This window comes from Streptomyces sp. NRRL S-37, from assembly GCF_000721605.1.
Taxonomy (GTDB): Bacteria; Actinomycetota; Actinomycetes; order Streptomycetales; family Streptomycetaceae; genus Streptomyces.
Map to the genome: position 1 here is coordinate 1 of NZ_JOIZ01000011.1, position 55,182 is coordinate 55,182.

At 73.5% G+C, this 55,182-nt stretch carries 53 protein-coding genes (1 of these 53 only partly in view); 37 read left to right on the forward strand and 16 right to left on the reverse strand.

The window, feature by feature from the left end; translation table 11 throughout:
- From IH50_RS0117490 to IH50_RS0117505, 4 genes are all read left to right on the forward strand, one after another.
- A partial coding sequence (locus tag IH50_RS0117490) for an alpha-glucosidase C-terminal domain-containing protein (RefSeq protein ID WP_030862485.1) occupies positions 1-337 on the forward strand: 337 nt, incomplete at its 5' end.
- A 28-nt stretch (positions 338-365) separates the two neighbouring features.
- Positions 366-1,724 carry a maltokinase N-terminal cap-like domain-containing protein gene (locus tag IH50_RS0117495; RefSeq protein WP_030862487.1) on the forward strand — a complete coding sequence of 453 codons (1,359 nt, stop codon included), beginning with the start codon at positions 366-368 and terminating at the stop codon, positions 1,722-1,724.
- 4 nt (positions 1,725-1,728) lie between these two features.
- On the forward strand, positions 1,729-3,954 hold the full coding sequence (gene glgB / locus IH50_RS0117500; RefSeq protein WP_030862489.1) for a 1,4-alpha-glucan branching enzyme: 2,226 nt from the start codon (positions 1,729-1,731) through the stop codon (positions 3,952-3,954).
- A 106-nt stretch (positions 3,955-4,060) separates the two neighbouring features.
- Positions 4,061-5,179: a glutamate--cysteine ligase gene (locus IH50_RS0117505; protein WP_030862491.1), complete on the forward strand. Its 1,119-nt coding sequence runs from the start codon at positions 4,061-4,063 to the stop codon at positions 5,177-5,179.
- A gap of 6 nt (positions 5,180-5,185) precedes the next feature.
- On the opposite strand, the gene IH50_RS0117510 is transcribed toward IH50_RS0117505, so the two are convergent.
- On the reverse strand, positions 5,186-5,419 hold the full coding sequence (locus IH50_RS0117510; RefSeq protein WP_030862493.1) for a DUF6480 family protein: 234 nt from the start codon (positions 5,417-5,419) through the stop codon (positions 5,186-5,188).
- A 153-nt stretch (positions 5,420-5,572) separates the two neighbouring features.
- Here IH50_RS0117510 and IH50_RS0117515 point away from each other — a divergent pair, with 153 nt between their 5' ends.
- Both IH50_RS0117515 and IH50_RS0117520 read left to right on the forward strand, forming a co-directional pair.
- A complete protein-coding gene (locus tag IH50_RS0117515; protein WP_030862494.1) occupies positions 5,573-7,477 on the forward strand; it encodes an AMP-dependent synthetase/ligase in 1,905 nt (634 codons plus the stop codon).
- Between the two features lie 276 nt (positions 7,478-7,753).
- Positions 7,754-8,188 (forward strand): ATP-binding protein, encoded by a 435-nt coding sequence (locus IH50_RS0117520; RefSeq protein ID WP_030862495.1) that lies wholly within the window; start codon positions 7,754-7,756, stop codon positions 8,186-8,188.
- Between the two features lie 74 nt (positions 8,189-8,262).
- Here IH50_RS0117520 and IH50_RS0117525 read toward each other — a convergent pair whose 3' ends face one another.
- Complete coding sequence (locus IH50_RS0117525; RefSeq protein ID WP_030862496.1) at positions 8,263-8,634, reverse strand: hypothetical protein; 372 nt, start codon at positions 8,632-8,634, stop codon at positions 8,263-8,265.
- Positions 8,635-8,965: 331 nt separating this feature from the next.
- On the opposite strand from IH50_RS0117525, the gene IH50_RS0117530 reads away from it, so the two are divergent.
- The 10 genes from IH50_RS0117530 to IH50_RS0117575 all read left to right on the forward strand — a co-directional run bounded on the left by IH50_RS0117530 (position 8,966) and on the right by IH50_RS0117575 (position 23,994).
- The gene (locus IH50_RS0117530; RefSeq protein WP_030862497.1) at positions 8,966-12,640 is read left to right on the forward strand and encodes a HAMP domain-containing protein; all 3,675 of its coding nucleotides are present in this window, start codon (positions 8,966-8,968) and stop codon (positions 12,638-12,640) included.
- Positions 12,637-15,045, forward strand: coding sequence for a SpoIIE family protein phosphatase (locus tag IH50_RS0117535; RefSeq protein WP_030862498.1), 2,409 nt, complete (start codon positions 12,637-12,639; stop codon positions 15,043-15,045). Before IH50_RS0117530 ends, IH50_RS0117535 begins: the two co-directional genes overlap by 4 nt.
- 103 nt (positions 15,046-15,148) lie before the next feature.
- A complete protein-coding gene (locus IH50_RS0117540; RefSeq protein ID WP_030862499.1) occupies positions 15,149-15,541 on the forward strand; it encodes an STAS domain-containing protein in 393 nt (130 codons plus the stop codon).
- Between the two features lie 126 nt (positions 15,542-15,667).
- Positions 15,668-16,567, forward strand: a complete 900-nt coding sequence (locus IH50_RS0117545; protein WP_030862505.1) for an STAS domain-containing protein — start codon at positions 15,668-15,670, stop codon at positions 16,565-16,567.
- Positions 16,564-16,983, forward strand: coding sequence for an STAS domain-containing protein (locus IH50_RS0117550; protein WP_030862507.1), 420 nt, complete (start codon positions 16,564-16,566; stop codon positions 16,981-16,983). The genes IH50_RS0117545 and IH50_RS0117550 overlap by 4 nt, the downstream gene beginning before the upstream one ends.
- Positions 16,983-17,423 (forward strand): anti-sigma regulatory factor, encoded by a 441-nt coding sequence (locus IH50_RS0117555; RefSeq protein WP_030862510.1) that lies wholly within the window; start codon positions 16,983-16,985, stop codon positions 17,421-17,423. The genes IH50_RS0117550 and IH50_RS0117555 overlap by 1 nt, the downstream gene beginning before the upstream one ends.
- Positions 17,423-18,475, forward strand: a complete 1,053-nt coding sequence (locus IH50_RS0117560) for an ATP-binding SpoIIE family protein phosphatase (RefSeq protein ID WP_030862513.1) — start codon at positions 17,423-17,425, stop codon at positions 18,473-18,475. The genes IH50_RS0117555 and IH50_RS0117560 overlap by 1 nt, the downstream gene beginning before the upstream one ends.
- Positions 18,472-20,187, forward strand: coding sequence for a PP2C family protein-serine/threonine phosphatase (locus IH50_RS0117565; RefSeq protein WP_030862515.1), 1,716 nt, complete (start codon positions 18,472-18,474; stop codon positions 20,185-20,187). Before IH50_RS0117560 ends, IH50_RS0117565 begins: the two co-directional genes overlap by 4 nt.
- Before the next feature lie 119 nt (positions 20,188-20,306).
- On the forward strand, positions 20,307-21,680 hold the full coding sequence (locus tag IH50_RS0117570; protein ID WP_030862516.1) for an NAD(P)/FAD-dependent oxidoreductase: 1,374 nt from the start codon (positions 20,307-20,309) through the stop codon (positions 21,678-21,680).
- 79 nt (positions 21,681-21,759) lie between these two features.
- Positions 21,760-23,994: an FUSC family protein gene (locus tag IH50_RS0117575; RefSeq protein ID WP_030862518.1), complete on the forward strand. Its 2,235-nt coding sequence runs from the start codon at positions 21,760-21,762 to the stop codon at positions 23,992-23,994.
- A gap of 154 nt (positions 23,995-24,148) precedes the next feature.
- On the opposite strand, the gene IH50_RS0117580 is transcribed toward IH50_RS0117575, so the two are convergent.
- The 4 genes from IH50_RS0117580 to IH50_RS0117595 form a co-directional block, all read right to left on the reverse strand.
- On the reverse strand, positions 24,149-24,577 hold the full coding sequence (locus IH50_RS0117580) for a hypothetical protein (protein ID WP_030862520.1): 429 nt from the start codon (positions 24,575-24,577) through the stop codon (positions 24,149-24,151).
- Between the two features lie 28 nt (positions 24,578-24,605).
- Positions 24,606-24,836 carry a DUF5133 domain-containing protein gene (locus tag IH50_RS0117585; protein ID WP_030862523.1) on the reverse strand — a complete coding sequence of 77 codons (231 nt, stop codon included), beginning with the start codon at positions 24,834-24,836 and terminating at the stop codon, positions 24,606-24,608.
- A 32-nt stretch (positions 24,837-24,868) separates the two neighbouring features.
- On the reverse strand, positions 24,869-25,732 hold the full coding sequence (locus IH50_RS0117590) for a SigB/SigF/SigG family RNA polymerase sigma factor (RefSeq protein ID WP_030862525.1): 864 nt from the start codon (positions 25,730-25,732) through the stop codon (positions 24,869-24,871).
- A gap of 194 nt (positions 25,733-25,926) precedes the next feature.
- A complete protein-coding gene (locus tag IH50_RS0117595) occupies positions 25,927-26,367 on the reverse strand; it encodes an ATP-binding protein (RefSeq protein WP_030862528.1) in 441 nt (146 codons plus the stop codon).
- A 156-nt stretch (positions 26,368-26,523) separates the two neighbouring features.
- On the opposite strand from IH50_RS0117595, the gene IH50_RS0117600 reads away from it, so the two are divergent.
- The 3 genes from IH50_RS0117600 to IH50_RS0117610 all read left to right on the forward strand — a co-directional run bounded on the left by IH50_RS0117600 (position 26,524) and on the right by IH50_RS0117610 (position 29,052).
- Positions 26,524-26,754, forward strand: a complete 231-nt coding sequence (locus IH50_RS0117600) for a hypothetical protein (RefSeq protein WP_030862532.1) — start codon at positions 26,524-26,526, stop codon at positions 26,752-26,754.
- Between the two features lie 76 nt (positions 26,755-26,830).
- Entirely contained in the window at positions 26,831-28,318 is a 1,488-nt protein-coding gene (locus IH50_RS0117605) for an aminotransferase class I/II-fold pyridoxal phosphate-dependent enzyme (protein ID WP_030862535.1), read from the forward strand.
- A gap of 275 nt (positions 28,319-28,593) precedes the next feature.
- Positions 28,594-29,052, forward strand: coding sequence for a cyclic nucleotide-binding domain-containing protein (locus IH50_RS0117610; protein ID WP_030862538.1), 459 nt, complete (start codon positions 28,594-28,596; stop codon positions 29,050-29,052).
- 37 nt (positions 29,053-29,089) lie between these two features.
- Here the strand turns inward: IH50_RS0117610 and IH50_RS0117615 are convergent, their stop codons facing one another.
- The gene (locus IH50_RS0117615) at positions 29,090-29,707 is read right to left on the reverse strand and encodes a LysE/ArgO family amino acid transporter (RefSeq protein ID WP_030862541.1); all 618 of its coding nucleotides are present in this window, start codon (positions 29,705-29,707) and stop codon (positions 29,090-29,092) included.
- A 70-nt stretch (positions 29,708-29,777) separates the two neighbouring features.
- Between IH50_RS0117615 and IH50_RS0117620 the strand changes: the two genes are divergently transcribed.
- Positions 29,778-30,674, forward strand: a complete 897-nt coding sequence (locus tag IH50_RS0117620; RefSeq protein ID WP_030862543.1) for a LysR family transcriptional regulator ArgP — start codon at positions 29,778-29,780, stop codon at positions 30,672-30,674.
- A 132-nt stretch (positions 30,675-30,806) separates the two neighbouring features.
- Here the strand turns inward: IH50_RS0117620 and IH50_RS0117625 are convergent, their stop codons facing one another.
- Positions 30,807-31,508, reverse strand: coding sequence for a TetR/AcrR family transcriptional regulator (locus IH50_RS0117625; RefSeq protein ID WP_030862546.1), 702 nt, complete (start codon positions 31,506-31,508; stop codon positions 30,807-30,809).
- A gap of 132 nt (positions 31,509-31,640) precedes the next feature.
- On the opposite strand from IH50_RS0117625, the gene IH50_RS0117630 reads away from it, so the two are divergent.
- The 3 genes from IH50_RS0117630 to IH50_RS0117640 all read left to right on the forward strand — a co-directional run bounded on the left by IH50_RS0117630 (position 31,641) and on the right by IH50_RS0117640 (position 33,652).
- Positions 31,641-32,861: a saccharopine dehydrogenase family protein gene (locus IH50_RS0117630; RefSeq protein ID WP_030862549.1), complete on the forward strand. Its 1,221-nt coding sequence runs from the start codon at positions 31,641-31,643 to the stop codon at positions 32,859-32,861.
- A gap of 115 nt (positions 32,862-32,976) precedes the next feature.
- Positions 32,977-33,234, forward strand: a complete 258-nt coding sequence (locus IH50_RS0117635) for a WhiB family transcriptional regulator (protein ID WP_030862552.1) — start codon at positions 32,977-32,979, stop codon at positions 33,232-33,234.
- Between the two features lie 67 nt (positions 33,235-33,301).
- Entirely contained in the window at positions 33,302-33,652 is a 351-nt protein-coding gene (locus tag IH50_RS0117640; protein WP_030862554.1) for a DUF488 domain-containing protein, read from the forward strand.
- Between the two features lie 73 nt (positions 33,653-33,725).
- Here the strand turns inward: IH50_RS0117640 and IH50_RS0117645 are convergent, their stop codons facing one another.
- Entirely contained in the window at positions 33,726-35,399 is a 1,674-nt protein-coding gene (locus IH50_RS0117645; RefSeq protein WP_030862557.1) for an FAD-binding dehydrogenase, read from the reverse strand.
- Positions 35,400-35,426: 27 nt separating this feature from the next.
- Positions 35,427-36,035 (reverse strand): TetR/AcrR family transcriptional regulator, encoded by a 609-nt coding sequence (locus IH50_RS0117650; protein ID WP_030862562.1) that lies wholly within the window; start codon positions 36,033-36,035, stop codon positions 35,427-35,429.
- Positions 36,036-36,239: 204 nt separating this feature from the next.
- Between IH50_RS0117650 and IH50_RS0117655 the strand changes: the two genes are divergently transcribed.
- Both IH50_RS0117655 and IH50_RS0117660 read left to right on the forward strand, forming a co-directional pair.
- Positions 36,240-36,992 carry an MBL fold metallo-hydrolase gene (locus tag IH50_RS0117655; RefSeq protein ID WP_030862565.1) on the forward strand — a complete coding sequence of 251 codons (753 nt, stop codon included), beginning with the start codon at positions 36,240-36,242 and terminating at the stop codon, positions 36,990-36,992.
- Positions 36,993-37,033: 41 nt separating this feature from the next.
- On the forward strand, positions 37,034-38,266 hold the full coding sequence (locus tag IH50_RS0117660) for a DUF4032 domain-containing protein (protein WP_030862568.1): 1,233 nt from the start codon (positions 37,034-37,036) through the stop codon (positions 38,264-38,266).
- Between the two features lie 18 nt (positions 38,267-38,284).
- Here the strand turns inward: IH50_RS0117660 and IH50_RS0117665 are convergent, their stop codons facing one another.
- A complete protein-coding gene (locus IH50_RS0117665) occupies positions 38,285-39,157 on the reverse strand; it encodes a universal stress protein (RefSeq protein WP_030862571.1) in 873 nt (290 codons plus the stop codon).
- 179 nt (positions 39,158-39,336) lie between these two features.
- Between IH50_RS0117665 and IH50_RS0117670 the strand changes: the two genes are divergently transcribed.
- The 7 genes from IH50_RS0117670 to IH50_RS0117700 all read left to right on the forward strand — a co-directional run bounded on the left by IH50_RS0117670 (position 39,337) and on the right by IH50_RS0117700 (position 47,644).
- Positions 39,337-41,013: an FAD-dependent oxidoreductase gene (locus IH50_RS0117670; RefSeq protein ID WP_030862575.1), complete on the forward strand. Its 1,677-nt coding sequence runs from the start codon at positions 39,337-39,339 to the stop codon at positions 41,011-41,013.
- Positions 41,010-42,488, forward strand: a complete 1,479-nt coding sequence (locus IH50_RS0117675) for an ATP-binding protein (RefSeq protein ID WP_030862577.1) — start codon at positions 41,010-41,012, stop codon at positions 42,486-42,488. Before IH50_RS0117670 ends, IH50_RS0117675 begins: the two co-directional genes overlap by 4 nt.
- A complete protein-coding gene (locus IH50_RS0117680; protein ID WP_030862580.1) occupies positions 42,485-42,838 on the forward strand; it encodes a UBP-type zinc finger domain-containing protein in 354 nt (117 codons plus the stop codon). The genes IH50_RS0117675 and IH50_RS0117680 overlap by 4 nt, the downstream gene beginning before the upstream one ends.
- Before the next feature lie 87 nt (positions 42,839-42,925).
- Positions 42,926-44,227: a CAP domain-containing protein gene (locus tag IH50_RS0117685; protein ID WP_030862583.1), complete on the forward strand. Its 1,302-nt coding sequence runs from the start codon at positions 42,926-42,928 to the stop codon at positions 44,225-44,227.
- A 69-nt stretch (positions 44,228-44,296) separates the two neighbouring features.
- Entirely contained in the window at positions 44,297-44,974 is a 678-nt protein-coding gene (locus tag IH50_RS0117690) for an AIM24 family protein (RefSeq protein ID WP_030862586.1), read from the forward strand.
- Between the two features lie 81 nt (positions 44,975-45,055).
- Complete coding sequence (locus tag IH50_RS0117695) at positions 45,056-46,015, forward strand: threonine/serine dehydratase (RefSeq protein WP_030862588.1); 960 nt, start codon at positions 45,056-45,058, stop codon at positions 46,013-46,015.
- Between the two features lie 78 nt (positions 46,016-46,093).
- The gene (locus tag IH50_RS0117700) at positions 46,094-47,644 is read left to right on the forward strand and encodes a serine/threonine-protein kinase (protein ID WP_199822101.1); all 1,551 of its coding nucleotides are present in this window, start codon (positions 46,094-46,096) and stop codon (positions 47,642-47,644) included.
- On the opposite strand, the gene IH50_RS0117705 is transcribed toward IH50_RS0117700, so the two are convergent.
- Positions 47,615-49,087: a serine hydrolase domain-containing protein gene (locus IH50_RS0117705; RefSeq protein ID WP_030862594.1), complete on the reverse strand. Its 1,473-nt coding sequence runs from the start codon at positions 49,085-49,087 to the stop codon at positions 47,615-47,617. The two genes, IH50_RS0117700 and IH50_RS0117705, sit on opposite strands and share 30 nt — an antisense overlap.
- A 72-nt stretch (positions 49,088-49,159) precedes the next feature.
- On the opposite strand from IH50_RS0117705, the gene IH50_RS0117710 reads away from it, so the two are divergent.
- Both IH50_RS0117710 and IH50_RS0117715 read left to right on the forward strand, forming a co-directional pair.
- Complete coding sequence (locus IH50_RS0117710; RefSeq protein ID WP_030862597.1) at positions 49,160-50,131, forward strand: LLM class F420-dependent oxidoreductase; 972 nt, start codon at positions 49,160-49,162, stop codon at positions 50,129-50,131.
- Positions 50,132-50,239: 108 nt separating this feature from the next.
- Positions 50,240-50,665: an SsgA family sporulation/cell division regulator gene (locus IH50_RS0117715; RefSeq protein ID WP_030862598.1), complete on the forward strand. Its 426-nt coding sequence runs from the start codon at positions 50,240-50,242 to the stop codon at positions 50,663-50,665.
- On the opposite strand, the gene IH50_RS0117720 is transcribed toward IH50_RS0117715, so the two are convergent.
- On the reverse strand, positions 50,652-51,167 hold the full coding sequence (locus IH50_RS0117720) for a DUF6328 family protein (RefSeq protein WP_030862603.1): 516 nt from the start codon (positions 51,165-51,167) through the stop codon (positions 50,652-50,654). The genes IH50_RS0117715 and IH50_RS0117720 overlap by 14 nt on opposite strands.
- Positions 51,168-51,306: 139 nt before the next feature.
- Between IH50_RS0117720 and IH50_RS0117725 the strand changes: the two genes are divergently transcribed.
- Positions 51,307-51,648, forward strand: a complete 342-nt coding sequence (locus IH50_RS0117725; protein WP_030862605.1) for a hypothetical protein — start codon at positions 51,307-51,309, stop codon at positions 51,646-51,648.
- 12 nt (positions 51,649-51,660) lie between these two features.
- Here IH50_RS0117725 and IH50_RS0117730 read toward each other — a convergent pair whose 3' ends face one another.
- From IH50_RS0117730 to IH50_RS0117740, 3 genes are all read right to left on the reverse strand, one after another.
- Positions 51,661-52,644, reverse strand: a complete 984-nt coding sequence (locus IH50_RS0117730) for an aldo/keto reductase (RefSeq protein WP_030862609.1) — start codon at positions 52,642-52,644, stop codon at positions 51,661-51,663.
- 64 nt (positions 52,645-52,708) lie between these two features.
- A complete protein-coding gene (locus IH50_RS0117735; protein WP_030862612.1) occupies positions 52,709-53,404 on the reverse strand; it encodes a ribonuclease H family protein in 696 nt (231 codons plus the stop codon).
- A 74-nt stretch (positions 53,405-53,478) separates the two neighbouring features.
- Entirely contained in the window at positions 53,479-53,949 is a 471-nt protein-coding gene (locus IH50_RS0117740) for a VOC family protein (RefSeq protein ID WP_030862616.1), read from the reverse strand.
- Positions 53,950-54,181: 232 nt separating this feature from the next.
- On the opposite strand from IH50_RS0117740, the gene IH50_RS0117745 reads away from it, so the two are divergent.
- Positions 54,182-54,838: an ATP-dependent Clp protease proteolytic subunit gene (locus tag IH50_RS0117745; RefSeq protein WP_030862619.1), complete on the forward strand. Its 657-nt coding sequence runs from the start codon at positions 54,182-54,184 to the stop codon at positions 54,836-54,838.
- Positions 54,838-55,182: the 5' portion of a ClpP family protease gene (locus IH50_RS0117750; RefSeq protein ID WP_030862622.1), read on the forward strand. 258 nt of this gene lie beyond the right edge of the window; the window shows 345 of its 603 coding nt (coding positions 1-345); the start codon lies at positions 54,838-54,840; its stop codon lies beyond the right edge, outside the window. Before IH50_RS0117745 ends, IH50_RS0117750 begins: the two co-directional genes overlap by 1 nt.

The following is a 55,182-nucleotide window of genomic DNA, read 5'->3' on the forward strand; positions in this document are numbered from 1 at the left end:
GCTGCACTGGACCCGCCGGATGATCGAGATCCGCAAGCAGAACCCGGCGTTCGGCCTCGGCTCCTACACCGAGCTGCCCTCCTCCAACCCGGCCGTGCTCGCCTTCCTGCGCGAGTACGAGGACGACCTGGTGCTCTGCGTCAACAACTTCTCCCGCTTCTCCCAGCCCACCGAGCTGGACCTGCGCGAGTTCGACGGACGGCACCCGGTCGAGCTGTTCGGCGGGGTGCGCTTCCCGGCCGTCGGCGAACTGCCGTACCTGCTGACCCTCGGGGGCCACGGCTTCTACTGGTTCCGGCTCACCCGAGTCGCGTCCCGCATCGGCCGACGACTGTGAGCGTGTGCCGGGGAGAGGAGGCGTCACCATGACGAAGACCGCGTTCCTGCGGCCGCGAAGCGCGCCCGCCGAGCCCATGGAGTCGCTCACCGGGCTGTTGCGCGAGTGGCTGCCGCTGCAGCGCTGGTTCGCCGGCAAGGACCGGCCCGTCACCGACCTCGGTGTGCTGTCGATGACGGAGCTGTTCCCGGGCTGTCTGCACATGCTGGTGCACGCCGGTCACGGAGGCGTGCCCGCTCCCGGCGGCACTCCCCCGGCCGGTGACTGCTACCAGCTCCTCCTCGGCGTACGGGAGCACCCCTCGCCGCGGCTCGGCAAGGCGCTCATCGGCAGGGTGGCGGACGGCCGGCTGGCCGGGCTGACGGTCTACGACGCCCTGCACGACCCGCGCGCCGCCCAGCTGCTCCTGGAGCGGCTGCGCCACCCCGGCACGGCGGGCCCGCTGCGGTTCGAGTGCGACGGGTGCCGGCAGGTACCCGCCGGACTGGTGCCGCGCCTGATGACCGCCGAGCAGTCCAACTCCTCGCTGGTGTACGGCGACGAGTACATCCTGAAGGTGTTCCGGCGCGTCCAGCCCGGTGTCAACCCGGATCTGGAGGTGCCCGGGGCGCTGGCCCGGCAGGGCTGCCGCCGGGTGCCCGCCCCGGTGGCCTGGCTGCGCACCACGCACCCGTTCAACGCGACGCTCGGCGTGCTCCAGCCGTATCTGCGCGACGCCTCCGACGGCTGGACGCTGGCCCTCGAAGCGCTCGCCTCCGGTGACGACTTCACCGCGCAGTCGCATGCGCTGGGCCGGGCCACGGCGGACGTGCACCTCGCGCTGTCCACGGCGTTCCCGATCGGCGCGCCCGGCGAGAACGGGCGGACGGCGGCGGCGATGACCGAGCGGCTGACCGCCGCGGCGCACGCCGTCCCCGCGCTCCAGCCGTTCGTGCCGGGGCTGCGGGCGGCCTTCGCCGCCCTGACCACCTGCGACGCCGGGCCGCCCGCCCAGCGCGTCCACGGCGACCTGCACCTGGGGCAGGTGCTGCGGGCGGGGCGCGAGTGGTTCGTCATCGACTTCGAGGGCGAGCCGTCCCGGCCGCTCTCCGAACGGCGCAGCGCCCACTCCCCCGTGCGGGACATCGCCGGGATGCTGCGCTCCTTCGACTACGCCGCCCGCCAGCGCCGCCCCTGGCGCCCGGAGTGGGCGCGCCGCTGCCGTGAGGCCTACTGCGCGGGCTACGCCGCCCGCGCCGGCTGGGACCCGCGCAAGAAGCACGGCCTGCTCCGCGCCTACGAGACGGACCGGGCCGTGTACGAGGTGCTGTACGAGGCCCGGCACCGACCCGACTGGCTGCCCGTACCCATGGCGGCGATCGAGCGCCTCGCCGTGAGAGGAGACTGAAGCCGTGGCCCTGCGTGACACCCACCTTCCCGAGTCGGCCGGGCCCGTCCCGTCCGCCGCCGCGCCCCCCGGCGCCGCGCCCGCCCTCGACCCGGCCGACCGGGGGCGCCTGCTGGCGGGCGCCCACCACGATCCGCACGCGCTGCTCGGCGCCCATCCGGTGCCCGGCGGGATCGCCTTCCGGGCGCTGCGTCCCTTCGCCCGTGAGGTGTGCGTGGTCGTCGACGGCGCCCGCACCCCGCTGGTGTCGGAGGGCGACGGCCTGTTCTCCGGCGTGCTGCCGCTGGACGCGATCCCCGCGTACACGCTGACGGTGGCCTACGGCGACGACGAGGCCGTCGAGACGCACGACCCGTACCGGTTCCTGCCCGCCCTCGGCGAGTTCGACCTGCACCTGATCGGTGAGGGCCGGCACGAGGAGCTGTGGACGGCGCTCGGCGCGCACCCCATGACCCACCAGGGCGTCACCGGCACCCGCTTCACGGTGTGGGCGCCCAACGCGCAGGGGGTGAGGGTCGCCGCCGACTTCACCCACTGGGACGGCACGGCGTTCCCGATGCGCTCGCTGGGCTCGTCCGGGGTGTGGGAGCTGTTCCTGCCCGGTGTCGGTGAGGGCACCTGCTACAAGTTCGAGCTCTGCTCGCGCTACGGCCACCGGTTCCTCAAGGCCGACCCGATGGCGCGGCGCACGGAGGCGCCGCCGAACACGGCGTCCGTCGTGACGGCCTCGCACTACGAGTGGGGCGACGCCGACTGGTTCGCGCGGCGGGCGGCGACGCCCGTGCACGAGGCGCCGTTCTCCGTCTACGAGGTGCACCTGCCGTCCTGGCGGCCGGGACTGACGTACCGCGAACTCGCCGAACAGCTCCCGGCCTACGTCAAGGACCTCGGCTTCACCCACGTGGAGCTGATGCCGGTCGCCGAGCACCCCTTCGGGCCGTCCTGGGGCTACCAGGTCACCGGGTTCTACGCGCCGACCGCGCGCCTGGGCGCCCCGGACGACTTCAAGTACCTGGTCGACGCGCTGCACCGGGCCGGCATCGGCGTGATCATGGACTGGGTGCCGGCGCACTTCCCGAAGGACGACTGGGCGCTGGCCCGGTTCGACGGGGACCCGCTGTACGAGCCCGGGGACTCCCGGCGCGCGGAGCACCCCGACTGGGGGACGTACACCTTCGACTTCGCCCGTACCGAGGTGCGCAACTTCCTGGTCGCGAACGCCGTCTACTGGTGCCAGGAGTTCCACATCGACGGGCTGCGGGTGGACGCGGTGGCCTCCATGCTCTACCTGGACTACTCGCGCGAGGACGGCGGCTGGGAGCCGAACGCGTACGGCGGCCGGGAGGACCTGGCGGCGATGGCGTTCCTCCAGGAGATGAACGCCACCGTCTACCGGCGCTGCCCCGGGGTGGTGACCATCGCGGAGGAGTCCACGGCGTGGGGCGGGGTGACCCGGCCCACCGACACCGGCGGCCTCGGGTTCGGCTTCAAGTGGAACATGGGCTGGATGCACGACTCGCTGGAGTACGTCTCCCACGAGCCGGTGCACCGCAAGTACCACCACCACGAGATGACGTTCGCGATGGTGTACGCCTACAGCGAGAACTACGTGCTGCCCGTCTCGCACGACGAGGTGGTGCACGGCAAGCAGGCGCTGGTGTCGAAGATGCCGGGCGACTGGTGGCAGCGGCGGGCGAACGTGCGGGCCTACCTCGGTTTCATGTGGGCCCACCCCGGCAAGCAACTGCTGTTCATGGGGCAGGAGTTCGCGCAGGGCGCCGAGTGGTCCGAGAAGACCGGACCGGAGTGGTGGCTGCTCGACGACGGGTACCACTCCGCGGGCGACCACCGCGGGGTGCGGGACCTGGTGCGCGACCTCAACACCCGCTACCGGGCGACCCCGGCGCTGTGGCAGCGCGACACCGACCCGTCCGGCTTCCGCTGGGTGGCGGTCGACGCGGCCGACGACAACGTCTTCGCGTTCCTGCGGTACGACGCCGGGGGCCGGCCGCTGCTCGCGGTGTCGAACTTCTCCCCCGTGGTCCGGCACGACTACGCCCTCGGCGTCGGTGACGACGTCGTCGCCTGGCAGGAGGTCCTCAACACCGACGCCGCGCACTACGGCGGCGGGGACGTCACGAACCCGGATCCGGTCAAGCCCGAGGACGGCACCGTACGGCTCACGCTGCCGCCGCTCGCGACGATGTGGCTGGCACCGGCCGTCCTGTGAGAGTCCGGCCGCGCCGCCAGGTGTCCGAGGCCCTCACCGGGGCATTCGGGGTCGTACGGCCGAGGGCTTCTCGGCGTCACGGCAGGTCACAGAAGGGCGGCACCAAGTGCGCACCGTCGGAGTGGAGGAGGAGCTCCTCCTGGTCGATCCGGAGAGCGGCGAACCACGGGCGATGTCCGCGGCGGTACTCGCCCGCGCCGCCCGGGACGGCGCGGAACAGGACGTCTTCGAGAAGGAACTGCACGAGCAGATGCTGGAGTTCGCCACGCATCCGCAGTCCTCGATGGAGAGCCTGCACGCGGAGATCGTCCGCTGCCGCGAGGAGGCCGCCGGGCACGCCGGGAAGATCGGCTGCACCGTCGCCGCCCTCGCCACCTCGCCGCTGCCGGTCAGTCCGGCCATCGGCGTCAACCGGCGCTACCGGTGGATGGAGGAGCAGTACGGCATCGCCACCCGGGAACAGCTCGTCATGGGCTGCCACGTCCATGTGTCCGTGGAGTCCGACGAGGAGGGCGTCGGGGTCGTGGACCGGCTGCGCCCCTGGCTGACGGTGCTGGCGGCGCTGAGCGCGAACTCTCCGTTCTGGCAGGGCAAGGAGACGGGGTACAACAGCTACCGCAGCCGGGTCTGGCAGCGCTGGCCGTCCGCCGGTCCGACCGAGACGTTCGGCTCGGCCGAGCGCTACCACCGGCGGGTCGCCGACATGGTGGCCACCGGCGTCATCCTCGACGAGAAGATGGCCTACTTCGACGCCCGGCTGTCCGAGCGGTACCCGACGGTGGAGATCCGCGTCTCCGACGTCTGTCTGCACGCGGAGACGGCGGCGCTGATCGCCACCCTCACCCGTGCGCTGGTGGAGACCGCGGCACGCGAGTGGCGGGCCGGCCGGGAACCGGTGGACCCCGGCGTCAGCCTGCTCCGGCTGGCCGCCTGGCAGGCGGCCCGGGCGGGACTGACGGGCGAGCTGCTCCACCCGGAGACCATGCGTCGCGCGCCGGCCGAGACGGTCGTGCGCGCCCTCCTCGACCACACCACCGAGGCCCTGGAGGCCACCGGCGACCTGGAGCGCGCCCGCGAGGGCTGCGCCCGGCTGCTGCGCGACGGCAACGGGGCGCAGGTGCAGCGCGCCCTGCTGGAACGCACGGGGAGCCTGCGGGAGGTCGTCACGGAGTGCGTACGGCACACCCAGGGGGCGGGGCGTACACGGTCCGCTTCCCGCGGGTAGGGGGCGTCAGACGATGAGGATGATGGCGTAGACCAGGAAGAACGCCGCGATCAGTGCCACGAGGACGAGGATCGCGGTCATCGGGCCCTTGGACCAGCCCTTGGCGGGGTTGTGCGTCTCCCGGGGGCCCGCCTCGGGCATGCTGCTCTCCGCGGGCGGGGTCTCGCCCGGGGGGACGCCGCCGCCCGGTTCGAGGCCTGTGCTGCGTTCCGGATCGGGATCTGGGTTGACGTAACTCATGCCGTCCGGGTCCCCCGAAAGCGCCGAGATCATCAGTGCGGACACACTTGTCGCGATCCCGGCGCGCGGGCGCTCCGGCTCGGCTACATTCAGGCACCGCCGATGACGGTGCCCATCGGCCGAGTCACCGTCCGTACACGTCAGGAGCAGTGCATGCGCGACCTCGCTCTCGCTCCCCCGTCCGCCTCGCCCCTGGCCGGCGGCCTCGCCGACAGCCTCTTCGAGACGGCGGCCGAGAGCCCCGCCCTGCCGATGCTCGCCCACCGCGCCGGCCCGGCCTCCGTCACCTGGGAGCGGATCACCGCCCTCGAGTTCCGCGACCAGGTGGTCGCCCTGGCCAAGGGCCTGGTGGCGTCCGGGATCTCGCCCGGCGCGCGGGTGGCGATCATGGCGCGCACCCGCTACGAGTGGACCCTCCTGGGCCACGCCCTGTGGACGGTGGGCGCCGAGGTCGTGCCCATCTACCCGACCTCCTCGCGCGAGCAGGTGGAGTGGATCCTGCGGGACTCCGGCTGTGCGGCCGTGCTGGTGGAGGACGAGCAGGGCGTGATGACCGTCGGGTCCGTGTGCGCCGCGCTGCCGGCGCTGCGGCACGTGTGGCAGCTGGACGCGGGCGCGCTGGACCAGTTGGCGGCGCGCGGCGAGTTCATCCCGGCGGCCACGGTCGACTCGATGCGCCGCATCGTCCTGCCGGACTCCACGGCGGTCGTCGCCTACACCTCCGGCACGTCCGGCCACGCCATGGGCTGCGCGCTGAGCCACCGCGGCCTGGCCTTCATGAGCGACACCCTGCTGGCGGGCTGGGGCCACGTCGCGGCGCCCCCCGGCGAGCAGGCCGCCGTCCTCGCCTTCCTGCCCTTCTCCCACGTCTACGGTCTGATGATCCAGGTGCTGTGCGTGCGCGGCGGGCTGCTGATGGGGCACGAACCCGACATCGGCGCGGAGTCCCTGTCCTCGGCCCTGCGCACCTTCCGGCCCACCTATCTGTACGCCGTCCCGTCGCTGCTGGAGAAGATCTACAAGAACTTCCTGCGCTCGGCACAGCTCTCGGGCCGCGGCGCCCTGTTCGAGCGGGCGGCCGGCACGGCACAGGACTTCGCCGCCGCGCTGGAGCGGCAGCGGCTGGGCCTGGGCTCCGGGCCGGGCCTCGACCTGCGGCTGCAGCACGCCCTGTACGAGCGCACGGTCTACCGCAGGCTGCGGGCCACGCTGGGCGGCCGGGTGCTGCGGGGCACCTCCGGGGGGTCGACGCTCCACCGCGACCTCTCCCTCTTCTACGAGGGGATCGGCGTCTACATCCACGACGGCTACGGGCTCACCGAGACCAGCGGCGGGATCACGATGCAGCCGTTCGGGCGGGAGAAGTCCGGCACCGTGGGACAGGCGCTGCCGGGCACCGGGATACGGGTGGCCGACGACGGGGAGATCCTGGTGCGCGGGCCGTCGGTGTTCCAGGGGTACGTGGGTGACGAGGCCGCCACCCGGGCGGTGCTGCGCGGCGGCTGGCTGGCCACGGGTGATCTGGGCCGGCTGGACGCCGAGGGCTATCTCACGATCACCGGCCGCAAGAAGGACATCATCATCACGAGCAGCGGCAAGAGCGTGGCGCCGGCGGCCCTGGAGCAGCGGCTGCGGATGCACCCGCTGGTCCACCAGGCCGTCGTCGTGGGCGACAACCGGCCGTGTGTGGGTGCCCTGATCACGCTGGACCCGGAGTTCGTCAACGACTGGCGGGCCGCGCTGTCCCTGCCGGGCGACGCGCCGGCCCGGGAGGCGCGGGAGGAGAACGCGCTGCGCGAGGAGATCGCGCGGGCGGTCGCCGCGGCCAACAGCAGCGTGTCGCGCTCGGAGTCGATCCGGGTGTTCCGGGTGCTGCCCGAGCCGTTCGACGTGACCAACGGGCTGCTGACGCCGTCGATGAAGCTGCGCCGGGACGAGATCGTGCGGCACTACGCGCTGGAGATCGACGCGATGTACCACTCCCGGACGCGCCCGGGACGGACACCGGCCGTGGACGAGTCGTACGCCTGGGACGACTCCGACGACGTCTTCCGCTGACCGCCCGGGGGCCGGGACCTGTCCGGTCCTCCCCGCCGTCCGCCCCCGCGCGCGCCCGGTCCGGGCGTGGACGAAGCGTGCGGCCGCACGGCGCCGGGCGTCGCGGGGCGGGCGTCGTCGGGCAGGTTCCCGAACCGTTTCCGGCCGGTGACGGGTTTGTCACCGGCCGGGCACGGGCATGCGGGCGCGTAGGCTCCGCCCGCACGGGAACCCGCGGTTCGAGGGGGCGCAGACACGAGGACGACCGCCCCGCGACGACGGGGCCTGGAAGGCGAGATGGCACGCGAGCCGCATAGGGACAGGACACTGGCTGCCGAGGACATCACGAGCCGCACCGCCAGCTTCCCGGGGGAGCTGCACGATGTGACGGACGCACGCCTGGTCGCGGAGGAGTTCCTCTTCGACCTGGCCCGTGCGTCCGCACCGTCGGCTCCGGAACACTGGGACGACATACTCCTGGTGGTCACGGAGCTGGCCGCCAACGCGGTGCAGTACGCGCCGGGCCCGTTCCAGCTCCGTCTGCGCAGAACGTTCGACGGGGTGCACGTGGTGATGCACGACACCAGCACCACCGAGCCCTCCCCTCGGCCCTTCCACCCCCACCGCGGCGGCGGCGGGATCGGCTGGCACCTGATCCACACGCTGTGCGACCAGGTCAGCGTCGTCAGCGACGACCACGGCAAGGACATCCACGTCTTCCTGCCCTGGTGAACCGGGGCCGGCGCGTCACGCGGGGGGCCGGCCGTGTCCCGTGGTGCGGCCCCCGGCGTCCCGGCGCGCGGTGTTCACCCGGTGGGGCTCTCGCGCGCCGGCAGCCGGTGATAGTAGTCACCGACCGCGGTGAGATAGGCGGGATCCATGGTCTCGCTGTCGGTGCGGAACCGGGGCGCCGCCTTCACCTCGGCTCTGGTGCAGGCCAGCGTCACCTGGCGTTCCCCCGCGTGGACGGCCGCGACGACGCCGACCGGCACCAGAAGGCTGCTGCCGAACACCCACACCCCGGTGTCGACGACGAGGTGCCGCATGCCGTGGTGGTCGGCCTGCCGGTCCACATGGCCGATGGTGCCGTCGCTCGCCACGACGGTGTAGTCCGTGAGGTCCTGTCCCTGGACCTGGCCCAGGTCCGGCGCGTACGACCAGATGCTGTCGATGGGCACTGCTCCTTGCCTCCCCGATGACGACGGATCCCCTGGGCGTCGCCCAGCTCCACAGCAGCAGATACCCGTCAGGCGCGCGCGCATTCGAAAGGCGCGGACCGGAACCGCGCGCCGGCGCCACGAGACCTCACGCGCCGCGGGAAACTCGAACAAGTACCCCTCATGGGCCGGGACATGCACGCGATCCCGGATTTTCCCGGATCGATTCCCGCGGCGGTGCCGCGCTTTGTTCCGCACCCGCGACGTGGGTTAGCCTTCGGCGTATTTTCTCGTCGCGCACATCCGTGAACAGCGGAAACGCGCACTGACGCTGGCCGGAACGAGGGTGCGCATGACCAGCAAGAGCACCGAGGGGACCGAGGTGGCACCGGGGGACCAGGAGCTGAGACGGCTCCTGGCGGGGCTGACGGCCGTACGGGACGGGGACTTCGGCACCCGGCTGCCGGACGACGCGGACGGCCTCATGGGGGACATCGCCAAGGTCTTCAACGGGATGGTGGACCAACTGTCGGTGTTCACCTCGGAGGTGACCCGGGTGGCCCGCGAGGTCGGCACCGAGGGGGCGCTGGGCGGCCAGGCGCAGGTGCCGGGGGTCTCGGGCACCTGGGCCGACCTGACGGACTCGGTGAACGCCATGGCGGGCAACCTCACCGCGCAGGTCCGCAACGTCGCCCAGGTGACGACGGCGGTCGCCAAGGGCGACCTGTCGCAGAAGATCACCGTGGACGCCCGCGGCGAGATCCTCGAACTCAAGAACACCATCAACACGATGGTCGACCGCAACATCGCGCTGGTGGCGACGGCGGTCGCCAAGGGCGACCTGTCGCAGAAGATCACCGTGGACGCCCGCGGCGAGATCCTCGAACTCAAGAACACCATCAACACGATGGTCGACCTCGCCCAGGTCGCCTCCGCGGTGGGCCGGGGCGACCTGTCGCAGCGGATCAGGGTCGAGGCGGCCGGGGAGGTCGGGGCGCTGGCCGACGTCATCAACACCATGGTCGACACGCTGTCGGCCTTCGCCGACGAGGTCACCCGCGTCGCCCGCGAGGTCGGCACCGAGGGCCGCCTCGGCGGACAGGCGCACGTGCCGCATGTCGCGGGCACCTGGAAGGACCTCACCGACAACGTCAACTCCATGGCCAACAACCTCACCGGCCAGGTGCGCAACATCGCGCTGGTGACGACCGCCGTGGCCCGCGGCGACCTGTCCAAGAAGATCGACGTCGACGCGCGCGGCGAGATCCTGGAGCTGAAGACGACCATCAACACGATGGTCGACCAGCTCTCCGCCTTCGCCGACGAGGTCACCCGCGTCGCCCGCGAGGTCGGCACCGAGGGCCGCCTCGGCGGACAGGCGGAGGTCGAGGGCGTCTCCGGCATGTGGAAGCGGCTCACGGAGAACGTCAACGAGCTGGCGGGCAACCTCACCCGGCAGGTCCGGGCGATCGCCGAGGTCACGAGCGCGGTCGCCGAGGGCGACCTGACCCGCTCCGTCAACGTGGAGGCCTCCGGCGAGGTCGCCGAGCTCAAGGACAACATCAACGCGATGGTGGAGTCCCTGCGCGAGACCACCCGGGCCAACCAGGAGCAGGACTGGCTCAAGACCAACCTCGCCCGGGTCTCCGGCCTGATGCAGGGCCACCGCGACCTGTCCGTGGTCGCCGAGCTGATCATGGACGAGCTGGTGCCGCTGGTGTCGGCCCAGTACGGCGCCTTCTATCTCGCGGAGGACGGCGACGGCGGCCCCGAGCTGCGGCTCGTCGGCTCCTACGGCTACCCCGACGACGACGGCCGGCCCACCCGGATCGCCTTCGGCCGCACCCTGGTCGGCCAGGCCGCGCGCAGCCGCCGCACCATCACGGTGGACGAGCTGCCGCCGGACTACGTCACCATCTCCTCCGGGCTGGGGCGGGTGGTGCCGACCGCGCTGGTGCTGCTGCCCATCGTGGTCGAGGGCCAGGTCCTCGGCGTGATCGAGCTGGCGTCGGTGACCCCGTTCACCCAGATCCACCAGGACTTCCTGACCCAGCTGATGGAGACCATCGGCGTCAACGTCAACACCATCGTGGCCAACGCCCGTACCGACGAGCTGCTCGTCGAGTCGCAGCGGCTCACCGCCGAACTGCAGGAGCGCTCGGCGGAGTTGCAGAGCCAGCAGGAGGAACTCCAGCACTCCAACGCGGAACTGGAGGACAAGGCGGCGCTGCTCGCGGAGCAGAACCGGGACATCGAGGCGAAGAACCTCCAGATCGAGCAGGCCCGGCAGGAGCTGGAGGCGCGGGCCCAGCAGCTGTCGCTGGCGTCGAAGTACAAGTCGGAGTTCCTGGCGAACATGAGCCACGAGCTGCGCACCCCGCTCAACAGCCTGCTGATCCTGGCCCAGTTGCTCGCGCAGAACCCTTCGCGCAACCTCAGCCCGAAGCAGGTCGAGTACGCGCAGATCATCCACTCGGCCGGCTCGGACCTGCTGCAGCTGATCAACGACATCCTCGACCTGTCCAAGGTCGAGGCCGGGAAGATGGACGTCAGCCCCGAGCGGGTGGAGCTGCGGCGGCTCATCGAGTACGTCGAGGCCACCTTCCGGCCGATGACGATGCAGAAGAGCCTGGACTTCACCGTGACGACGGCGCCCGGCGCGCCGGCCGACCTGCTCACCGACGACTCGCGGCTGCGGCAGGTGCTGCGCAATCTGCTGTCCAACGCGGTCAAGTTCACCGAGCGGGGCGGCGTGGAACTGCGGATCGAGCCCGCGCCGGACGACGAGGTCCCCAGCGGTGTGCTGCGGGGCGGGCCCGTGGTGGCCTTCCGGGTGCGGGACACCGGCGTGGGCATTCCCGAGCAGCACCTGGAGGCGATCTTCGGCGCCTTCCAGCAGGCGGACGGCACGACGAGCCGCAAGTACGGCGGCACCGGACTCGGTCTGTCCATCACCCGGGAGATCGCGCATCTGCTGGGCGGTGCGGTGACGGTGGACAGCGTCGCGGGCCAGGGCAGCACGTTCACCCTGTTCCTGCCCGTGGCCCGGCCGGACTTCGAGGAGCTGCTGCGGCCCGTCGTGGTCCCGGACGGGGAGCGGGGCGAGGCCCTGCCGGAGGTGCCGGCCCGGCAGCCGGCGGCGATCGAGACGGGGGCGTCGTCCGGCCGGCGTCCGCGGCGGCTGCTCGTCGTGGAGGAGCGGCCCCGGGGTCTGCTGACCCTGGTCGCGGAGAGCGTGGTCCAGGACGTCGCGCACGGCGACGGCGCCTCCCGGCCGTCGGTCGACATCCTCACCGCCGTGGGCGCCCAGGAGGCGGCCGGCGCGCTGGCCGCCGATCCGTGCCACTGCGTGGTGCTGGAGCTCGGCACGGCCCAGGAGGAGGTCACCCGGTTCCTGGAGGCGTTGCGGGGCGACTCCGCCCTGGCGAGCGTGCCGGTGCTGGTGCACAGCGGCCACCGGGTGGACGCGGCGGTCGAGGAGGAGCTGCGCTCCCGTGCCGAGGGCACCGCGCTGGAGTTCCTGTCCAGCCTCGACGAGCTGCGCGAACGCATCGCCCTGCACCTCTCCGCGGAGGAACCCGGCGACGTGCTGTCGCTGGTGCGGTCCGACGAGCCGCAGCGGCCGGCGCCGCAGACCGTGGTGGACGACGCGTTCTCCGGCCGTACGATCCTCGTCGTCGACGACGACGCGCGCAATCTCTTCGCGCTCAGCGGGATCCTGGAGCTGCACGGCTTCCGGGTGCTGCACGCGGAGAACGGCCGCAAGGGCATCGAGAGACTGGTGGACAACCCGGACGTGGCGCTCGTGCTGATGGACGTGATGATGCCGGAACTGGACGGCTACGCCGCCACGGCCGAGATCCGCACCATGCCGCAGTACGCCGAGCTGCCCATCATCGCCGTCACCGCGAAGGCGATGCCCGGGGACCGGGAGAAGAGCCTCGCCTCGGGAGCCAGCGACTACGTCACCAAACCGGTCGACACCCAGGACCTGATCGCCTGCGTCCGCCGCTGGCTGCCGGCATGAGCGCCGGGGAGCAGGGCGAACGGCTCGACGGGTTCCGGCTCGAGCGGCCGTCGGCCGGACCCGCCGGGGTGTCCGCGGACTCGCCCGTGGGCAGGCTGGCGGCCACCGTGGACCGGCTCAGCCGGGAGGTGCGGGCCGCGCAGGCCGAGGCCGAGGGCCGGGCGCTGATCGAACTCGCCAAGGGCATCCTCGTCGAACGTCTGGGGTGCGGTCCCTCGCAGGCCGCCCGCCAGCTCGCCGAGCTGACCGAGCAGGCCGGGACGACGCAGCTCGAGTTCGCGGTCGAGGTCATCAACCAGGCCGCCCGGGACCGGATGTCCGAGGTGACGGACGCCTTCCTGGCCGCCACCCGGGCCGCCGGGGAGGCGGGGCAGGACCCCGCCGCCGTACGGCTGCGCGCGGCCGAGAGCGGGGCGCTGGCGGCGGACGACACCCAGGCCGTGGCCGAGTCCCTGCTGGCGCAGGCGCTGCGTCCGCTGGGCGCGGTGGCGGTGGCGATCTGGGCGGTCGGCGCCGACGGATCACTCACCCTGGCGGGCAGCGCCGGGTTCTCCCCCGCGGAGGCGGCGCGCTGGTGCTACGTACCGCCGGACGTGGCGACGGTCGCCCGGTGCGGCCTCGCGGAGCGCGACGGCCTGTGGATCACGTCGCTGGCCGAGCGGGGTCTGCCCAGCGTCGGCCGGCACCACCATCCGGACGGCGGCAGGGCGGCCCTGCCCGCCGGCACGGGGGGCCGTGTGTACGGCGTGCTGGAGATCGTCTGGCCGGCTCCGCTGCCCGAGCAGCCGCCGCAGATCGTGCGCCAGGTGGAGGCCCTGGCGGAGCTGTGCGCGCACACCCTGGAGACGTACACGGCGCCGGACGGCCCGGACCGGCGGCCCCGGATGCTGCCGGACGCCGCGGAGCTGATGGACCTGGCCGACGGGCTGTACGACCCGGCTCTCGTCCTGGTGCCGCACCTGGACGCCCAGGGGAACCTGCTGGACTTCCGCATCCAGCACGTCAACAGCCGTTTCCTGGACCCGGCGGGCCGGCCGCGCGCCATGGTCAGCGGCGCGCTGCTCCTGGAGGCCTACCCCATGGCCGCCGGGAACAGCGAGCTGTTCCAGCGGATCGAACGGGTGTACGCCACGGGGGAGCCGTTCCGTGCCCGGCGCATGAACCTGACCGCCCTCGTCGACCAGGTGCCGCTGTCGTCGGTCGCCGACATCAGTGTCAGCCGGCACGGCTCCGGCATCCTGTTCATCTGGCGGATCGAGGACGAGACGGCCCGCCTGGCGAGCCTGCTCCAGCACGCCCAGCGGCTCGGCCGGATCGGCGGCTTCGAGGAGAACCTGCTGACCGGGGAGATCACCTGGAACGGGCAGCTCTTCGACCTGTACGGGCGTCCCGAGTCCAGTCCGCCGGTGCCGCTGGAGGAGCTGCCGGCGCACGCCCACCCGGACGACGCCGTCACCATCGGCCGCTTCCTGCGCACGCTGCTGCACCACCGGCGCCCGGCGTCGGCCGCCTTCCGGCTGCAGCGCCCCGACGGGGTGACCCGGCACATCCGGGTCGTCGCCGAGCCGGTCCTGGACACCGACGGCCGGCTGCTCACCACCCGCGGCGCCTACCAGGACATCTCCGCCCAGCACTGGACGGAGGTGGCGCTGGCGGCCACCCGCGACCAGCTCGCGCACACCGAGCAGCAGGCCAGCGAGCGCGACCGGCTGGCGCTGCAGCTGCAGCGCGCCATCATGCCGCCCACCCAGGCGCCGCTGCAGCTGCCCGACCTCGACGTGGCCGTCCGCTACCGGCCGGCGGAGGCCGAGCAGCTGGTGGGCGGCGACTGGTACGACGCCGTGGTGCTGCCGTCCCGGCTGGTGCTGCTGTGCGTGGGCGACGTCGCCGGCCACGGCATAGAGGCGGCGACCAGCATGGTCGTCCTGCGCAACGCGCTGCGCGGCCTCGCGGTCACCGGGGCGGGCCCCGGTCAGTTGCTGTCCTGGCTGAACATCGTGACGCACCACCTGACGGGCGGCGTCACCGCCACCGCGGTGTGCGGCCTGTACGACCCGGAGTCCCGCACGCTGCGGTGGGCCCGGGCGGGCCATCTGCCGCCGGTGCTGGTGCGGGGCTCCGAGGCCGCTCCGCTGCCGCTGGTGCGCGGAATGCTGCTCGGTGCCGTACCGGAGGCGGCGTACGAGGAGGCGGAGGTACGGCTGGCCGCCGAGGACAACCTGCTGATGTACACGGACGGTCTGATCGAGCGCCGGGACCGCAGTGTGGAGGAGTCCCTGACCCATCTGCTCACCACCGCCGCCTCGGCCCCGGACACGCTCGACCAGCGGCTGGACCGGCTGCTCACGTACAGCAGGTCGGACACAGACGACGACACCTGCATCGTGGGCATCCGGGTCGGCTGAGGAGGGTGCCCCGGCCGGCCGTACCGGCCGAGGCATGACCCGGCGATTCGGGGGTACGCGCGGCTGCGCGACCAAGAGCTTGATCACCTTGTTGGAGGTACTCGTGCCCATTGCCCAGGAACCGTTGTCCGTCGAGGTGACCCTGCCCCGGGAGGACGTGGCGCTGCTCACCGTGGAGGGATACCTGGACGTCGACACGGCGACCGAGTTCCAGCACCACCTGGCGAACCAGCTCCATCACGGCCGCCGGCACTTCCTGCTCGACCTGTCGGCGGTCCCCTTCATGGACTCGTCCGGCATGAACATCATCCTCCGGGTCTACCAGGAGGCCCGTGAGCTGCCGGGGAGCGTGCACATCATCTCCCCCACCTCCGCGGTGCGCCGCATCCTGGACCTGACGGGGGTGAGCATCACCGTGCCCGTCTCGGAGAGCGTCGACGAGGCGCTGGAGCGCGTGGACGGGCTGCCGTCGGCCCCGGCCGAACCGGAGGCCTGAACACGGTCCGCGGGGTCCGGCGCGGACGGCGCCTGAACCCGGTCACAGGGCCATCCGGACAAGGGCGCGTCGCGGTCCCGGCGCCGGGACGCGGTGCGGCACGACGACGACGAGGAGAACAAACAGGTGCCGGAGCACGAAGCGGGCGGAGCACCCGGAACACCGGCGCACGAGGTCAGGGACTTCCTGCGGCGCCGGCGCGAGCAGATCGCCCAGCGGTGGGCGGACGAGCCCCTGTTCCGTACGGTGTTCACGGTCTCGCGCGACGAGGCGGTGGAGGCGGGGAAGGCGGTCGTCGACGCGCTGGCCCAGGTCGCCGACGCGCAACGGGTCGAGGACCCGGACGCCGCGGGCTTCACGGCGGTGCGCGAGCAACTGGCGCGGATGGGGGCGGCCCGCTCCCGCGCCGGGCTGTCGGCCACGCAGGTGGCGAGCGAGCTGGCGGCGCTGCGGCCACCGGTGGAGAACCTCCTGATCGCCGATCTGGAGCAGGCCCCGCCCGAGGAACTGCGGGAGTGCTCGACCACGCTGAGCGTGCTCATGGGAACGCTGCGTCTGGTGGCCATGCAGACGGCGCTGAGCGAGATACAGGCGCTCACCGACCGGCAGCGGCTGCAGCTCCTCGAGGTGGCGACGCCGGTGATCAAGCTGTGGGACGGCATCGTGGCGGTGCCGCTGATCGGGACGCTGGACAGCGCCCGCAGCCAGGTGGTGATGGAGACCCTGCTGAACGCGGTCGTCGAGCAGCACGCCCGGTTCGCGATCCTCGACATCACCGGTGTGCCGACGGTCGACTCCCTGGTGGCGCAGCACCTGATGAAGACGGTCGCCGCGGCCCGGCTGATGGGCGCGGAGTGCGTGGTGTCCGGCATCCGTCCGGCGATCGCGCAGACCATCGTGCACCTCGGTCTGGACCTCGGCACGGTGAAGACGCGGGCGAGCCTCGCCGACGCGCTCGGGTACTGCCTGCACGAGCTGGGGACGAACATCGTGCACGCGGCCCCCGGCGGAGCGGGCCGGCGGTGAACGAGGGGTTCGCCCGCCCGGTCGCGGGACATGTGCCGGTCCTCAGGCTCGGTGACGTTCTGCTGGTCACCCTCCAGGGAGACCTGTACGACAGCACGGCGCACCAGCTCCAGCAGGACCTCTCCGAGACGATCACCCGCAGCGGGGCCACGGGAGTGGTCATCGACATCTCCGGGGTGGAGATCGTCGACTCCTTCCTCGGGCGGGTGCTGGCCGAGACCGCGGCGCAGACCGAGCTGCTGGCCGCGCGCACCGTGGTGGCCGGCATGCGGCCCGCGGTCGCCATCACCCTGGTGGAGCTGGGTCTGACGCTGCCGGGGCTGCGGACCGCGCTCACCACCGAGGCGGCGATGGAGCTTCTCGCGCAACCCGTCGCGCCGCCGCGTCCCGGCGGCGTGCGCGAGGAGAGTCCGTGATGTCCACCGCCGCGGGCGTCGAGGCCCGCCTGCCCATCCGGTCGGACCTGGACCTGGTGTGGGTACGTCAGCATGTGCGGCAGGCCGCCGCCCGGCTCGGCTTCGGTCTGGTGGACCAGACGAAACTGGTGACCGCCGCCAGCGAGCTGGCCCGCAACACCCTGGTGCACGGCGGGGGCGGCCTGATGGAGGCGTCGCACGTCACCACCGGCGGGGCCGACGGGCTGCGGCTGGCCTTCAGCGACTCGGGCCCCGGCATCCCCGACCTCGACCGGGCGCTCAGCGACGGCTACACCTCCGGCGGCGGGCTGGGAATGGGGCTGGGCGGCGCCCGGCGCCTGGTGCACGACTTCGAGATCGAGAGCGTCCCGGGATCGGGGACCACGGTGCGGGTGACCTCGTGGGTGACCCGGCCGCCGCGCCCGCGTGAGGACGTCTGATGCCCCGCGTCCGGTACGTGCCGGTGCAGGACCCGACCCGGGTGCGCGACGTCCGGGTCGCGGCGGAGGAGGCCGCGGCGACGGCCGGGCTCGACGAGCGGCGTACCGCCGCCGCGGCGCTGGTGGCGACCGAGCTCGCCACCAACCTCCTCAAGCACGCGCAGGCGGGAGAGGTCCTCGTCGACGTCGTGGATCCGCCGGTACCGGTCGAGGGCCGGCCGGAACGGGTCGTGCAGATCATCACGATCGACCACGGGCCGGGCATTCCCGATGTGGACGGTGCGCTGCGGGACGGGTTCTCCACCGCCGGCTCGCTCGGCGCGGGCCTCGGCACCTGCCGGCGCCTGGCCGACGGCTTCGCCCTGCACAGCGTCCTCGGCCGGGGCACCGTGGCGGTGGCCCGCATCGGCTCCGCCGCCGGTGAGGGCTCCGCCGGGGCCCCCGGTGTGCGCGTCGGCGGGGTGAACGTCCCGTTCGCCGGGGCGGACTTCTCGGGGGACGCCTGGGCCTGGGTCAGGTCCGGTGACCGGCTGACCCTGATGCTGGCCGACGGTCTCGGCCACGGGAGCGAGGCGGCGCGTGCCTCGACCGCCGCCGTCGAGGAGCTGCGCCACCGGGCCGGGCTCCCGCCCGCCGAGTGCCTGCCGAGGCTCCACACGGCGCTGGCCGGCACCCGGGGCGCGGCCGTCGCCGTGGCGCAGCTCGACACCTGGGCCGGGCGGCTGCGCTTCGCGGGCATCGGCAATGTGACGGCCCGGCTGCGGGAAGGCGACCGCTGGCGGACCCTGCTGTCCCGGCCCGGCATCGTCGGGGCGCACCGGCCGGGCACCGTGCGCGAGGAGGAGGTCGCCTGGACCCCGGAGAGCCTGCTGATCCTGCACACCGACGGTCTCCCCGGCCGCTGGACGCCGCCCCCGGACACGGGGCTGCCGCCGGCCGATCCGGCCGTGACGGCCGCCGTGGCCGTCCGGGACGCCGGGAGTCCGGCGCGCCCGGTACGGGACGACACCGCCGTGGCCGTGCTGGCCCCCGTCCCGCCGGACCGCCCATGACGCACACCTGGCGGATCCGGACCGTCACGGACGCGGCCCGCGCCCGGATCGCCGTGGCCCGGCTGGCGGCGGCGCACGGGGTGCCCACCGTCGAACGCGCCCGGCTGGCCGCGGAGCTCAGCGGCCGGTTGCGGCAGTGCCTCACCAAGGGCGGCGTCTGGGTGCTCACCCTGGACGTCCCCGGCCCGTCCGCCGGGGCGGGGACGCTGCACGCCGCGGTGGTGCCGGCCCCCGGCGCGGGTGCCGACGGCCGCGCCCCGTGGACGGTGACCGTCCCGTGCCCCGAGCCGGGCCGGTCCTCCGACGCCGGCCCGGTGCCGGAGGATCCGGCCGGTCTGTCCGAGGCGCTGCTGGGCGCCGACGAGGACACGGCCGTGGTACTGGACAAGCTCGCCGAGCAGGAGGAACTGGTCGCCTTCCACCGGGAGGAGCTGCACCAGACCAACCAGGGCGTCCTGGCGCTGCACGCCGAGCTGGACGCGGCGGGACGCGCGCAGCGGGAGGCGTTCGCCGCCGAGCGCCGGGCGCGCGAGGAGGCGGAGAACGCGCGCCGCAGGCTGACGTTCCTGGCGGACGCGAGCGCCGTGCTGAACGCCTCGCTCAATCACGACGAGATCGTGCGCCGGCTGCCGGAACTGCTGGTGCCGCGGTACGCCCGCAGCGTCGACATATGGCTGTTCGACCACGAGGACGACCAGTACCGGCCCACGTCCCACCCGCGCGCGGCGGTCCGCGCGGCCCGCACCGGGCGCCCCCAGTACGCGGCCGGTCACCCCGGCGGCCTGCCCGGGGTGGACGACCAGCCCCCGTCCGCCCTGGATCCCGGCCGGCCGCTGCTGTGCGTCCCGCTGCTGACCCGCCGGGCGCCGCTGGGGGTACTGACGCTGTCGCCGCCCGGTGAGCGCTGGGACCCGGACGACGCCGTGATGCTGATCGAGCTCGCCCGGCGGGCCGGCACCGCCATCGACAACGCCCGCCGCTTCGAGCACAACCGTGACATCGCCGAGACGCTGCAGCGCGCCCTGCTCACCGACCTGCCGGCGACGCCGGGCCTCAGCCTGGCCGCGCGCTATCTCCCCGCCACGCACGGGCTGAACATCGGCGGCGACTGGTACGACGCCTTCCGGCAGCGCGACGGCGGTCTGATCACCGTCATCGGCGATGTGACCGGGCACGGGCTGCACGCGGCGGTGATGATGAGCCAGCTGCGCACCGCGCTGCGCGCCTACGCCGTCGACGGCGACGGCCCCGGCCGGCTGCTGACCCGGCTGCACGGGTATCTGCGCCATCTCCAGCCCGATCTGTTCGCCACGGCGGTCATCGCCCGGTTCCATCCGGACGGGCACACGCTGACGTGGGCCGCCGCCGGTCATCCGCCGCCGGTGCTGCGGCTGCCCGACGGGCGGGTGCGCACCCTGGACGCCAAGCCCGGCGCGATGCTCGGCATCCCGCTGGAACAGGACATCGCCGACCACACCGAGCGGCTGCCGCCCGGTTCGACGCTCGCGCTCTACACGGACGGGCTGGTGGAGCGGCGCGCCCAGGGCATCGACCCGGGCATCGAGCGGCTCGCGGCGGCCCTGGGTTCGTTCGGTCCGGCGGAGCTGGACGCGGATCTGGAGGACTCGGCGGACCGGATCCTGCGCCCCCTGCTGAGCGACTCCGAGCGCGACGACGACGTCTGTCTGCTCCTGTGCCACCTGCGCGGCTGAACCGGCCGCCGGTCCCCTTCCCGGTGCGCTCCGGCGAAGCTGCGGGCATCGTGGTGCCGAACAGGGGCACGCGTCAGTTGTCGATGTTCGAGGCAGACCGCCTGGAGCCGCAGGAAGGGATGGAGACCGTGACACGACCCAGGATCCTGGTGGTGGGCGCAGGCTTCGCCGGTGTGGAGTGCGTGCGCCGGCTGGAGCGCAGGCTCGCCCCGGACGAGGCCGACCTCACACTGGTGACGCCGTTCTCGTACCAGCTCTACCTGCCGCTGCTCCCCCAGGTGGCCTCCGGCGTGCTGACCCCGCAGTCGGTCGCGCTCTCCCTGCGCCGCAGCGAGAGGTACCGCACCCGGATCATCCCGGGCGGGGCCATCGGTGTGGACCTGAAGTCCAAGGTCTGTGTCGTACGGCTCGTCAACGGCGAGATCGTCGACGAGCCGTACGACTACATCGTGCTGGCCCCCGGCAGCGTCACCCGCACCTTCGACATCCCGGGGCTGACGGACCACGCCTTCGGGCTCAAGTCGCTCGCCGAGGCCGCTTACCTGCGCGACCACGTCATCTCCCAGCTCGATCTGGCCGACGCGAGCCACGATCCGGCCGAGCGGGCCTCGCGGCTGCAGTTCGTGGTCGTCGGCGGCGGCTACGCGGGCACCGAGACCGCGGCCTGCCTGCAGCGGCTGACGCACGCCGCCGTCAAGCGCTACCCGCGCCTCGACCCGGGCCTGATCAAGTGGCATCTCATCGACATCGCGCCGAAGCTGATGCCCGAACTGGGCGAGAAGCTCGGGCGCAGCGCGCAGGAGATCCTGACCCGGCGCGGCATCGAGATCTCGCTGGGCGTCTCCATCGCGAAGGCGGGCGCCGAGGAGGTCACCTTCACCGACGGCCGGGTGGTGCCCACCCGCACCCTGATCTGGACCGCCGGCGTGGTCGCCAGTCCGCTCATCGCCACGCTCGACGCGGAGACCGTCCGGGGGCGGCTCGCGGTCAACGCGGACATGTGCCTGCCGGGTCACGACGGGGTGTTCGCGCTCGGCGACGCGGCCGCGGTGCCCGACGTGGCCAAGGGCGACGACGCCGTGTGCCCGCCGACCGCGCAGCACGCCCTGCGGCAGGGCCGGCACGTCGCCGAGAACGTCATCGCGACGCTGCGGGGCCTGCCGAGGCGGCCGTACGTCCACAAGGACCTCGGACTCGTGGTGGACCTCGGCGGCACCGACGCGGTGTCCAAGCCGCTCGGCGTCGAACTGCACGGCCTGCCCGCCCAGGCGGTGGCCCGCGGCTACCACTGGTCGGCGCTGCGCACCGGTGTCGCCAAGACGCGGGTGATGACCAACTGGCTGCTGAACGCGGTCGCCGGCGACGATTTCGTGCGCACCGGATTCCAGGCGCACAAGCCGGGGAACCTGCGGGACTTCGAGTACCTGGACGCCTATCTGACGCCGGAGCAGGTGCGGGAGCACGTCGCGGAGGCGGGCCGGGCGGCGCGGTGACCCCGGGGGCGGGGGACGGTTCGCGCCCGGCGGCGGAGGGAGCCGGGCGTGGGTGTACGACGGGAGAGAGTGCGGCGGAGTGAAGGCGGCGGGACGCTCGGCGCGGACATGGCTGCGGGACCACCTGGCGGCGTCCGACCCCGGTCTGCTGCGGCTGACGGCCGGGCTGCGGACGGTGGGCGCGATCGCGCTGACGCTGGCCGTGCTCGCCTCGGCGGGGTTCGACGTCACCCGTCTGGTGGCGGGGGCGATGGCGGCGATGGTCGCCACCTTCGCCATCCGGGAGAGGCAGCGCGGCGCCCAGGCCCTCACGCTGGCCCTCGGCCTGCCGGTGGCGCTGGTGTCCGTGTCGCTGGGCGCGGTGCTCGGCGAGCGCGTCGTCGTCGGGGACGCCTTCTTCGTCGTCCTCATCTTCGCCGCGGTGTACGGCCGCCGGTTCGGGGACCGCGGGACCGCGCTCGGTCTGATCGGCTTCCAGGTCTACTTCGTGTCGCTGTTCGTCGGTGCCTCCACCGCGCAGCTGCCGGGGCTGTGGGCGGCCCTGGCCGTCGCGTTCGCGTGCAGCGCCCTGGTGCGGTTCGCGGTCGTCCCCGTGACGCCCGCCGGTCTGCTGCTGCGGCTGCGGACGGCCTTCCGGGCCCGGCTGGGCCGGCTGGTCTCCGCGCAGCTGGCGCTGCTGGACGCCGGTCCCGACGACGTGGACAAGGCCCTGGAGGACATGCGGGAGGGCACCGCGCGGCTGCACGAGACGGCCCTGATGATCCAGAGCCGGCTGGAGGAGGGCACGCCGGACGAGCCGACGGCGCGGCTGGTGCAGCGCCGGATCGCGGACGCGGAGATCGCCGCCGAGCGGCTCGGTCTGCTGCTGCTGTCGGCGCGCAGCGCCCAGCGGGCGGACACCCTCACCCTGCACCTGCCCGGTGCGCCCGCCCCCGAGGTGGGCCGGCTGCCCGGCCCGGACGAGGCCACGGCCGTACTGCGGCGGGATCTGCTGGCGCTGCGGGCGCTGGTGGTGCGCACCGGGGCCGGGGGGACGGGCGTGGCCCAGGTGCGCAACCGGCTGCTCGGTTACCGGGACGAGGAGAACCTGCCGGTCGCCACCCCGGCGGTGCGGGACGTGTTCCGGGCGGTCGGTGAGACCGCGCGCGCGGTCATGGGGCTGCGCGTGGCGCTGGAGGGGCCGCAGGACGAGTCGGACGACAGTCCGGCGACGGCCCGTTCGCGGGAGGAGCTGGACGCCGAGGACGCCGCCATCGACGCCGGGGAGGAGACGGAGGCGGCCGAGCCGCCGAAGGGGCTGCGACGGCCCACCACGCGCGCCGCCGTGCAGGTCTCCGTGGGGTCGACGCTGGCCATCGTCGGGGGCGAGCTGCTGTCCGCGCACCGCTGGTACTGGGCGGTGCTGACCTGCTGGATCGTCTTCATCAACACGGCCTCGACCGGCGAGATCCTGGTCAAGGGCTACCGGCGGCTCCTGGGCACGGTGTTCGGGGTCGTCGCCGGAATCCTGCTGGCGGCCCTGGTGGGCCGGCACACCTGGACGGCGTTCTTCCTGGTGCTGGTGCTGATCTTCGCCATGTTCTACACGGCGCCGCTGTCCTACACGCTGATGTCGTTCTTCGTGACGGCGATGCTCGGGCTGCTCTACACCCTGCTGCACACCTACAGCTGGGAGGTGCTGGTGCTGCGGGTGGAGGAGACGGCGCTGGGGGCGGCCTGCGGGGTGGTCGCGGCGGCGCTGGTGCTGCCGGTGCGCACCGACCGGCGCACCAACGAGCTGCTGGTCACCGTGCTGGAGCGGCTCGCCGAGGTGACCGAGGCCGCCGTCGGCCAGCTCAGCGGCGGTCCCGCCGGCGACCTGCTGGACAAGGCGCGGGAGCTGGACCAGGCGCTGGGCGACCTGCGCGCCGCCACCCAGCCGCTGACGCATCCGGTGACCCCGCTGCGGGCCCGGCGCACCACCGCGCGCTATGTGGTGGCGCTCCTCGAGACGTGCGCGTATCACGCGCGCTCGCTGGCGGCCACGGCGGAGCTGCTGCCGACCCATCCGTCGATCGCGGCGGACCCCCGGCTGCGCGGGGCGGCGGGGCGCACGGTGCGCAACATCGTGACGATCGCGGACCGCGTCGCCGACGAGGACGTCACCGTGCCGGTCGAGACCGGCCCGAGCATCGCGTCCCTCCTGGGCGGTGACGGCACCGCCCGCTACGGCCGCATCACCGGCCGCGTCCTGCGCCACCTGGAACGCCTGGACGAGGCCGTGGTGGGCCTCGCCCGCCCCCTGGCCGTCCCGGTGAGGACCCCCGACCGCTGAACCGCGGCCCCCGGCACGCCTCCTCCGACGACCGGACGATCACCCACACCGGCCCACGCGTCCGCCCTCACCCGGCCCCCGCACACCGGCGCCGGCCGGCTCCGCCCATGGGTACGGCCCCGGTCGGTGCCGGGGCCGTGCGCGCGGGCGGGGGTCAGAAGTCGGTCGGGAGGCCGCTGGCCTCGGCTATGCCTCGTAGCTCCTCGTTCTGGCGGTGGCGCTCCCTGATGTAGTCGGCGATCTCGTCCAGGCGGGAGGGGTCGGCGGCGGTCGCCGCGTCGGTGACCACCCGGACCGGTCCGGTCTCGTCGACCTCCAGCTCGACCACCTCGTTGTCCAGGCGGCCGGTGACGGCGGTGGCGATGACGAGGGCGGCCTCGTCGCGCACCTCCTGGGGGAGTTCCTCGTCCCCGCCGTCCAGCGCGAGGTCCATGCCGGACAGCCGGTGTTCCTCGATCGCCTGGAGGACCGGCTCCACCACGTGGAGCAGAAGCCGGTAGTCCTCGGTGTCCATCCTGACCCGCAGGAGGTCGAGATAGACGTCCACGGGCCTGCCTTCCGGGGGAATCTCGGATTCGCTCATCCGCTGCGGGTTCCCCGCACGCCGCGGGTCATACGGCGGCCGGGGTGCCGGCCCCGGGCGCGTCCTGCCCGGCCGTCGCCAGCCAGCCGCGCGCGGTGGCGAGCGCGTGGCGTACGTCCCGGGTGCCGGTCGTCACGCACAGGGTGTACGCCAGGTCGCCGGTCCGCGGGTCCGGGCCGGCCGGCCCGCCTCCGGCCGCCGTCAGGGCCTCGTACTCCTCGACGAGCCGGCGCAGCACGGTGGGATGGGGCTTCAGCATGGGTCTCGCTTCCTGGTGGGGGCGGGCGTCGCTCACGCCGTCGCCGAGTGTCCGCCGGTGCCGCGGCGGCCGGTGCGCTGTCCCATCACGTCGGCGCGCACCCGGGCGCAGCTGCGGCTGATGAGACGGGAGACGTGCATCTGGGAGATGCCCAGCCGGTCGGCGATCCGGCTCTGGGTCATGTCCTCGAAGAACCGCATGTAGAGGATGGCGCGTTCGCGCTCCGGCAGCCTGCGCAGGCCCTCCTTGGCGGACTCGCGGTCGACGACGATGTCGTAGGAGGCGTCCGCGGCGCCGAGGGTGTCGGCGAGGCTGTAGCCGTCGTCGTCGGAGGACAGTTCCGCGTCCAGGGAGAGGGTGCTGAAGCTCTCCAGGGCTTCCATGCCGGCGCCGACCTCGTCCTCGGTCAGCCCGGTGTGGGCGGCGATGTCCGCCACGGACGGCTCGGGGCTGCCGGGGTTCTGGGTGAGTTCGCGCCGGGCCACCCGCACCTTGTTGCGCAGTTCCTGCACCCGGCGGGGCACGCGCAGGGCCCACATCCGGTCGCGGAAGTGCCGCTTGACCTCGCCGGTGATGGTGGGGACGGCGTAGCTCTCGAAGGCCCCGCGGCTCGGGTCGAAGCGGTCGATGGCCTTCACCAGGCCAAGGGCGGCCACCTGGCGCAGGTCCTCGACGGCCTCGCCGCGGTCGCGGAAGCGGCCGGCGATGCGGTGGGCCATGGGCAGCCACGCGGTGACGAGCTCGTCCCGGACGGTGTCCCGCTCGGGGCCGTCCTCCAGGGAGGCCAGCCGGGCGAAGAGGGCGGCGGTGTCGGGGGCGTCGTCGTGCCGCCGGCGGGGGGCGGCGGTCGTCGTGTCGGAGGGGCCGGAACGATGGGCGGTCGTGTCAATGAGCATGCGGTTCGCTCCCGAACGGTGGTTTCAGGGATCTACCGCGGGAGGGCGGTCACCGGGACGCCCGGAGGGTCCACAGCAGCCGTACCACTCCCGCTGGCGCGCCTCCGGTCCGAAGCACGAACCTCCGATTGCCCCCTCGCCGGTGGAACAAACTCCACTTCTTCATGCGATCTGCCGGTGTCCGTTCCGGCTGGTCAGGGCAGGGGGACCACGGCGGTGATGCACTTGCCTCCGGCGGGCAGGTCGGACACCCGGATGTCGCGGGACAGCCGGCACACGATGGGCCAGCCGTGGCCGCCCGGACGGCGGCGTCCCTGCCGGTCGGCCGGCTCCACGACGACGGGCAGCTCGTCGCTGCGGTCGCTCACCGACAGACGCACTCCGGGACCGCTCACGTCGACCTGGAAGTCGGTGATCCCGCCGCCGTGCAGCATGGCGTTGGTGGTGAGTTCGGAGGCGACGAGCAGGACGTCCGCCAGTGCCTCGGCGTCGCAGGGGGTGTGGGTGGCCCGGCAGCGTTCGGACACCGCCCGGGTGACGGCCTCGCGGACCTCGGCCGGACGGCAGGGGGGAGGGGATCCGGCCCGGCGCTCGCCGGGCCGGTCGAGGGGCTGGGTCGTGTACTCCTCATACATCGTGCGGCTCCCTGATCGGTGACGAAGGAGGTGGAGAATGCCTCGGACCTCCCTTTTCGGCTCACCTGTCCCGGTAGCGGCAAACCTCCCGGCCGTTCGTCGAACACCCGGCGTCCTGCCTGTCGTCCGATCGGCGCACGGGGGTACGCGGACGGTATGACCGATGTGGTGGACTCGGACGAACTGATGCGGCGCATCCAGCGGGCACGGGCCTGCGCGGCCCAGGAGGAGCGGACCTGGCGGGCCCGGGGCGACGAGCTCGGGCGGGCGGGCACCGGTGATCCCGGCGCGGCGCGCGACGCCGAGGTGCGCCAGGTGGCCTACGAGGTCGTCCTGCGGGTGCTGGACGAGATCCTGACGCCGGGCAAGCGCACGGCACAGGGCTGACCGTCGGGGTCGCACGGATTCCCGTGCGGATTTCCGTGCGGATTGAGGCGGGCCGCTGCCGGGCACCCGGGAGCCCATGACGGTCGATCACAGCCGGGCACCGGTTCTGGAAGCGCTGGAGGAGTACCACCGCAAGGGAAGGCTGGGCTTCACACCACCGGGGCACAAGCAGGCCCGCGGGGCGGATCCCGCGGTGCGCGAGGCGCTCGGGGACGCGGTGTTCCTGAGTGATGTGCTGGCGTCGGGCGGCCTGGACGACCGGCTCGTCCGGGGCCGGGTGCTGCAGCGGGCCCAGGAGCTGATGGCCGACGCGGTCCACGCCGACCACACCTTCTTCAGCACGTGCGGCAGCTCCCTGTCGGTCAAGGCGGCGATGCTGTCGGTCGCGGGGCCGCACGAGAAGCTGCTGATCGGGCGGGACGCCCACAAGTCGGTGGTGTCCGGGCTGATCCTGTCCGGGATCGAGCCGGTGTGGGTGGAGCCGCGGTGGGACGCCGGGCGGCACCTCGCGCACCCGCCGTCGGCCGACGACTTCGAGCGGGCCTTCGGCGCCCACCCGGACGCGCGCGGCGCGCTGGTGACCAGCCCGACGCCGTACGGCGCCTGCGCGTCACTGCGGGACATCGCCGAGGTGTGCCACCGTCGCTCGCGCCCGCTGATCGTGGACGAGGCCTGGGGCGCGCACCTGCCCTTCCATACCGATCTGCCGTCCTGGGCGATGGACGCGGGCGCCGACATCTGCGTCACCAGCATCCACAAGATGGGCAGCGGTCTGGAGCAGGGCTCGGTGTTCCACTTGCAGGGCGACCTGGTGCCGCCGGCGCTGCTGGGCATGCGCGCCGATCTGCTGGGGACCACCAGCCCGTCGGTGCTGATCCTCGCGGGTCTCGACGGCTGGCGGCGGCAGATGGCGCTGCGCGGCAAGGAGCTGATGGGGTCGGCGCTGGCGCTCGCCGGCGGGGTCCGGGCCGCGATCGAGGAGATCGACGGCATGCACGTCGAAGGCCGGGACGACTTCTGCGGCCCGGGGCTGGCGGACGACTTCGACCCGCTGCCCGGGGTGATCGATCTCGGCGGTCTCGGCATCACGGGGTTCCAGGCGGCGGACTGGCTGCGTGAGCACCGCGGTATCGACGCGCACCTGGTGGACCACCGCCGTATCGGGATGCAGATCACCCACGGCGACGACCGGGGGACGACCGGGGAGCTGCTGTCGGCGCTGCGGGACCTGGGCCGGGCGGCGCGGAACCTGCCCCGGGCGCCGAGGGTGGACGTGCCGTCGCCGGACGGCCTGCGGATGGAGCAGGCGCTGCTGCCGCGGGACGCGTTCTTCGGCCCGGCCGAGGACGTGCCGGTGGAGCGGGCCGCCGGACGGATCGCGGCCGAGATGATCACGCCGTACCCGCCCGGTATCCCGGCCGTCCTGCCGGGCGAACGGCTCACCGAGCCCGTGCTCCGCTATCTGCGGACGGGGCTGGACGCGGGCATGCACCTGCCGGACCCGTCGGACCCCGGTCTGGACACGGTCCGGGTGGTGGACGAGCGCGCCGCACGTGACCAGTGAAACAGGTCACGTGACCCGATTACCCGGACGCCACCGAAATGGTTTATCGTTCATTCATACGTGGTGGCGGAGTCGACCCCCCGTCCTCCGGACACCACTGCTTACGGCCCTGGCTGGCTTCCCCCGTCCAGCCAGGGCTTTTTCATGCCCGGACCAGGACCGGCGGCGGGAACCGGACGTCTCGTGTCCGCACGAGGTGCCCCGAACGGCCGCAGCGGCTGAAATGAACGTAGGGAAAGCACCGGAACCGATTGCCCGGCGAGGAGCCCCGCGCCATGACCAAAGCGATCAAACTCCTGACCGCCCTTCCCCCACCGCAGCGCGAGCGCCTGATGGCACTGGCGCGGGAGGTGTCCTTCCCCGAGGACACCCGCATCTTCGAGGCGGGCGGCACCGCCGACCGGTTCTGGGTGATCCGCTCCGGCGCGGTCTCGCTGGACCAGCGGGTGAACGACCTGCACCGGGTGACCGTCGCCGGTCTCGGCGCGGGTGACCTGCTGGGCTGGTCCTGGCTGTTCCCGCCCCACCAGTGGGATTTCGGCGCCGTGGCCTTCAGCCAGGTGCGCGCCTACGAGTTCGACTCGGCGGCCGTGCTCCGGCTCTGCGAGGAGGACCCGCCGCTGGGGATGGCCCTGGTGCGCAGCGTCGCCGAGGTGCTCGCCCACCGGCTGGAGACGACACGCGGCAAGCTGATGGAGCAGTACACGATGCACCGGCGCGGCGGGGCGCTGTAGGGCGGACCCGCGCCCGCCGGCGGCGTGGGCCCCGGTGTCAGGCTCCCGCGATGAGCGTCAGACCGAGGACGATCATGGTGGCGGCGACCAGCCCGTCCAGGATCCGCCAGGCGGTGGGGCGGGCCAGGAAGCGGCTCAGCAGGCGGGCGCCGAAGCCGAGCGCCGCGAACCAGCAGACGCTGGCCAGTACGGCGCCCAGGCCGAAGGTCCAGCGCAGCGGGCCGTGGTCGGCGGCGACCGAGCCCAGCAGGAACACCGTGTCGAGGTAGACGTGCGGGTTGAGCCAGGTCATGGCGAGGCAGGTGAGCACGGCCCGGCGCCGCGAGCCCGCCGCCTCGCCCGCCGTCTCCAGCCCGGTGGCGGCCGGGCGCAGCACCCGGCGGGCGGCCAGGGCGCCGTAGCAGAGCAGGAACGCGCCGCCGGTCCAGCCGACCGCCGTCAGCGCGCCGGGCCAGGCCACGACCACCGCGCCGACCCCGCCGACGCCGAGGGCGATGAGCACCGCGTCGGACAGGGCGCAGATGCCGACGACGGCGAGTACGGCGTCGCGGCGGACGCCCTGGCGCAGGACGAAGGCGTTCTGGGCACCGATGGCGACGATGAGGGAGAGGCCGGTGCCGAATCCGGCGGCGGCGGTGGTGAAGGCGCTGGTCATGCCGAGGACGCTATGGGCGGGAGGACCCTGCAGTACAGCTAATGATTCTTACGTAGCATGAGCTCCCGTGATGACGGATCTCCCGCTGGACCAGGTGCGGACCCTGCTCGCCGTGGTGGACGAGGGGACGTTCGACGCGGCGGCCGCCGCGCTGCACGTCACGCCCTCGGCGGTGAGCCAGCGGGTGAAGGCGCTGGAGCAGCGCACGGGGCGGGTGCTGCTGCTGCGCACCAAGCCGGTGCGGCCGACCGAGTCGGGCGAGGTGCTGGTCAGGCTGGCCCGGCAGACGGTCCGGCTGGAGCGTGACGCGTACGCCGAGCTGGGGCTGAGCGGGGCCGGGGAGCCGACCCGGGTGCCGGTGGCGGTGAACGCGGACTCACTGGCGACCTGGTTCCTCGGGGCCCTCACCCGCCTGCCGGCCGACTCGCGGCTCCGCTTCGAACTGCGCCGGGAGGACGAGGCCCACACGGCGGCGCTGCTGCGGGAGGGGACGGTGATGGCCGCGGTGACCTCGTCGCCGGACGCGGTGCCGGGCTGTTCCGTGCGGCAGCTGGGGCGGATGCGCTATCTCCCGGTGGCGCACCCGGAGTTCGCCCTGCGGCATCTCGCGGGACCGCTGCGGGAGGTACTGCCCGTGGCGCCGGTGGTGGTGTTCGACCGGAAGGACGACTTCCAGGACGGTTTCGTGCGCCGGCTCACGCGCGGACGCGCCGAGGCGAGCGCGCTGCGCCACTACGTGCCGGCCTCGGAGGGGTTCGCCGAGGCGGTCGCCGCGGGCCTGGGCTGGGGCATGGTGCCCGAGGCGCAGGCGGAACCCCTGCTCCGGGCCGGCCGCCTCACGGTGTTCGCCCCGGGCCGGGAGGCCGACGTCTCCCTGTACTGGCAGCAGTGGAAGCTGGACTCCCCCGCCCTGGCGGCGGTGGCGGCCGCGGTGACGGAGGCGGCGGCGGAAGCGCTGCGCCGCTGAGGGCCCGTCCGGCGTCCCGTCGGCCGCCCGCCCGCGTCCGGCGCCTGCGACCGCGCGGCCCCGGGACGCCGGTGCTCCGGCCGGCGCGGTGAGCGCGCCAGGAGCCGCGAGGCCGGACCGCCGGCCCCCTGGTCAGGCCCCCGCCAGGCTGTTCCCGGCGCTCTCCAGGAGCATGTCCAGCGCCGTCGGGTAGGCGCTGGTGACCATGCGGGTGGCCAGCAGGGGCGCGGCCTCGGCGATGCGGGGGTGGGTGGCGGCGGGGAGGCGGGCGTAGGTGGAGCGCCACCTTTCCTCGTCGGCGTGGAGTGCGGCGTCGGGCAGGGCCAGGGACGCGGCGTCGAGGGCGGCGAAGGCCAGCGTGGTGTCGATGAAGGCGTGGTAGACGCGGACCGTCTCCGGCAGCGGGAAGCCCGCGGTGCGCAGCACGTCGAGGACCGCCTCGTCGGCCGCCAGTTCGTTCGCCCGGCCGGAGACCCGGCTCGCCGTGAGGACGGCGGCCTGCGGGTGCGACACGTAGGCGGCGTGGATGCGCAGCCCGACGGCCCGCAGGTCGGCCCGCCACTGTCCGGTGGGCCGCCAGCCGTGCAGCGCCTGGCCGATCAGCGCGTCCCCGATGGCGAGGGTCAGCTCGTCCATGCCGCGGAAGTAGCGGTAGAGGGTGCTCGGGTCGCAGTCCAGGGCGAGGCCGAGGCGGCGGGCGGTCAGGCCCGTACTGCCGTGCTCGCGCAGCAGGCGCAGCGCCGTCTCGACGATCAGCGTCTCGGACAGGACCCGGCCGCTCCGCGTCGGCCTGCGACGCCGCCGGCGCTCCTCGGGAACCACGCGTTTGGGCATCGCCGTCTCCTCACGCTTTTATGCCAACACCATTGACCTTATGTCGTCGCGCGGCGTTGTATCTCCGGCCAGGGGCCCCGCACACATCCCGGATCCAGGGGGATCCACGAGGCAGAGAGGGAGTGCTCCGTCATGCGCGTACTGCTGGTGGGAGCCGGCGGCGTGGGTACCGCCGTCACCCGGATCGCGGCCCGGCGGCCGTTCTTCGACCTGATGGTGGTGGCCGACCACGACCCGTCCCGGGCGGAGGCGGCGGTCGCCGCGCTCGGCGCGGAGGGGACCCGGTTCCGTGCCGAGCGCGTGGACGCCGGCGACGAGGACGGGGTGGCGGCGCTGCTCGGACGGCACGGCTGCGACGTCCTGCTCAACGCCACCGACCCCCGGTTCGTGATGCCGCTGTTCCGTGCGGCGCGCCGCGCCGGTGCCACCTATGTCGACATGGCGATGTCGCTGTCCCGGCCGCACGCCGAACGGCCTTACGAGGAGTGCGGGGTCAAGCTCGGCGACGAGCAGTTCGCCCGGTCCGGGGAGTGGGCGGAGGCCGGTGCGCTCGCCCTGGTCGGGATGGGCGTCGAACCGGGCCTCTCGGACGTGTTCGCCCGGTACGCCGCCGACGAACTCTTCGACGAGATCGAGGAGATCGGCGTCCGCGACGGCGCGAACCTCACGGTGGACGGCTACGACTTCGCGCCGTCGTTCAGCATCTGGACCACGATCGAGGAGTGCCTCAACCCGCCCGTGGTCTACGAGGAGGGCCGCGGCTGGTTCACCACCGAGCCGTTCAGCGAGCCGGAGGTGTTCGACTTCCCCGAGGGCATCGGCCCGGTGGAGTGCGTGAACGTCGAGCACGAGGAGGTGCTGCTCGTCCCGCGCTGGGTGGACGCCCGCCGGGTGACCTTCAAGTACGGCCTGGGCCGCGCGTTCATCGACACGCTCAGGACACTGCACCTGCTGGGCCTGGACCGCACCGAACCGGTGACCGTGCCCGGCCCGGACGGCCCGGTGCGGGTCTCCCCCAGGGACGTGGTGGCCGCCTGTCTGCCCGACCCGGCGACACTCGGGGAGCGGATGCACGGCAAGACCTGCGCCGGCACGTGGGTGCGGGGCGTGAAGGACGGGGCGCCGCGCGAGGTGTACCTGTACCACGTGGTCGACAACCAGTGGTCCATGGCCGAGTACGGCTGCCAGGCCGTGGTGTGGCAGACCGCCGTCAACCCCGTCGTCGCCCTCGAACTGCTCGCCGGCGGCACCTGGTCGGGCACGGGCGTGCTCGGTCCGGAGGCGTTCCCCGCGGGACCGTTCCTGGAGCTGCTGACCGCGTACGGCTCGCCCTGGGGGCTGCGCGAACAGTGACCGCGCGCACGGCGTCCCGTTGTTTCACCGCCGGTCGACAGGTGACCCGAAGAGGAGTGAGGCGCCCACAAGGGTGCCTGTCCGTTTTCCCACCGATGATCGCAGGTGACTCTCGATGGACAACTGGCGCGAACGTGCGGCCTGCAGGACCGAGGACCCCGACCTCTTCTTCCCGATCGGCACCACCGGCCCCGCCCTGATCCAGACGGAACAGGCCAAGGCCGTGTGCCGGCGCTGCCCCGTGCGGGAGCCGTGCCTCCAGTGGGCACTGGACACGGGGCAGTCCATCGGGGTGTGGGGCGGTACGAGCGAGACGGAACGCCGTGCCCTGAAGCGCCGCATCACCGCGCGGCGGGCCGCCGGGGGTTCCTGAGCCGCTCGCCGTGCCCGGCCCCGTGCGCCGCAGTACGCTCGCGGGACACCGCCGGAAGGGGCCGACCATGAGCGTGCGCGTGCGCCGAGTCCACGAACCGCCCGAGCCGGACGACGGGGTCCGGATCCTGGTCGACCGGCTGTGGCCGCGCGGTCTGACGAAGGACGCGGCGCGGGTGGACGAGTGGCCCAAGGGGCTGACCCCGTCCACCGAACTGCGCCGCTGGTACCACGCGGGCGACCGGCCGTACGAGGAGTTCCGCGAGCGCTACGAGGCGGAGCTGGCGGCCCCGGAGGCCGCCGGACTCCTGGACCACGTACGGGAACTGGCTGGGAAGGGCACGGTGACGCTGCTGACCGCGTCCAGGAACCCGGAGACCGGTCACGCGCGGGTGCTGGCCCGCCTGCTGGAGGAGTGAGCGGGTCCGGCGGAGTCCACCACGGTTCGGCAGCGCCCCGGAGGGGTGCGTCACCGTGCCTCCGGCGGAGCGCTCAGGCGGTCTGCGCGGCCGCCGCGCGCCCCGCCGCCCGGCCCGAGAAGAGGCAGCCGCCGAGGAAGGTGCCCTCCAGGGCGTTGTAGCCGTGGACACCGCCGCCGCCGAAGCCCGCCACCTCGCCGGCCGCGTACAGGCCCTCGACCGGCCGGCCGTCGGTGCCCAGCGCGCGGGAGTCGAGGTCGGTCTGGATGCCGCCGAGGGTCTTGCGGGTGAGGATGTTCAGCTTGACGCCGATCAGCGGGCCGGCCGCGGGGTCGAGGATGCGGTGCGGGGCGGCGACGCGGCCGAGGCGGTCGCCGATGTAGCGGCGGGCGTTGCGGATGCCCTGCACCTGGGCGTCCTTGCTGTAGACGTTGGCCATCTGCAGGTCGCGTGCCTCGATCTGGCGGCGCAGGACGGCCGCGTCGAGCAGCGGTTCACCGGTGAGGGCGTTCATCCTCTCGACGAGCTGTTCGAGGGTCGGGGCGGTCACGAAGTCGGCGCCCTTGCGCAGGAACGCGTCCACCGGGCCGGGGGCGCCCTTGCCCAGGACGCGGGTGCGCAGGAAGCCGGCCCGGTCCTTGGCGGTGATGTCGGGGTTCTGCTCGGAGCCCGACAGGGCGAACTCCTTCTCGATGATCCTCTGGGTGAGGACGAACCAGGAGTGGTCGTGCCGGGCGATGTCCTCGGTGGTGCGCAGGTGCCTCAGCGTGCCGAGGGTGTCGTAGCCGGGCAGACAGGGGTCGGGCAGCCGGCGGCCGAGGGCGTCGAACCACATCGAGGACGGTCCGGGCAGGATGCGGATGCCGTGTCCGGGCCAGACGGGGTCCCAGTTGCGCAGGCCCTCGGTGTAGTGCCACATGCGGTCCCGGTTGACCAGGCGCACGCCCGCGCGGGCGCTGATGTCGAGCATCCGCCCGTCGACGTAGGCCGGGACCCCGGTGACCATCTCCCGGGGCGGGGTGCCCAGCCGCTCGGGCCAGTACCGGCGGACGAGGTCGTGGTCGGCGCCGATGCCGCCGCTGGTGACGATCACGGCCTGGGCCGTGAGTTCGAACTCCCCCACCGTCTCGCGGCTGGAGGCGACACCGCGCGGTGCGTCGTCCTCCGCGAGCAGGGTGCCGCGCACCCCGCGCACGGTGCCGCCCTCGACGACGAGTTCGTCGACCCGGTGGCGGTGGTGGAAGGTGAGCAGTCCGTCGCGCGAGGCCTCGCGGGCGTACCGCACGAAGGGCGCGACGACGCCGGTCCCGGTGCCCCAGGCGATGTGGAAGCGGGGCACGGTGTTGCCGTGGCCGTCCGCGCGGAGGTCGCCGCGCTCGGCCCAGCCGACGGTGGGCAGGAAGGTGACGCCGTGGCCGTCCAGCCAGGACCGCTTCTCCCCCGCCGCCCACTCGACGTAGGCCCTCGCCCAGCGCACCGCCCAGGCGTCCTCGTCGTCGAGCCGGTCGAAGCCCGCGCTGCCCCGCCAGTCGTTCCAGGCGAGGTCGAAGGAGTCCTTGACGCCCAGGCGCCGCTGCTCGGGCGATCCGACGAGGAACAGCCCGCCGAAGGACCAGAAGGCCTGCCCGCCGAGGTTGGCGGCGTTCTCCTGGTCGACCAGGGCGACCCTGCGGCCCCTGCCGGTCAGCTCGTGGGCCGCGACGAGGCCCGCGAGTCCCGCTCCGACGACGATGACGTCGGCATCCATGGCGACCGTCCCTTCCTGTGGCGACTGTTATCCGGTGAGCAGCGCGGTCAGCAGTTGTCTCAGCCAGGCCCGGGCGCCCGCGACGTCCCGGTCCAGCAGCAGTTGGGTGGTGACGCCGTCGTAGGCGGCGACCACGGCGTGCGCGGCGCCCTCGACGTCGCCGAGCACGGCGGGCGGTCCGGTGTGGCCGCGGGCCCGGGCGAGCCGGTCCGCGATCGCCCGCCGCAGCCGCGCCCGGTGCTCCAGCAGGGCGCGTGCCACCTCCGGGTCGCGGGCGGCGTGCACCAGGAAGTCGGTCTTCACCAGCAGCCAGTCGCGGTCCAGGAGCAGGACCTCGGTGACGCGGTCCACGGCGGCGGGCACGTCGAGGCCGGGTCCGTCCTGGGCGAGGACCCCGGCCACCTGCTCGGCGATCAGTTCGGCGCGCTCCGTGTAGAGGGCGAAGAACAGTTCGTCCAGGCCGGTGAAGTTGGAGTAGAAGGCGCCCCTGGTGTAGCCGGCGGCCTCGCAGACCTCCTCGATGGAGACATGCCCGAAGCCCTTGGCGGCGAAGACGGAGAACGCGGCGGCGAGCAGGTTCGCGCGCGTGCGCAGCCGGCGCCTGGTGACGCGCCTGTCCGTACCGCCCACCGCCATGGTCACCCCTTCGTCCGGTACGGGAACGTATCCGATACACCGGTGTATCGAAAGACCCGGGAGCGGCGGGATCGCACCGGAGTCCCGCCGGGCGGCGCCGCCACGGCCGCTCCCGTCCCCCGCGCCCGTGCCGTGATCTGCTTTCCTTCTCCCGTCCGGCGGGAAGAACGGGAACGACCACAACGACTGGAACTCGGGACGAACATGCGAGCAACCGTGCGGCACGTCGCGGACGGCACCTTCCTGGTGCACGGCACGAACACCAACTGGGTGATCCTGACCGAGGGGGACGCCGTCACCCTGATCGACACCGGCTACCCCGGCGACCGCGAGGGGCTGCTCGCCTCCCTCGCGGAGGTGGGGAGTTCACCGCAGGCGGTGACGGCCGTACTGATCACCCACGCCCACAGCGACCACCTGGGCTCCGCCGAGTACCTGAGCGCCGCGTACGGCACTCCCGTCTACACCCACAAGGCCGAAGTCCCCCACGCCCGGCGGGACTTCCTGCACCAGGTGACCGTCGGGCAGGTGCTGCGCAACGGCTGGCGGCCGGGTGTGCTGCCGTGGGCGGCACACGCCCTGCGCTCCGGCGGGACGGCAAACGTGGCGGTCACCGCGCCCGAGCCGTTCCCGGAGGCCGGTCCGGGCCCGCTCGACCTGCCCGGCCGGCCCGTGCCCGTGCACACGCCCGGCCACACCGCCGGGCACTGCGCGTTCCACTTCCCGCACACCGGGGTGGTGGTGTCGGGCGACGCCCTGGTGAGCGGCCACCCCACCTCGCGGACCCGGGGACCGCAGATGCTGACGGACATGTTCCACCACGAACGCGCCACCGCCGTGGCCTCGCTGGACGTCCTGGCCGGGCTGGACGGCGACCTGCTGCTGCCCGGACACGGCCCGCTGCACGAGGGGCCCGTACGGGACGCCGCCCGGCTGGCCCGGGAGCGCGCGCACTAGGGTGAGGTGACGACCGCCCGCGAGACGAGGACACCGCCGCCATGGCACTGCAGATCAACGCCACCAACCCGGAGCACCCCGCGCTCCTGTTGGAACTGCCGTGGCACCTGCCGCTGGAGGAGTGGCCCGAGGAGTACCTGGTGCCGCTGCCGCGCGGCATCTCCCGGCACGTGGTGCGCTACGCGCGCGCCGGCGACGAGGTGATCGCGGTGAAGGAGCTCGCCCGGCGGCCCGCGCTGCGCGAGTACGAGCTGCTGCGCGACCTGGACCGGATCGGCATCCCCGCGGTGGACCCGCTGGCCGTGGTCACCGGCCGCACCGACACCGCAGGGGAGCCCCTGGAGAGCGTCCTGATCACCCGTCACCTCGGCGGCTCGATGCCGTACCGGTCGATGTTCGAGACGACGCTGCGCCCGGCGACCATGCACCGGCTGATGGACGCGCTCGCCGTGCTCCTGGTGCGGCTGCACCTGGCCGGGTTCGCGTGGGGCGACTGCTCGCTGTCCAACACGCTGTTCCGGCGCGACGCGGGCGCCTACGCCGCGTATCTCGTGGACGCTGAGACCGGCGACCTGCACCCGGAACTGAGCGTCGGACAGCGGGAGTACGACCTCGATCTCGCGCGGGTCAACATCAGCGGCGAGCTGCTCGACCTGGAGGCCTCCGGGGCGCTGCACCCCTCCGTCGACCCGATCGAGTTCGGCACCGAGATCTGCGCCCGCTACACGGGGCTGTGGCGGGAGCTGACCCGTACCTCCGTCTACCCGGCGGGCAAGCACCACTACATCGAGCGCCGCATCCGCCGGCTGAACGACCTCGGTTTCGACGTGGCCGAGATGCAGATCGAGCACGCCTCCAACGGCGACACCGTCACCTTCGTGCCCAAGGTCGTCGACGCCGGGCACCACCAGCGGCAGCTGCTGCGCCTGACCGGTCTGGACGCCGAGGAGAACCAGGCCAGGCGGCTGCTGAACGACCTGGAGAGCTGGATGGCCACCCAGGACGACTACGCCCCCGGCGATCCCCTGGGCGCCCGCCCGGAGGTCCTCGCCCACCGCTGGGTGCGCGAGGTCTTCCGGCCCACCGTGCGATCCGTGCCGCCGGAGCTGCGCGGCCCGATGGACGCCGCGGAGATCTACCACGAACTCCTCGAGCACCGCTGGTACCTGTCCGAGCGGGCGCAGCACGACATCGGGCTCGACACGGCCGTCGAGGACTACATCAGGAACATCCTGCCGAAGGCGCGGGAGACGCTCCAGCCGACGGACGACTGAGCCGGGCGGTCCGCCGCGTCAGGCCGGCGGCACCACCGCCACCGGGCAGTCCGCGTGGTGCAGGACGCCGTGGGCCACCGAGCCGATCCGGGCCCCCACGGCCGTGCGGCGGGCGCGGCGGCCGACCACCATCAGCTGGGCGGTGCCCGCCACCGACAGCAGCACCTGTCCGGCGCTGCCCATCTCGACGTGCTCGATCACGTGCACGTCGGGGTAGCGCTCCCGCCACGGCGCGAGGGCCGCCGCCAGCGCCTTCCGCTCGTAGGGTTCCAGGCCGCCGGCCTCGTCGAGGAGCCGGAGCGAGGCGGGGCTGTAGGCGTAGACCGGCGGCAGGGTCCAGGCCCGTACGGCGCGCACCGTGGCCCCGCGCCGGGCGGCGGTCTCGAAGGCGAGGCCGAGCGCGGCGGCGTTGTCCTGCGGGTCGCCCTGCTGGCCGACGACGATCTCGTGCCCGGCGACCTCGTCCGACGCCTGGTCCCCGGCCCGCACGAACACCACGGGACGTCCGGCGTCGACGATCACCTGCTGGCCGACCGATCCGACCAGGAAGCCCATGATCCGCCCGTGCCCGCGCGAGCCGAGCACCAGCAGTTCCGCGTCCGCGGCGGCACCGGTCAGGGTCTCCACGGCGTCGCCCTCCAGGACGTCCGTCGTCACGGCGAGACCGGGGTGGCGTTCGCCGACGGCGCGGACCGCCTCCTCCACCGACGCGCGGACCCACTGCTCCTGTGTCGCCCGGTCCCCCGTGTCCACCGCGTCGTGTGCCTCGAACCGCCAGGCGTGCACCACCCTCAGCGGCAGATCCCGGCGGACCGCCTCCCGCGCCGCCCAGGCCAGTGCGGCGAGGCTCTCCCCGGTTCCGTCGATCCCTGCCGTGATCGGGCGCGTCATGCGGTTCCTCCCGGTGTCGTGTCCGCTTCTCATGATCCAGTCTTCCCCACGCCGCGCGGCTCGCGCATACCCGAGCGCGGGAACGCCGTCGAACATACGATGGGCAGGGCCGGTACGGTGGCCGCGGCCCGGCCGGGGCCCGCCGCGCCGGGGATCCGACCGCACGACGTGGGGGACGTATGACACAGGCCGCCGAAGCGGCGCGGACCGTGATCATGACCGTGGACGACGACCCGGGCGTCTCCCGCGCCGTGGCCCGGGACCTCAGACGGCGCTACGGGGCGTCGTACCGGATCGTGCGCGCGGAGTCCGGGGAGTCCGCGCTGGACGCGCTGCGTGAACTGAAGCTGCGCGGCGACCTCGTCGCCGTGATCCTCGCCGACTACCGGATGCCCCGGATGAACGGCATCGAGTTCCTGGAACAGGCCCTCGACATCCATCCCGGCGCGCGGCGGGTGCTGCTCACCGCGTACGCGGACACCGGCGCGGCGATCGACGCAATCAACGTCGTCGACCTCGACCACTACCTCCTCAAGCCGTGGGACCCGCCGGAGGAGAAGCTCTACCCGGTCCTGGACGACCTCCTGGAGGCCTGGCGGCGCAGCGACCACCGGCCGGTGCCCAGCACCAAGGTGGTCGGGCACCGCTGGTCGGCGCGCTCCTCGGACGTGCGGGAGTTCCTGGCCCGCAACCAGGTGTCCTACCGCTGGTACTCCGCCGACGAGCCGGAGGGCCGGCGGCTGCTGGCCGCCGCGGGCGAGGACGGGACGCGGCTGCCGGTGGTGATCACCCCGGACGGGACGCCGCTGGTGGAGCCGGAGTCCGTGGACCTCGCCGCCCGGGTGGGCCTGGCGACGACCCCGGAGGCCGGCTTCTACGACCTGGTGGTGATCGGCGGCGGCCCGGCGGGGCTCGGCGCGGCGGTCTACGGGGCCTCCGAGGGGCTGCGGACCGTGCTGGTGGAGCGGTCGGCGACCGGCGGGCAGGCGGGGCAGTCCTCGCGGATCGAGAACTACCTGGGCTTCCCCGACGGCGTGTCGGGCGCGCAGCTCACCGACCGGGCGCGGCGGCAGGCGACGAGGTTCGGCGCCGAGATCCTCACCGCGCGGGAGGTGACGGGTCTCGAGGTCAACGGCGGCGCCCGGGTCGTACGGTTCTCCGACGGGTCGTCGGTCGCCGCGCACAGCGTGATCCTGGCGACCGGGGTGTCGTACCGGCGGCTGGCGGCGCCCGGCTGCGACGACCTCAACGGCTGCGGGGTCTACTACGGGTCGGCGCTGACGGAGGCCGCCGCCTGTCAGGGGCACGACGTGTACATCGTCGGCGGCGCCAACTCGGCGGGGCAGGCCGCGATGTACCTGTCCCGGTTCGCCAAGTCGGTGACGCTGCTGGTGCGCGGTCCGGACCTGACGGCGTCGATGTCGTACTACCTGATCCAGCAGATCGACCGGGCGCCGAACATCTCGGTGCGGTGCGGCGCGGTCGTCGAGGGCGCGCACGGCGACGGCCGGCTGGAGCGGCTGACGCTGCGCGACACGGACAGCGGGCGGACCGAACTCGTCGACGCGCAGTGGCTGTTCGTGTTCATCGGCGCCGCTCCGCTGACCGACTGGCTGGACGGCACGGTGCTGCGGGACGACCGCGGGTTCATCCTCGCCGGGCCCGACCTCACCGCCGACGGGCGTCCGCCGGCCGGCTGGGAGCTGGACCGGCCGCCGTACCACCTGGAGACCAGCGTGCCCGGCGTGTTCGTGGCGGGCGACGCCCGCGCGGAGTCCGCCAAGCGGGTCGCGTCCGCCGTCGGAGAGGGAGCCATGGCCGTGATGCTCGTCCACCGGTACCTGGAGCAGTCGTGAGCGGGCGTCCGATGCCGTGCAGCCCCCAGGAGATCGGCTCCCTGTTCCTGTTCGAGAAGCTCACCGACGAACAGCTCGGACGGCTCTGCGCCGAGGGGCGGGTGGAACGGTTCGAACCCGGCCCCGTCTACACCGAGGGCTCCCCCGCCACCTGCTTCTACGTGATGCTGGAGGGCACCGTCGTGCTGTCCCGCCGGGTCGGCGCGGACGACGTGGAGGTCAGCCGCACCTCCCAGCGCGGGGTGTACGCGGGGGCCATGCAGGCCTACCTCGGGGACCGGGTGCGGCAGGTCTACACCAACTCGATGCGCGTGACGGAGCCGACCCGGTTCTTCGTGGTGCCCGCGGACACGTTCGCGAGCGTCATGCGGGAGTGGTTCCCGATGGCGGTCCACCTCCTGGAGGGGCTGTTCTTCGGTTCGAAGAACACCCAGCGCGCCATCGGCCAGCGCGAACGGCTGCTGGCGCTGGGCTCGTTGTCGGCCGGGCTGACGCACGAGCTGAACAACCCGGCCGCGGCGGCCGTACGGGCGACGGCGACGCTGCGCGAACGCGTCGGCAAGATGCGGCACAAGCTGCGCGTCATCTCCGCGGGCACCTACGACCGCGAGACGCTGGCCGGCCTCATCGAGATCCAGGAACGGACGGCCGAACGGGTCGCGAAGGCGCCCGTGCTCAGCCCGCTGGAGGCGTCGGACCGGGAGGACGAGCTCGCCGACTGGCTGGACGACCACGGCATCCCCGACGGCTGGCGGATCGCCCCGACGTTCGTCCAGGCCGGACTGGACCTGGACTGGCTGGAGCAGGTCGCCGCCGCCGTCGACGAGGCGACGCTGCCGTCGGCGGTCGGCTGGCTCAGCTACACGGTCGAGACGGAACTGCTCATGGACGAGATCGCGGACTCCACGAACCGCATCTCGCACCTCGTCGACGCCGCCAAACAGTACTCGCAGCTCGACCGCGCCCCCTTCCAAGTCGCCGACGTGCACGAACTCCTCGACAGCACCCTGCTGATGCTGTCGGGAAAGTTCGGGCCGCGGATCAAGGTGGTCAAGGAGTACGACCGGACGCTGCCGCGGATCCCGGCCTACCCGGCGGAGCTCAACCAGGTGTGGACCAACCTGATCGACAACGCGGTCGCCGCCATGAACGGCACGGGCGCGGACGACGGGCAGGGCGGACAGGGCACGCTGACCGTGCGCACCGCGCGGGAGAACGACCGGCTGCTGGTGGAGTTCGGCGACACCGGCACGGGCGTCCCGCCGGAGATCCGCGACCGGGTCTTCGACCCGTTCTTCACCACCAAACCGGTGGGTGAGGGCACCGGACTGGGCCTGGACATCTCCTGGCGGATCGTGGTCGACAAGCACCACGGGACCCTGCGGTTCGAGTCCGAGCCGGGCGACACCCGCTTCCAGGTGCTGCTGCCGCTCACCGCACCGGCCGCCGACGACACCCCCGAGGAGCCCGCATGACCAGCGACCACGCCATCGACCCCGGCGTTCCCCCGACCGGCCCGGGCTGCGCCGACTGCGACGCCGTGGGCGGCTGGTGGTTCCACCTGCGGCGCTGCGCGCGATGCGGCCACATCGGCTGCTGCGACAGCTCGCCCGGGCAGCACGCCACGGCGCACTTCGAGGCCACCGGGCATCCCGTGGTCCGCAGTTACGAGCCGGGCGAGGACTGGTTCTGGGACTACGCCACCAACGAGCTGTACGAGTCCGGCCCCGACCTGGCCCCGCCCGTGAGCCACCCGGCCGACCAGCCGTCGCCGGGTCCGGCGGGACGGGTGCCGTCGGACTGGGCCCGGGCGCTACGGCGGTAAGGGATCGCGACCGGGAACCCGCGGCCGCCGCCCGTCGTTGTCCGGACACCCCCACCGGTCCGTGTACGACGACAACAGGGCGGCGTGATGCAGGAGTTGGTCCCCGGCGGGAATCTGGCCCTCCCGGGCGGTGCCGTGACCGTCCGGGTGCCCGGCCCCTTCGACGTGTCCGCGCTGATCACGGACGACGGCGGAAAGGTGCGCGGCGACGGCGACTTCGTGTTCTACAACCAGCCGTCCGCGCCGGGCGCCCGGCTCGTCGGGGACACCCTCACCGTCGACCCGCCGACGCTGCGTCCCGGCGCCGTGCGCGTCACGGTGGCCGTCAGCCCCGCCGACCCCGGCACCCCGCTGAGCGGGCTGCCCGTCCCCGTGCTCCAGGTCGCCGGTGCCGGCGGCCGCCCGCTCGCCCGGTTCTCCCCGCCCCGGGTGCGGCAGGAGGCCGTGCTGCTCCTCGCGGAGATCTACCGGCGCGGCGGGGAGTGGAAACTGCGCGCCCTGGGACAGGGATACGCCGACGGACTGGCCGGGCTCGCACGGGACTTCGGGGTCGACGTGGCGGACGACGACGGGGCGGTCGCCGCGCACACGGCACCCGCCGCCCCGGCCCGCCCGGCCGCCCAGGACGGCTTCCTCGGCCTGGTGAACTCCGTCCGGGCCGCCGCCGGTTCACCGCCGGTCGCCCATGACGCGCGGCTGGCCGACGCGGCGCGGGAGCACGCCGGCATGATGGCGCGCGGCGGGCGCCTCGCCGTCGAGGGCGTGGACGGAGTCTCCGTCCACCAGCGGGTCGTCGCCGCCGGATACCCGTATCTCACCGTCGGCGAGCACCTGGTCTCCGGGCCGCTCACGGTCGACCGGTTCGTCGACCACTGCCTGCGCCACGACGCGGCCCGCCGCACCGTGTGCGACCCCTCCTTCACCCATGCCGCCGTGGGGTCTTGCGAGGGGTCCGGCGACCTCTACTGGACGGCGTTGTGGGCCAGTCCGCTCACCCCGGACGGGCTGAGCCGTACGACCGGCGAGGTCATCGAGTTCACCAACCGGGAGCGCGTCCGTGCCGGACTTCCGCCCCTGTCCCACGACCCCCTGCTGACCGCGGCCGCGCAGGCGCACAGCGCCGACATGGTGGCCCGCGACTTCTACTCCCACACCGCGCCCGACGGCGGCGAACCCTGGGACCGGGCCGCCGCCGCGGGTTCGGCGCTGCGGACGATCGGCGAGAACATCGCGTGCGGCCAGCGCTCGGCCGCCGAGGTCGTCCAGGGCTGGATGAACAGCCCCGGTCACCGCGCCAACATCCTCAAGGCCGGCTTCACCCGCATCGGCGTCGGGTTCGCGGGCGGCGGCCGGGCGGGCACGTACTGGACCCAGCTCTTCGGCGGCTGACGGCGCCGGCCCCGGTGCCGTCCGTACATGATCCTGGCGGAGGGAGGGAGTCCGGGCGAGGATGCCCCCATGAAGGGTGACCTGTTTTCCAGTCAGCACACGGTGCGGCCGGCCACGGCTCCGGGCATGACCGTCGAGAACGCCAAATGCATCCGCTACACGGTCGACGGCGAGATGCACGCCCGGCAGGGCGCGATGGTCGCCTACCGCGGCGATCTCCGGTTCGAGCGCAAGGGGCAGGGCGTGGGCGGCATGCTCAAGCGGGCGGTGACCGGCGAGGGGCTGCCGCTGATGGCGGTGCGCGGCCGGGGCGAGGCGTGGTTCGCGCACGAGGCGCAAAACTGCTTCGTCGTCGAGGTCGACCCGGGCGACGAGTTCACCGTCAACGGCCGCAACGTCCTGTGTTTCGACGCCTCGCTGTCGTACCGCATCGCGACCGTGAAGGGCGCCGGCATCAGCGGCGGCGGGCTGTTCAACAGCGTGTTCACCGGACACGGCCGGCTGGGGCTGGTGTGCGAGGGGAATCCGCTGGTGATCCCGGTGTCGTCGCAGGACCCGGTGTACGTGGACACGGACGCGGTCGTCGGCTGGACCGCGGGCCTGGACACGTCGCTGCACCGTTCCCAGTCGCTGGGCTCGATGCTGCGCGGCGGGGCGGGCGAGGCCGTGCAGCTGATGCTGCGGGGCGAGGGGTACGTCGTCGTCCGGCCCAGTGAGGCGCCGCCGCAGAAGGCCCAGCAGCACTGAGCGATGTTGACCTTGGCCGCCGGGCGGGCCAGGGTGGAGGACGGCGCGGATCACCGCCCCCGCGCCGGAGAGGTGACAGTCGTGATCGGGATCGCCGACATCGGGACCGCGGCCGAGCGGATCGCCGGGCACGTGGTGCGGACCCCGACCGTGCCGAGCCCCGGCCTGTCGGCACTGCTCGGGGCCCCGGTCACCACGAAGCTGGAGCTGTTGCAGCGCACCGGTTCGTTCAAGGTGCGGGGCGCGGCGGCGAAGCTGCTGTCGTTGAGCGGGGCCGAGCGGGCCGCCGGGGTCGTGGCGGTGAGCGGCGGCAACCACGGGATCGCCCTCGCGGTGATGGCCGCGGCCCTCGATGTGAAGGCCACGGTGGTGATGCCGCGTTCGGCGCCCCTGCGGGCCGTGGAGATCGCGGAGTCCGCGGGCGCCTCGGTGCGGCTGACCGACGACATGGACGGCGCGTTCGCGCTCATGACCCGGCTGCAGCAGGAGGGGCTGACCCTGGTCCACCCCTTCGACGACCCGGTGGTGATCGCGGGTCAGGGCACGGTGGGGCTGGAGTTCGCCGCGGACGCCGGTGACCTCACGGACGTCCTGGTGAGCATCGGGGGCGGCGGGCTGATCGCCGGGGTCGCGGCGGCGCTGCGCGCGCTGCGGCCCGGGGTGCGGGTCTGGGGCGTGGAGACCGAGGGCGCGCAGGCGATGTCCGAGGCGCTGGCGGCGGGCGGCCCGGTGCCGGTGAAGCTGACGTCGATCGTCTCCACGCTCAGCGCCCCGGCCGTCTCCCCGCTGACGTACGAACACGTCTCGGAGCTGGTCACCGAGGTGCTGGTGGTACCGGACCGGGAGGCGGTGCGGGGGTCGCTGGAGCTCGCGGACCACGCCAAGGTGTGGGCGGAGCCGGCCGCCGGCTGTCTGCTGCCGGCCGCGCGGCGGGTGCTGGAGCGGGCCGGCGAGGGGGCCCGGCTCGGTCTCGTGGTGTGCGGCGGCAACGCCACCACCGGCGACATGATCGCCTGGGCGGAGCACTTCGAACTTCGCTGAGCCTCCCGTTGAACGGACCCAGCCCGCTCCCCGTACTCCTGGGGACAGCGGGAGCCGGCGGTTCGACGAGGGATGGCCATGGGCAGGGCGCACGTCTCCACCGACCGGACGGTCGCCGAACGGTACCGGCTGGTCGAGATCACGCACCGGGAGACCAACTGCGTCCGCTGGTACGCCGACGATCTGCGGACCGGCCGCCCCTGTCTGCTCACCCGGATCGGGCTCCCGCGGGACGCGGCCGGCGCACACCGCGCGCCCGCCCGGGTGCTGCGGGCGGCACAGAGCGCGGCGCGCCTGTGCCCCGGCCGGATCGCCGGCGTCGTCGACACCGTCGAGGAGTCCGGTTTCCTGTGGACCGTCACCGCGTGGATCGACGGGACACCGCTCGACGAGGTCCTCGCCGAGGAGGGCGCGTTCGACCACGTACGGGCCGCGCGCGTCGCACTGGAGCTGCTCGACGTGCTGGACGCCGCGCACGCCGGGGGCGTCACGCACGGTGAGCTCAGCCCCGGCCAGGTGTTCCTGCGCGAGGGCGGGCCGGCCGTCGTCACCGGGTACGGCCTGGCCGGCGCGGCGCCGGCGCCCCGGCTCACGGCACCGTCGTACGCCTCCCCGGAGCAGGCCCGTGGCGAGCCGGCCGGGCGCGCCGCGGATCTGTGGGCGCTGGGCGCGCTCCTCCACACGATGCTGGAGGGGCGTCCGCCGTTCCGGGACCGCGGGCGGCCCGAGGCCACGCTGAAGGGCGTGGACCGGCTGCCGCCGCGCGCACCGGTCCGGGCGGGCCCGCTCACCCAGGTCGTCCAAGGGCTGCTGCGCAAGGATCCGCGGGAGCGGCCGGCCGGCCAGGTGGTCCGCGGGGCGCTCACCCGGGTGCTGCGGGAGGCGGCGCCGGGCCCCCGGCCGCACGGCCCGCGCACCGGCACCGTGCGGTACGCGGGCCGGGAGCGGGGCAGGCGGACGACGCTCCTCGGCACCGCGCTCGCCGTCGTCACGGTGACGGTCGCGGTGCTCGCCGCGGCGCGAGGGCTGCCGGGCGCCGGCACCGGCTCCGCCGACGCGCCGCCGCCCCGGGTGTCCGCGCCGGCCGGCCTGCCGGACGTGCCCGGGGACCCGTCGACGCCGGCCCCCTCCCCCTCCCCGCCGGACGGCGCGGGCGGCCTCCCGCCGGGCTACCGCGCCCACCACGCCCCGGAGGGCTTCTCCGTCGCGCTGCCGGAGGGCTGGGAGCGGCTGGACACCTCCCGCGGCGCCGACCGGGGCTACCGGGTCACCTTCGGCGCCGACGGGGACCCGCGTACGCTCGCCGTCACCTACAGCGAGCGGGTGGGGTCGGACGCGGTGGCCGTGTGGCGGGACGACGTGGAGCCGCGTCTGGAGCGGTCCGGCGCCGGCTACGAGCGGATCGGCGGGATCCGGGCGACGACGTACCAGGGGCGCGAGGCCGCCGACCTGGAGTGGTACGCCGCGGCCGGCGGCACCCGGGTGCGCACCTTCGGCCGCGGGTTCCTGCTGGGCGGCGGGCGCGGCTTCTCACTGCGCTGGACGACCCCGGCCGCCGCCTGGGAGGAACCCGCGAGCCGGGAGGCCCTGCGGACCTTCCTACGGACGTTCCGGCCCGCCGTGGACTGAGCCGCGCGGGGCGCGCAGCCTGCGCAGGGGCCACGCGTGCAGCGGCCGGGTGAGCCAGCGGGCGGTGAAGGTCCGGTCGGTGAGGGAGCAGGTGACCCGGAGGCGGTGCGGGGTCTCCAGGAACGCCAGGTCCACGGTGAGGGTGCCGTCGTCGTTCCAGCCGCCGCTCGCGGCGGCCGGGACGGGCTCCTCGGCGGTCGTCCATCCCTGCCCGGCGAGGAACCGCGCGTCGAACCGTTCGCCGTCCTCGGTGAGGGTCAGCGTCCAGCCGCCGCCGTCGTCCGCCGTGACCTCGGCCGCGGTCAGCTTCGGCTGGTCGTCGCAGCCCCCGCCCTGCGGGGTGAACGCGGCGCCGGACCAGTCGCCGGTCCTCTCGGGCGGTACGGGGCCGCCGTCGGCCGGGGGCAGGGCGAGCCGTTCCAGGCGCTCGCGCAGGGCGGTGTCCGCGGCCTCGCGGCCGGTCAGCGGTGCCGGGCGGAAGGCCGGCAGGAGGTGCCGCCAGACCAGGTCGAGGTACTCCTGCGTCCGCTCGGTCGCCGTGGTCACGGCGACCACCGCGTCGTGCTCGGGCAGGACGAGGCAGTACTGCCCGTAGGCCCCGTCGCCCCGGAACCCGTGCCGGGAGACCCAGAACTGGTATCCGTAGCCGCGGATCGAGTCCTGCCGGTCCCCCACCAGCGGGGTTCCGGCGGTCGGTATGTGCGGGTGCGCGGCGCGGGCGGCCCATCCCCCGGGCAGCAGCCGTTCGCCCCGCCACACCCCGTCGTCCAGGTAGAGCTGGCCGAGCCGGGCCACGGCGTCGGTGGCGGCGTGCAGTCCGCTGAAGCCGATCTCGCGGCCGGTGCGGTCCCGCTGCCACAGTGTCTCGCCGATGCCCAGCGGGTCGAACAGCCGGGGCCGCAGATACTCGGTGAGCGTCTGCCCGGTGACCCGCTGCACGATCGCGCCGAGGGTGTACGTGCAGGGCTGGTTGTAGGCGAAGACGGTGCCCGGGTCCCGCTGCGGCGGCTGGAGCAGGAAGCCGCGCACGGGTTCGACGGGGTCGGTGGCGTACGCGGCGTCGAGGGTCTCGTCCTCGTGGCCGCTGGCCATGGACGCCACGTGCCGGACCAGCATCGCCCGGCTGCGCGCGTCGGTGATGTCGGCCTCGAACTCCGGGAAGTACGACAGCACCGGGGCGTCGAAGTCGAGCAGCCCCTCGGCCTCGGCGAGGGCGGCGGCGGTCGCCGTGAAGCTCTTGCTGAGCGAGTACAGCAGGTGCGGGCGCCGCGCGGTGTACGGCGCCCACCAGCCGGCGGCCACGAGCCGGCCGTGGCGCAGGATCATCAGGCTGTGCGGTTCGATGTCCGGGTCGGCTTCGAGGGCGTCGAGGAAGGCGTGGACGCCGGAGGCGTCGACGCCCTGGGCGGCGGGCTCCGCGGTGGGGAGCGGGTGGGCTGTCATGGGAGGCATCCTGCCCGGGCCGCCGCGGGTGATCCATCGTTTTCCCCGCCCCGGGCCGGGGACCCGTGCGGCATGGTGCGAATCGGATACACGATGATGACCGAGCAGGCCGGGCCCCGTGAGCTGGTCGACCACGTGGTGCGGGCCGAGGAGGCCGGTTTCGACTTCTCGGTGACCTCGGACCACTACTTCCCCTGGCTGGCGTCGCAGGGTCACGCGCCGTACGCCTGGAGCGTGCTGGGCGCCGCCGCGCAGGCCACCTCGCGCATCCCGCTGATGACGTACGTGACGTGTCCGACGCTGCGCTACCACCCGGCGGTGGTGGCGCAGAAGGCGGCGACGGTGCAGCTGCTGTCCGAGGGCCGGTTCCGGCTGGGACTCGGCTCCGGCGAGAACCTCAACGAGCACGTGGTGGGCGGCGGCTGGCCGTCCGTGGACGTGCGGCACGAGATGCTCGAGGAGGCGGTGGAGATCATCCGCGCCCTGTTCGAGGGCGGCCACGTGAACCACCGGGGCACCCACTTCGACGTCGAGTCGGCCAAGCTGTGGGACCTGCCGGACGAGCCGCCGCCGATCGGTGTCGCGGTGTCCGGGAAGCGGTCCTGCGCCCTCGCGGGCCGGCTCGCCGACCTGGTGATCGCCACCGAGCCGAAGGCGGAACTGCTCGACGACTTCGACCGGCACGGCGGGCGGGGCAAGCCACGGGTGGGGCAGCTCCCGGTGTGCTACGACCCCGACCGGGACGCGGCCGTCGCACGCGCCCACGACCAGTTCCGCTGGTTCGGCAGCGGCTGGAAGGTCAACTCGGAGCTGCCGCACCCGGACTCCTTCGCGTCGGCGACGCAGTTCGTCCGGCCCGAGGACGTCGCCGGGTCGATCCCGTGCGGCAGCGACCCGGCGGACTTCGTCGAGGCCGTCCGCCCCTACGCCGAGGCGGGTTTCACCGAGATCGCCCTGGTGCAGATCGGCGGCGAGTCGCAGCCGGCGTACCTGGACTGGTCGGAGAAGACGCTGCTGCCGGCGCTGCGGGACGCCTTCGGCTGATCCTCCCGGCGGCCCGGCACGGCCGGCGATTCATCCGGAAGGCCGAGCATCTTGCGTGGATGCGGGGTACTAGAGGGCTCTACGTCGGTACTTCCCGGAGGCCCTTTCGTGAACTCGTTCGTGCACAAGACCCTGGTGGTGGAGCTCCAGGCGGGCGACACGGACCGCTTTCCCGTGCTCGCCCACCTGGGCTACGACCCGTCCGACCCGTTCGCCGTCACCGTCGTCTTCAGCCACGACGGCCGGGTCCTCGCCCGCTGGCAGCTGGACCGGGAGATGGTCGCCGAGGGTCTCACCCGCCCGGTCGGCATCGGGGACGTACGGCTGCGGCCGGAGTCCCGGGGTGTGGGGCGGGAGCTGCGGATGGAGTTCCTCGGCGAGGCCCACGCCGACGGCGGCCGGCACCACGCGGTGGTGTTCGCCTGGGCCGAGACCGTCGGCGCGTTCCTGCACGAGACCCGGCTGGTGGTGCCGCCGGGGCGCGAGGAGGTCCGCGTGGACGACTTCCTCGCGGACGTCCTCACCGGGAACTGAGCTCCCGGCCTCCGGTGTGGCGGTACCGGGCCCACATCGGCAGGCCGAACCAGCACAGCAGGTACCAGGCCACCACTCCGGCCACCAGGTACGGGACGAAGTCGTCGTGGGTGGCCACGCGCAGGATGAGCAGCAGGGAGCAGCTGGTGGTGGCCAGCAGCAGCAGGAGGCCGAGCAGGGTGAGCCGGGAGGCCCACCGCACGGCCTGCGCCTTGATGCGCCGTCCGGAGACGAGCCGGTGCAGGGAGACCGGGCCGATGAGGGCGCCGGTGGCGCAGGCGCCGAGCACCACCGTGATGAGGTAGATCGTCTGGTCCGTGTCGGACAGTCTGGCGTAGGTCGGGGTGAACACGACGGTCAGCAGGAATCCGAAGAGGATCTGTACCCCCATCTGGGCGACGCGGACCTCCTGGATGAGCTCCGTCCACATCCGGTCCGCTCTCTCGTCCTGCGTCTCGTTCCGTCCCCGGCGCCTGTCCTCGCCCTGGTCCTTGTCCGGCACAGTGCCTCCCCTTTCCGTGGGTCTCCCTACTCCCCATGCCCCGAAAGCCGCCGTTCTCCCGGGCCGGTCGCCGGTTTGGGGGCGCGGGGCACGGTTACACGGACGGCGATGACACCGAGGCCAGGAGGTCGTGGGACGCATGCCGGACACCCAGCTCACCGTGACGTTCAGCGGCGGGGACGCCGACGACGCCCGGACGGTCGTCCGGGTCCTGGAGGGCACGTTCGGGGACGCGGACCAGCGTCCCTCCGCGGAGAACGCGACGGTCCGCGTGGCGACGTTCACCGGGGAGGGGCCGGGAGCGGCGGCCGGGGCCGCGGACGCGGGGCCGCTGTCGGCACCGGTGACCGTCACCGTGCAGGGCACTCCGGAGGCGGTGCGGCGGGCGAGCGACACCCTCACGCGGTCCTTCACCGCGCGCGACGAGGGCAGCGCCTCCGGCGACCAGGAGCAGGAACGGCAGCTGCTCCTGGAGCCGTGACGTCCGTCGCCGCTACCAGCGGCCTTCCACCTGGTCCTTGATACGCCGGTCGTAGAGGTCCCGGATCGCCGTGAGCGTCGCCTCGGGCAGCTCCGGGAGCCGGGCGGCGGCCGCGTTGGCGCGGGCCTGCTCGGGCGAGCGGGCGCCGGGGATGACGGTGGTGACGCCGGGCTGCTGGATGATCCAGCGCAGGGCGAGCTGGGCCGGGGTGTATCCCTCGGGGGCGAGCGCGGCGAACTCGGCGGCGGCCTCGACGCCGGTGGCGTAGTCGACGCCGGAGAAGGTCTCGCCCTGGTCGAAGGCCTCGCCGTGCCGGTTGTAGGCGCGGTGGTCGTTCGCGGCGAAGACGGTGTCCTTGGTGTACTTGCCGGACAGCAGCCCGGAGGCGAGCGGGACCCGGGCGATGATGCCGACGCCCGCCTCGCGGGCGGCCGGGAGGACCTCGAGCAGCGGCTTCATGCGGAACGGGTTGAGGATGATCTGCACGCTCGCCACGTTCGGCCGGGCGATCGCGGTGAGCGCCTCCGCGCAGGTCTCCACGCTGACGCCGTAGGCGGCGATCCGCTCCTCCGCCACCAGGGTGTCGAGCGCGTCGAAGACCTCGTCGGTGGAGTAGACGGGGGTGGGCGGGCAGTGCAGCTGCACCAGGTCGATCCGGTCGACGCCGAGGTTGCGCCGGGAGCGGTCGTTCCAGGCGCGGAAGTTGTCCAGGACGTAGTTCTCCGGGATCTGGTCGACCCGGCGTCCCATCTTGGTGGCGACCAGGACGTGCAGGTCGGGCCGTCCGCCGAGGAACGACGCGATGGTCTGCTCGCTGCGTCCGTCGCCGTACACGTCGGCGGTGTCGAAGAAGGTGACGCCCGATTCGGCGGCGGCCTCCAGCACCGCGAGGGCTTCCTTGTCGTCGACGTCGCCCCAGTCCGCCCCGAGTTGCCATGTGCCGAGACCGATCACGGAGGCGTGCTGTCCCGACCTGTCGAATGTGCGCTCGTCCATGGAGGTCAGTCTGTCATCCGTCCCGGCCGGGCGCCGGGGCGGCTCCGCTTCCGCGCGGGCCCGGTCAGACGTTCTGGGCCGTCCGGCACTCGGGGTGGCCCCAGCCCTTGTCGTTCTTGGCGATGGGCTCGCCGGCCGCGTAGGACCGCCCGCACGGACAGCGGCCGGGGAACTTCGCCTTGATGGTGCGGGCCGAGGAGCCGCCGCGCTGCCGGGGCGTCTTCGCCCCGCCGGACCCGCGCCTGGCCGCACCGCCCGCAGGGCGGTCCGGGGCGGCCGGCGGCTCGGGCGAGCCCAGCTCGCTGCCGGCGTCCTCCTGGGCGGTGGCCGCCCGGCTGGCCGCGCGGTCGGCGAAGTCGTTGAGCCGGTCGCCGTCGACCTGGTGGGCGGGGACGTAGCGGAACTCGACCGAGCGGCCCTGGAGGAGTTCGTCGATGCGGACGACGAGTTCCTGGTTGGCGACCGGTTTGCCGGCCGCGGTGCGCCAGCCGTTGCGCTTCCAGCCGGGGAGCCAGGTGGTGACGGCCTTCATGGCGTACTGCGAGTCCATCCGGACCTCGAGCGGCACGGCGGGGTCGGTCGCCGCCAGCAGCCGCTCCAGCGCCGTGAGTTCGGCGATGTTGTTGGTGGCCCTGCCGAGCGCGCCCGCCTCCCAGCGGACCGGCTTCTCGGATGGGTCGGCGACCACCCAGGCCCAGCCGGCGGGCCCCGGGTTCCCCTTCGAAGCCCCGTCGCACGCGGCCACAACTCGTTCACGCATGCGCCCGATCATGCCATGTCCGGCCGGACCGGCCGGGCCCGCCCGGGGTGGTGACGCCGGCGGGCCGGGCCTCCTCACTCGCCCGCGTACGCCTTCTCCAGGGCGGCGATGTCGAGCTTGCCCATCGTCATCATGGCCTTCAGGGCGCGGTCCGCCTTCCGCCGGTCCGGGTCACTGATCATCTCGGTCAGCCGTACCGCGTTGACCTGCCAGGAGACGCCGAACCGGTCCTTGAGCCAGCCGCAGGGGCCGTGTTCGCCGCCGCCCTCGACGAGCTTCTCCCAGTAGTGGTCGATCTCCGCCTGGTCCGCGCAGTCGAGCTGGAAGGAGATCGCCTCGTTGAACGTGAACTCGGGCCCGCCGTTGAGCGCGACGAACTTCTGGCCGTTGGCCGTGAACTCGACGGTGAGCACGGAGTCCTCGTCGCCGGGGTTGCGGACGACGTCGCCGAGGCTCGAGTCCTTGAAGACCGAGACGTAGAAGTTCGCGGCCTCCTCGGCCCGGCCGTCGTACCAGAGGCAGGTGGTGAATCCGTCGGTGGTCATGAGTACCTCCCGGGCGTGGAACACGGTCGTGAGTGCTGACCCGGTCCCGCCCCGGAACTCATCGGTGCGGCCCGGACCGGTCCGGACGGCGGTACGGACGGCGGTACGGACGATCACTCTGCCCACGGCGAATCTGCCACGGGCAGAGATGTCCCCGCCGGACCGGCGGGCCGGTCGAGAGTGGAGGCACGCGGTCGTCCCGGCCGCGTTCCAGCGACCTTCAGGAGCGCCGATGTCTCCGTTCACCGCCGGCCCGTGGCCGGTCCCGCTGCCCCGGGCCGAGGAGGGCGACACCCCGCCGACCCGGTTCGACGACCATCTCGCCTCCCAGCTCCTCGCGCAGCGCATCGTGCTGCTCGGCACGCAGGTCGACGAGGTGTCCGCCAACCGCGTGTGCGCGCAGTTGCTGATCCTGTCCGCCGAGGACCCGCGCACCGACATCAGCCTGTACATCAACAGCCCCGGCGGCTCGGTCCACGCGGGCCTGGCCATCTACGACACGATGCGGCTGATCCCCAATGACGTCTCGACCCTGGCCATGGGTTTCGCGGCCAGCATGGGCCAGTTCCTGCTCTGCGTCGGCACGCCCGGCAAGCGCTACGCCCTGCCGAACGCGCGCGTCATGATGCACCAGCCGTCGGGCGGCATCGGGGGCACCACCGCCGACATCGAGATCCAGGCGGAGAGCCTGGAGTTCACCAAGCGGACCATCGAGCGGATCACCGCCGAGCACACCGGCCAGACCCCGGAGACCATCTCCCGGGACGGCGACCGGGACCGCTGGTTCACGGCCGAGCAGGCGAGGGAGTACGGGATGGTCGACCGGGTGGTGGAGTCGCTCGGCGACGTCCGTCCGGCCGCCGCCCGGCCCAGGATGGGGCTGCGGTGATGGGGTCGTACACGATTCCGAACGTCGTCGAGCGCACCCCGCAGGGCGAGCGGTCCTACGACGTGTTCAGCCGGCTGCTGGCCGAGCGGATCATCTTCCTGGGGACGGAGATCGACGACGGGGTCGCCAACGTCGTCATCGCGCAGCTCCTCCATCTGGAGTCGTCGGCCCCGGAGAGCGAGATCGCGATCTACATCAACTCCCCCGGCGGCTCGTTCACCTCGCTGATGGCGATCTACGACACGATGACGTTCGTCCAGGCGCCGATCTCGACGTTCTGCGTCGGGCAGGCGGCGTCCACGGCGGCCGTGCTGCTGGCCGGCGGGGACCCGGGGCGGCGGTTC

What these genes read in the sequence shown, in the direction of transcription:
- IH50_RS0117495 (WP_030862487.1), top strand. Translation starts at nt 366, where the DNA reads ATGACGAAGACCGCGTTCCTGCGGCCGCGAAGCGCGCCCGCCGAGCCC.
- IH50_RS0117510 (WP_030862493.1), bottom strand. Translation starts at nt 5,419, where the DNA reads ATGAGTTACGTCAACCCAGATCCCGATCCGGAACGCAGCACAGGCCTC.
- IH50_RS0117515 (WP_030862494.1), top strand. Translation starts at nt 5,573, where the DNA reads ATGCGCGACCTCGCTCTCGCTCCCCCGTCCGCCTCGCCCCTGGCCGGC.
- IH50_RS0117520 (WP_030862495.1), top strand. Translation starts at nt 7,754, where the DNA reads ATGGCACGCGAGCCGCATAGGGACAGGACACTGGCTGCCGAGGACATC.
- IH50_RS0117530 (WP_030862497.1), top strand. Translation starts at nt 8,966, where the DNA reads ATGACCAGCAAGAGCACCGAGGGGACCGAGGTGGCACCGGGGGACCAG.
- IH50_RS0117535 (WP_030862498.1), top strand. Translation starts at nt 12,637, where the DNA reads ATGAGCGCCGGGGAGCAGGGCGAACGGCTCGACGGGTTCCGGCTCGAG.
- IH50_RS0117555 (WP_030862510.1), top strand. Translation starts at nt 16,983, where the DNA reads ATGTCCACCGCCGCGGGCGTCGAGGCCCGCCTGCCCATCCGGTCGGAC.
- IH50_RS0117560 (WP_030862513.1), top strand. Translation starts at nt 17,423, where the DNA reads ATGCCCCGCGTCCGGTACGTGCCGGTGCAGGACCCGACCCGGGTGCGC.
- IH50_RS0117565 (WP_030862515.1), top strand. Translation starts at nt 18,472, where the DNA reads ATGACGCACACCTGGCGGATCCGGACCGTCACGGACGCGGCCCGCGCC.
- IH50_RS0117570 (WP_030862516.1), top strand. Translation starts at nt 20,307, where the DNA reads ATGGAGACCGTGACACGACCCAGGATCCTGGTGGTGGGCGCAGGCTTC.
- IH50_RS0117580 (WP_030862520.1), bottom strand. Translation starts at nt 24,577, where the DNA reads ATGAGCGAATCCGAGATTCCCCCGGAAGGCAGGCCCGTGGACGTCTAT.
- IH50_RS0117585 (WP_030862523.1), bottom strand. Translation starts at nt 24,836, where the DNA reads ATGCTGAAGCCCCATCCCACCGTGCTGCGCCGGCTCGTCGAGGAGTAC.
- IH50_RS0117590 (WP_030862525.1), bottom strand. Translation starts at nt 25,732, where the DNA reads ATGCTCATTGACACGACCGCCCATCGTTCCGGCCCCTCCGACACGACG.
- IH50_RS0117595 (WP_030862528.1), bottom strand. Translation starts at nt 26,367, where the DNA reads ATGTATGAGGAGTACACGACCCAGCCCCTCGACCGGCCCGGCGAGCGC.
- IH50_RS0117600 (WP_030862532.1), top strand. Translation starts at nt 26,524, where the DNA reads ATGACCGATGTGGTGGACTCGGACGAACTGATGCGGCGCATCCAGCGG.
- IH50_RS0117605 (WP_030862535.1), top strand. Translation starts at nt 26,831, where the DNA reads ATGACGGTCGATCACAGCCGGGCACCGGTTCTGGAAGCGCTGGAGGAG.
- IH50_RS0117610 (WP_030862538.1), top strand. Translation starts at nt 28,594, where the DNA reads ATGACCAAAGCGATCAAACTCCTGACCGCCCTTCCCCCACCGCAGCGC.
- IH50_RS0117615 (WP_030862541.1), bottom strand. Translation starts at nt 29,707, where the DNA reads ATGACCAGCGCCTTCACCACCGCCGCCGCCGGATTCGGCACCGGCCTC.
- IH50_RS0117620 (WP_030862543.1), top strand. Translation starts at nt 29,778, where the DNA reads ATGACGGATCTCCCGCTGGACCAGGTGCGGACCCTGCTCGCCGTGGTG.
- IH50_RS0117625 (WP_030862546.1), bottom strand. Translation starts at nt 31,508, where the DNA reads ATGCCCAAACGCGTGGTTCCCGAGGAGCGCCGGCGGCGTCGCAGGCCG.
- IH50_RS0117630 (WP_030862549.1), top strand. Translation starts at nt 31,641, where the DNA reads ATGCGCGTACTGCTGGTGGGAGCCGGCGGCGTGGGTACCGCCGTCACC.
- IH50_RS0117635 (WP_030862552.1), top strand. Translation starts at nt 32,977, where the DNA reads ATGGACAACTGGCGCGAACGTGCGGCCTGCAGGACCGAGGACCCCGAC.
- IH50_RS0117640 (WP_030862554.1), top strand. Translation starts at nt 33,302, where the DNA reads ATGAGCGTGCGCGTGCGCCGAGTCCACGAACCGCCCGAGCCGGACGAC.
- IH50_RS0117645 (WP_030862557.1), bottom strand. Translation starts at nt 35,399, where the DNA reads ATGGATGCCGACGTCATCGTCGTCGGAGCGGGACTCGCGGGCCTCGTC.
- IH50_RS0117650 (WP_030862562.1), bottom strand. Translation starts at nt 36,035, where the DNA reads ATGGCGGTGGGCGGTACGGACAGGCGCGTCACCAGGCGCCGGCTGCGC.
- IH50_RS0117655 (WP_030862565.1), top strand. Translation starts at nt 36,240, where the DNA reads ATGCGAGCAACCGTGCGGCACGTCGCGGACGGCACCTTCCTGGTGCAC.
- IH50_RS0117660 (WP_030862568.1), top strand. Translation starts at nt 37,034, where the DNA reads ATGGCACTGCAGATCAACGCCACCAACCCGGAGCACCCCGCGCTCCTG.
- IH50_RS0117665 (WP_030862571.1), bottom strand. Translation starts at nt 39,157, where the DNA reads ATGACGCGCCCGATCACGGCAGGGATCGACGGAACCGGGGAGAGCCTC.
- IH50_RS0117670 (WP_030862575.1), top strand. Translation starts at nt 39,337, where the DNA reads ATGACACAGGCCGCCGAAGCGGCGCGGACCGTGATCATGACCGTGGAC.
- IH50_RS0117680 (WP_030862580.1), top strand. Translation starts at nt 42,485, where the DNA reads ATGACCAGCGACCACGCCATCGACCCCGGCGTTCCCCCGACCGGCCCG.
- IH50_RS0117685 (WP_030862583.1), top strand. Translation starts at nt 42,926, where the DNA reads ATGCAGGAGTTGGTCCCCGGCGGGAATCTGGCCCTCCCGGGCGGTGCC.
- IH50_RS0117690 (WP_030862586.1), top strand. Translation starts at nt 44,297, where the DNA reads ATGAAGGGTGACCTGTTTTCCAGTCAGCACACGGTGCGGCCGGCCACG.
- IH50_RS0117700 (WP_199822101.1), top strand. Translation starts at nt 46,094, where the DNA reads ATGGGCAGGGCGCACGTCTCCACCGACCGGACGGTCGCCGAACGGTAC.
- IH50_RS0117705 (WP_030862594.1), bottom strand. Translation starts at nt 49,087, where the DNA reads ATGACAGCCCACCCGCTCCCCACCGCGGAGCCCGCCGCCCAGGGCGTC.
- IH50_RS0117710 (WP_030862597.1), top strand. Translation starts at nt 49,160, where the DNA reads ATGGTGCGAATCGGATACACGATGATGACCGAGCAGGCCGGGCCCCGT.
- IH50_RS0117725 (WP_030862605.1), top strand. Translation starts at nt 51,307, where the DNA reads ATGCCGGACACCCAGCTCACCGTGACGTTCAGCGGCGGGGACGCCGAC.
- IH50_RS0117730 (WP_030862609.1), bottom strand. Translation starts at nt 52,644, where the DNA reads ATGGACGAGCGCACATTCGACAGGTCGGGACAGCACGCCTCCGTGATC.
- IH50_RS0117735 (WP_030862612.1), bottom strand. Translation starts at nt 53,404, where the DNA reads ATGCGTGAACGAGTTGTGGCCGCGTGCGACGGGGCTTCGAAGGGGAAC.
- IH50_RS0117740 (WP_030862616.1), bottom strand. Translation starts at nt 53,949, where the DNA reads ATGACCACCGACGGATTCACCACCTGCCTCTGGTACGACGGCCGGGCC.
- IH50_RS0117745 (WP_030862619.1), top strand. Translation starts at nt 54,182, where the DNA reads ATGTCTCCGTTCACCGCCGGCCCGTGGCCGGTCCCGCTGCCCCGGGCC.